The organism is Bradyrhizobium sp. BR13661 (assembly GCF_029892425.1).
In the GTDB taxonomy this organism is placed as follows: Bacteria; Pseudomonadota; Alphaproteobacteria; order Rhizobiales; family Xanthobacteraceae; genus Bradyrhizobium.
The window spans coordinates 1-57,671 of record NZ_JARXWB010000006.1 but is presented as its reverse complement, the minus strand read 5'-3'; the positions used below and the strand labels follow the sequence as shown (position 1 = coordinate 57,671).

43 protein-coding genes are annotated in these 57,671 nt (G+C 62.7%); 20 read left to right on the top strand and 23 right to left on the bottom strand.

Annotated elements, in window-relative coordinates:
* Positions 1-389 precede the first annotated feature (389 nt).
* A complete protein-coding gene (gene dusA, locus M2427_RS11810) occupies positions 390-1,382 on the bottom strand; it encodes a tRNA dihydrouridine(20/20a) synthase DusA (RefSeq protein WP_280706480.1) in 993 nt (330 codons plus the stop codon).
* Positions 1,383-1,985: 603 nt separating this feature from the next.
* On the opposite strand from dusA, the gene M2427_RS11805 reads away from it, so the two are divergent.
* The gene (locus tag M2427_RS11805) at positions 1,986-8,216 is read left to right on the top strand and encodes an AAA family ATPase (RefSeq protein ID WP_280706479.1); all 6,231 of its coding nucleotides are present in this window, start codon (positions 1,986-1,988) and stop codon (positions 8,214-8,216) included.
* 20 nt (positions 8,217-8,236) lie between these two features.
* Here the strand turns inward: M2427_RS11805 and M2427_RS11800 are convergent, their stop codons facing one another.
* The 11 genes from M2427_RS11800 to M2427_RS11750 form a co-directional block, all read right to left on the bottom strand.
* Positions 8,237-9,781, bottom strand: coding sequence for an alpha-N-arabinofuranosidase (locus M2427_RS11800; RefSeq protein WP_280706478.1), 1,545 nt, complete (start codon positions 9,779-9,781; stop codon positions 8,237-8,239).
* Positions 9,768-10,649: an ABC transporter ATP-binding protein gene (locus tag M2427_RS11795; protein ID WP_280706477.1), complete on the bottom strand. Its 882-nt coding sequence runs from the start codon at positions 10,647-10,649 to the stop codon at positions 9,768-9,770. The genes M2427_RS11800 and M2427_RS11795 overlap by 14 nt, the downstream gene beginning before the upstream one ends.
* Positions 10,646-11,677, bottom strand: a complete 1,032-nt coding sequence (locus M2427_RS11790; protein ID WP_280706792.1) for an ABC transporter ATP-binding protein — start codon at positions 11,675-11,677, stop codon at positions 10,646-10,648. The genes M2427_RS11795 and M2427_RS11790 overlap by 4 nt, the downstream gene beginning before the upstream one ends.
* Positions 11,677-12,540: an ABC transporter permease gene (locus tag M2427_RS11785; RefSeq protein WP_280706476.1), complete on the bottom strand. Its 864-nt coding sequence runs from the start codon at positions 12,538-12,540 to the stop codon at positions 11,677-11,679. The genes M2427_RS11790 and M2427_RS11785 overlap by 1 nt, the downstream gene beginning before the upstream one ends.
* Complete coding sequence (locus M2427_RS11780; RefSeq protein ID WP_280706474.1) at positions 12,540-13,544, bottom strand: ABC transporter permease; 1,005 nt, start codon at positions 13,542-13,544, stop codon at positions 12,540-12,542. Before M2427_RS11780 ends, M2427_RS11785 begins: the two co-directional genes overlap by 1 nt.
* 65 nt (positions 13,545-13,609) lie before the next feature.
* Complete coding sequence (locus tag M2427_RS11775; protein ID WP_280706473.1) at positions 13,610-15,511, bottom strand: ABC transporter substrate-binding protein; 1,902 nt, start codon at positions 15,509-15,511, stop codon at positions 13,610-13,612.
* Positions 15,512-16,582: 1,071 nt separating this feature from the next.
* Entirely contained in the window at positions 16,583-17,056 is a 474-nt protein-coding gene (locus tag M2427_RS11770; protein WP_280706472.1) for a hypothetical protein, read from the bottom strand.
* A gap of 59 nt (positions 17,057-17,115) precedes the next feature.
* Positions 17,116-17,355 carry a hypothetical protein gene (locus M2427_RS11765; RefSeq protein ID WP_280706471.1) on the bottom strand — a complete coding sequence of 80 codons (240 nt, stop codon included), beginning with the start codon at positions 17,353-17,355 and terminating at the stop codon, positions 17,116-17,118.
* Positions 17,356-18,180: 825 nt separating this feature from the next.
* Entirely contained in the window at positions 18,181-18,423 is a 243-nt protein-coding gene (locus M2427_RS11760; RefSeq protein WP_280706470.1) for a hypothetical protein, read from the bottom strand.
* Between the two features lie 59 nt (positions 18,424-18,482).
* Entirely contained in the window at positions 18,483-19,040 is a 558-nt protein-coding gene (locus tag M2427_RS11755) for a DUF3455 domain-containing protein (protein ID WP_280706469.1), read from the bottom strand.
* Between the two features lie 551 nt (positions 19,041-19,591).
* Positions 19,592-19,813, bottom strand: coding sequence for a hypothetical protein (locus M2427_RS11750; RefSeq protein ID WP_280706468.1), 222 nt, complete (start codon positions 19,811-19,813; stop codon positions 19,592-19,594).
* Positions 19,814-20,234: 421 nt separating this feature from the next.
* Here M2427_RS11750 and M2427_RS11745 point away from each other — a divergent pair, with 421 nt between their 5' ends.
* Together M2427_RS11745 and M2427_RS11740 are read left to right on the top strand one after the other, a co-directional pair.
* Positions 20,235-21,356 (top strand): LuxR C-terminal-related transcriptional regulator, encoded by a 1,122-nt coding sequence (locus M2427_RS11745; protein ID WP_280706467.1) that lies wholly within the window; start codon positions 20,235-20,237, stop codon positions 21,354-21,356.
* 174 nt (positions 21,357-21,530) lie between these two features.
* Positions 21,531-22,685 (top strand): LuxR C-terminal-related transcriptional regulator, encoded by a 1,155-nt coding sequence (locus tag M2427_RS11740; RefSeq protein WP_280706465.1) that lies wholly within the window; start codon positions 21,531-21,533, stop codon positions 22,683-22,685.
* Between the two features lie 60 nt (positions 22,686-22,745).
* Here the strand turns inward: M2427_RS11740 and M2427_RS11735 are convergent, their stop codons facing one another.
* The 5 genes from M2427_RS11735 to M2427_RS11715 all read right to left on the bottom strand — a co-directional run bounded on the left by M2427_RS11735 (position 22,746) and on the right by M2427_RS11715 (position 29,297).
* Positions 22,746-23,402 carry an invasion associated locus B family protein gene (locus M2427_RS11735; RefSeq protein ID WP_280706463.1) on the bottom strand — a complete coding sequence of 219 codons (657 nt, stop codon included), beginning with the start codon at positions 23,400-23,402 and terminating at the stop codon, positions 22,746-22,748.
* Positions 23,403-23,404: 2 nt separating this feature from the next.
* On the bottom strand, positions 23,405-26,443 hold the full coding sequence (locus M2427_RS11730; RefSeq protein WP_280706462.1) for an autotransporter outer membrane beta-barrel domain-containing protein: 3,039 nt from the start codon (positions 26,441-26,443) through the stop codon (positions 23,405-23,407).
* 276 nt (positions 26,444-26,719) lie between these two features.
* The gene (locus M2427_RS11725) at positions 26,720-27,688 is read right to left on the bottom strand and encodes an AraC family transcriptional regulator (RefSeq protein WP_280706791.1); all 969 of its coding nucleotides are present in this window, start codon (positions 27,686-27,688) and stop codon (positions 26,720-26,722) included.
* Between the two features lie 5 nt (positions 27,689-27,693).
* Entirely contained in the window at positions 27,694-28,749 is a 1,056-nt protein-coding gene (locus M2427_RS11720; RefSeq protein WP_280706461.1) for an AraC family transcriptional regulator, read from the bottom strand.
* A gap of 71 nt (positions 28,750-28,820) precedes the next feature.
* A complete protein-coding gene (locus M2427_RS11715; protein ID WP_280706460.1) occupies positions 28,821-29,297 on the bottom strand; it encodes a GNAT family N-acetyltransferase in 477 nt (158 codons plus the stop codon).
* A 1,626-nt stretch (positions 29,298-30,923) separates the two neighbouring features.
* Between M2427_RS11715 and M2427_RS11710 the strand changes: the two genes are divergently transcribed.
* Together M2427_RS11710 and M2427_RS11705 are read left to right on the top strand one after the other, a co-directional pair.
* Positions 30,924-31,241 (top strand): DUF1476 domain-containing protein, encoded by a 318-nt coding sequence (locus M2427_RS11710; RefSeq protein WP_280706459.1) that lies wholly within the window; start codon positions 30,924-30,926, stop codon positions 31,239-31,241.
* 127 nt (positions 31,242-31,368) lie between these two features.
* Positions 31,369-31,836, top strand: a complete 468-nt coding sequence (locus M2427_RS11705; RefSeq protein ID WP_280706458.1) for a hypothetical protein — start codon at positions 31,369-31,371, stop codon at positions 31,834-31,836.
* A gap of 134 nt (positions 31,837-31,970) precedes the next feature.
* Here M2427_RS11705 and M2427_RS11700 read toward each other — a convergent pair whose 3' ends face one another.
* Positions 31,971-32,633, bottom strand: a complete 663-nt coding sequence (locus tag M2427_RS11700; RefSeq protein WP_280706457.1) for a phosphoribosyltransferase — start codon at positions 32,631-32,633, stop codon at positions 31,971-31,973.
* Positions 32,634-32,734: 101 nt separating this feature from the next.
* On the opposite strand from M2427_RS11700, the gene M2427_RS11695 reads away from it, so the two are divergent.
* Positions 32,735-33,826, top strand: coding sequence for a hypothetical protein (locus M2427_RS11695; RefSeq protein ID WP_280706455.1), 1,092 nt, complete (start codon positions 32,735-32,737; stop codon positions 33,824-33,826).
* Here the strand turns inward: M2427_RS11695 and prs are convergent.
* Together prs and M2427_RS11685 are read right to left on the bottom strand one after the other, a co-directional pair.
* Entirely contained in the window at positions 33,817-34,794 is a 978-nt protein-coding gene (prs, locus tag M2427_RS11690) for a ribose-phosphate diphosphokinase (protein ID WP_280706453.1), read from the bottom strand. The two genes, M2427_RS11695 and prs, sit on opposite strands and share 10 nt — an antisense overlap.
* An 81-nt stretch (positions 34,795-34,875) precedes the next feature.
* A complete protein-coding gene (locus M2427_RS11685) occupies positions 34,876-35,442 on the bottom strand; it encodes an HPF/RaiA family ribosome-associated protein (RefSeq protein ID WP_280706452.1) in 567 nt (188 codons plus the stop codon).
* Between the two features lie 272 nt (positions 35,443-35,714).
* On the opposite strand from M2427_RS11685, the gene M2427_RS11680 reads away from it, so the two are divergent.
* From M2427_RS11680 to M2427_RS11665, 4 genes are all read left to right on the top strand, one after another.
* A complete protein-coding gene (locus M2427_RS11680; RefSeq protein WP_280706451.1) occupies positions 35,715-36,143 on the top strand; it encodes a DUF2267 domain-containing protein in 429 nt (142 codons plus the stop codon).
* Positions 36,144-36,158: 15 nt separating this feature from the next.
* Positions 36,159-36,815: an alpha/beta fold hydrolase gene (locus M2427_RS11675; protein ID WP_280706449.1), complete on the top strand. Its 657-nt coding sequence runs from the start codon at positions 36,159-36,161 to the stop codon at positions 36,813-36,815.
* A gap of 8 nt (positions 36,816-36,823) precedes the next feature.
* Positions 36,824-37,273 (top strand): YbhB/YbcL family Raf kinase inhibitor-like protein, encoded by a 450-nt coding sequence (locus M2427_RS11670; protein WP_280706448.1) that lies wholly within the window; start codon positions 36,824-36,826, stop codon positions 37,271-37,273.
* 81 nt (positions 37,274-37,354) lie between these two features.
* The gene (locus tag M2427_RS11665) at positions 37,355-37,891 is read left to right on the top strand and encodes a flavin reductase family protein (RefSeq protein WP_280706447.1); all 537 of its coding nucleotides are present in this window, start codon (positions 37,355-37,357) and stop codon (positions 37,889-37,891) included.
* A gap of 51 nt (positions 37,892-37,942) precedes the next feature.
* On the opposite strand, the gene M2427_RS11660 is transcribed toward M2427_RS11665, so the two are convergent.
* Positions 37,943-38,134 carry a hypothetical protein gene (locus tag M2427_RS11660; RefSeq protein ID WP_280706446.1) on the bottom strand — a complete coding sequence of 64 codons (192 nt, stop codon included), beginning with the start codon at positions 38,132-38,134 and terminating at the stop codon, positions 37,943-37,945.
* A gap of 215 nt (positions 38,135-38,349) precedes the next feature.
* Here M2427_RS11660 and M2427_RS11655 point away from each other — a divergent pair, with 215 nt between their 5' ends.
* Complete coding sequence (locus M2427_RS11655; RefSeq protein WP_280706445.1) at positions 38,350-38,874, top strand: Hsp20/alpha crystallin family protein; 525 nt, start codon at positions 38,350-38,352, stop codon at positions 38,872-38,874.
* Between the two features lie 56 nt (positions 38,875-38,930).
* Here M2427_RS11655 and M2427_RS11650 read toward each other — a convergent pair whose 3' ends face one another.
* Entirely contained in the window at positions 38,931-39,284 is a 354-nt protein-coding gene (locus M2427_RS11650) for a hypothetical protein (protein WP_280706444.1), read from the bottom strand.
* A gap of 91 nt (positions 39,285-39,375) precedes the next feature.
* Here M2427_RS11650 and acsA point away from each other — a divergent pair, with 91 nt between their 5' ends.
* From acsA to M2427_RS11605, 9 genes are all read left to right on the top strand, one after another.
* Positions 39,376-41,340 carry an acetate--CoA ligase gene (gene acsA, locus M2427_RS11645; RefSeq protein WP_280706443.1) on the top strand — a complete coding sequence of 655 codons (1,965 nt, stop codon included), beginning with the start codon at positions 39,376-39,378 and terminating at the stop codon, positions 41,338-41,340.
* Positions 41,337-42,341, top strand: coding sequence for a pyruvate dehydrogenase (acetyl-transferring) E1 component subunit alpha (gene pdhA, locus M2427_RS11640; RefSeq protein ID WP_280706442.1), 1,005 nt, complete (start codon positions 41,337-41,339; stop codon positions 42,339-42,341). Before acsA ends, pdhA begins: the two co-directional genes overlap by 4 nt.
* Positions 42,342-42,347: 6 nt before the next feature.
* Positions 42,348-43,355 carry an alpha-ketoacid dehydrogenase subunit beta gene (locus tag M2427_RS11635; RefSeq protein ID WP_280706441.1) on the top strand — a complete coding sequence of 336 codons (1,008 nt, stop codon included), beginning with the start codon at positions 42,348-42,350 and terminating at the stop codon, positions 43,353-43,355.
* Positions 43,356-43,364: 9 nt separating this feature from the next.
* The gene (locus M2427_RS11630) at positions 43,365-44,561 is read left to right on the top strand and encodes a dihydrolipoamide acetyltransferase family protein (RefSeq protein ID WP_280706440.1); all 1,197 of its coding nucleotides are present in this window, start codon (positions 43,365-43,367) and stop codon (positions 44,559-44,561) included.
* A complete protein-coding gene (locus M2427_RS11625) occupies positions 44,558-44,815 on the top strand; it encodes an acyl carrier protein (RefSeq protein WP_280706438.1) in 258 nt (85 codons plus the stop codon). The genes M2427_RS11630 and M2427_RS11625 overlap by 4 nt, the downstream gene beginning before the upstream one ends.
* Positions 44,816-44,836: 21 nt before the next feature.
* Positions 44,837-45,055, top strand: coding sequence for a hypothetical protein (locus M2427_RS11620; protein WP_280706437.1), 219 nt, complete (start codon positions 44,837-44,839; stop codon positions 45,053-45,055).
* A gap of 207 nt (positions 45,056-45,262) precedes the next feature.
* Entirely contained in the window at positions 45,263-45,733 is a 471-nt protein-coding gene (locus M2427_RS11615) for a universal stress protein (protein ID WP_280706436.1), read from the top strand.
* A gap of 46 nt (positions 45,734-45,779) precedes the next feature.
* Entirely contained in the window at positions 45,780-48,620 is a 2,841-nt protein-coding gene (locus tag M2427_RS11610) for an AMP-binding protein (protein WP_280706435.1), read from the top strand.
* 74 nt (positions 48,621-48,694) lie between these two features.
* The gene (locus M2427_RS11605; RefSeq protein WP_280706434.1) at positions 48,695-48,973 is read left to right on the top strand and encodes a hypothetical protein; all 279 of its coding nucleotides are present in this window, start codon (positions 48,695-48,697) and stop codon (positions 48,971-48,973) included.
* A gap of 118 nt (positions 48,974-49,091) precedes the next feature.
* Here the strand turns inward: M2427_RS11605 and M2427_RS11600 are convergent, their stop codons facing one another.
* Positions 49,092-57,659, bottom strand: a complete 8,568-nt coding sequence (locus M2427_RS11600; protein ID WP_280706433.1) for a type I polyketide synthase — start codon at positions 57,657-57,659, stop codon at positions 49,092-49,094.
* Between the last annotated feature and the right edge of the window lie 12 nt (positions 57,660-57,671).

The window sequence follows — 57,671 nt, the reverse complement described above, 5'->3', positions numbered from 1 at the left end:
CTTGACCGTAGCGACGACGGCCAGGACCACACGGTTTTGCCGTACGCGCGTTCGCCCGATGCCACAGCGGCTTTCGGCAGTGTGCACACGCGCCGAAAGCATGTTGGCGAGACGAACTTCACAGCGCCGTTCATCCACACGCGGTTTCGGGCTCACAGGGACTACCCGCCCTGCCCGCACCTCTCGTGCCGACGCTGCCGCGTCCACCGCAAGCCCGGCTCGCAATTCGTGACGACGTACGATCGCCCCTCAAGGATGAGCCGGGATGAACGAAACATACGCCATTTCCGAATTTCGGTAAAGTGGAATATTTTCGCCACAAGGCATTGACAGGCGGCGAAACAGGCCGGGCCGCGAGCCGGATTCCGCGATCCGGTCCTTCTTCCAGGCTAAGCAGCCTCTGCCGGCGCGCGCGCACCGACACGCGCGATCGCGTCGCGCAACACATCGACGCCGGCGCCTGGCTTAACGCCCTGCTCGGCAAGATGGCGGCGGAAGGCACGCGCACCCGGCACGGCGTGGAAGGCGCCGACAAAATGCCGCGTGATCGCGTGCAGCCGCGTGCCACGCGCAAGCTGCGCCTCGATATAGGGCATCATCGCCTCGAGCGCGTCCTGCATGGTCGCATGCGGCGCCGCCTCGCCGAAGATCTCGGGATCGACCGAGAGCAACCGCCACGGCTCCTGATAGGCGGCACGGCCGAGCATCACGCCGTCGACATGCGCAAGATGCGCTTTCGCCTGCTCGATCGTCAGGACACCGCCATTGATGATGATGGGCACACCAGGCATCGCGCGTTTGAGCCGATAGACGCGATCGTAGTCCAGCGGCGGGATGTCGCGGTTCTCCTTCGGCGACAGACCATTGAGCCAGGCTTTTCGAGCATGCACGATCAGCACATCACAGCCGGCAGCGACCACGGCACGCGCGAGCATATCGAGCGCGACTTCGGGATCCTGGTCATCGATGCCGATGCGGCATTTCACGGTGACGGGTACGGCGACCGCGCGCTTCATCGCATCAACGCAGCGCGCGACGAGCTCCGGCTCCGCCATCAGGCAGGCACCGAAGCGACCGTCCTTCACGCGATCAGACGGGCAGCCGACATTGAGATTGATCTCGTCATAGCCAAAGCCCTCGCCGATCCGCGCAGCCTCGGCGAGATCGCGCGGATCCGAGCCACCAAGCTGCAGCGCCACCGGATGTTCAACCGCGTCGAAGCCGAGCAACCGCTCCCGATCGCCATGGATGATGGCGCCAGTGGTCAGCATTTCCGTGTAGAGCAGCGCCTGCCTCGTCAGGTGACGATGGAACACCCGGCAATGCCGGTCAGTCCAATCCATCATGGGCGCCGTAGAGAATTTTCGGTCCAAGTCCTTCATTTTACTTAGCTATTTACTTCAAGATCGACCCCATATGTTATTGGACCGACCGAGAAATTTGGTTTGTTCAAGCTTCCACCCTCTGGCGCTTCTAGGACCATATATGCACCAATTGGAAGCGGAAATCGCGCGTTCGGATTCTCAGTGCACGCGAAGGGCACTCGATAGCGGTGAGCACCACGCCGCACGCAGGGCGCCAAAAGATAGTCTCCAACTTATCTCCGTCGTTCTCTCTTAAGTTGCGATATTGCCCAACAGAGACCTATGTTGCATGCGGATCCACGAATGCGCGTCGTCTCGTCGCTCCGTTGACGAGATTTAGGCAAATGATACGATTTCACCTTGTCCGGCTGCGTCGATCGAGCCGGGCGCCGGAATGAAGGCGTGAGGGGCGAGCCCTGTCGTGCCGAGCCCTATCGTGCCAAGCGTCGCACGTGCGTCCTGCCCTTCATGCGTCCCATACGCGGAACCCAAAGAAACGATAACGGCGCGCATTGCCGCATCCGGGCAGCTTGTTGGAGGAAGAGGCAAAGTACCGGGGAGCCCCGCTTCGGCTCGGACCTGAGCTCCCATTTGGGCTCGGCGGCGGCATGGTCTAGCGACATGAACCTTTCATCTTTTATGGGCGCCGGCTGGGCCCACGGTCCGCAAGTTCTCTGCGAAGAAGAAGGGATTTTGCTGTGCCGCACCTCCCGCGAACGCATCGACGGTGAACGGCAGGTTGTGCTCACCGTTGTTCCGGCCGCCGAGCATCCAAGCCCGGAAAGCCTCGATCGGCTGGCACACGAATTTGCGCTGAAGGACGAACTGGACAGTGCCTGGGCGGCAAAGCCACTCGAGCTGCTGCAGGACCACGGCCGCACCATTCTCGTGCTCGGGGATCGCGGCGGCGAGCCGCTGACATGGCTGACCGGCGCGCCCATGGAGATAGGCAGTTTCCTGCGCCTCGCGATCCAGATCACCGCCGCGCTGGGCAAGGTCCATCAACACGGCCTGGTGCACAAGGACATCAAGCCGGCCAATATACTGGTGAGCCGCGACAAGGACAGCGTGCATCTCACCGGCTTCGGCTTCGCAACGCGCCGCCCGCGCGAGCGGCTGTCCGCGGCCGCGCACGAGCAGATCGCCGGTACGTTCGCTTACATGTCCCCCGAGCAGACCGGACGCATGAACCGCTCGATCGACTCCCGCAGCGATCTCTACTCGCTCGGCGTCACGTTGTACCAGATGGTCACCGGCTCGCTGCCATTCGCCGCTGATGATCCGATGGAATGGGTGCATTGTCACGTCGCAAGAGAGCCGGAAGCGCCTGCCAAGCGACTCAGCAACGTTCCAGGCGCCGTTTCCAGGCTGATCATGAAACTGCTCTCGAAGATGGCCGAGGAGCGTTACCAGACCGCAGGCGGCGCCGAGCGGGATCTGCGACGCTGCCTGGAGGAATGGGAGCTTCGGCATCGCATCGACGACTTTCCGCTGGGCCAGCACGACACACCGGACCGGCTTCTCGTGCCCGAGAAGCTTTATGGGAGGACGTCCGAGTGCGAGACGTTGTTTGCCTCGTTCGAACGCATCGCCAGAAGCGGCACGCCCGAGCTTGCGCTGGTCGCCGGATATTCCGGCATCGGCAAGTCCTCCGTCGTCAACGAACTGCACAAGGTGCTGGTACCCTCGCACGGCTTGTTTGCATCGGGCAAATTCGACCAGCACAAACGCGACATCCCCTACGCCACGCTGGCCAAGGCATTCCAGGGCCTCGTCCGCCCCCTTCTCGGCAAACCCGAAGCCGAGCTGAACGAATGGCGCCGAGCCCTGCTCGGCGCGCTTGGTCCAAACGGACAGCTCGTCGTGGACCTGGTCCCGGAGCTGAAGGCCGTCATCGGCGCGCAACCGCCTGTCCCCGACCTGCCGCTCCAGCACGCGCAAAGCCGCTTTCACCGCGTGATCGAGCAGTTCATCGGCGTGTTTGCACGGGCCGAGCATCCGCTGGTGCTGTTCCTCGATGATTTGCAATGGCTCGACATAGCGACGTTCGAGCTGCTCGAGGACATCCTGACCCGGTCGGAGCTGAAGCACCTGATGCTGATCGGCGCTTACCGGGACAACGAGGTGGATTCAGCGCATCCGGTCATGCGCATGCGTGAGACGATCAAAGCGCGCGGGCGACGGGTGGTAGAGATCACGCTCGCACCGCTCGGTCGCAGGCATCTCGGCCAGTTGCTTGCGGACACGCTGCGTTGCGAGCCGAGTCACGCTGCACCGCTGATCCAGCTCGTGCACGAGAAGACCGCAGGCAATCCGTTCTTCGCCATCCAGTTCATGTTCTCGCTAGTCGAGGAAGGCCTGCTTGCATTCAACCATGATGATGTCCGCTGGGCCTGGGACCTCGAGCGCATTCACGCCAAGCGATACACCGACAACGTCATCGACCTGATGCTGGGGAAGCTTACCCGGCTACCCCTGGCCACACGCACGGCTCTGCAGCAGATGGCTTGTCTCGGAAATATCGCCGAAGTGGCAGTTCTTTCAGTCGTGCTCGGCGCCTCCGATGATCAGGTCAACGCCGATCTGTGGCCTGCCGTCCGCCAGGAATTCGTGGAGCCGCAAGCTGGCACCTATCGCTTCGTCCACGACCGGTTTCAGGAGGCGGCTTACGCGCTGATCCCAGAGCAAGATCGCGCTGCGGCTCATCTGCGCATCGGCCGATTGTTCGCGGAGCGCGCGACCTCTGATACTGTCGAAGACAACGTCTTCGAGATCGTCAACCAGCTCAACCGCGGCACCGGTCTGATCAGCAACCCCGACGAGCGCGTCAGGCTGGCGGAGCTCAATCTTTTGGCCGGCCGTCGCGCCAAAGCCGCGACGGCCTTTGCCATGGCCCACGCTCACTTTGCGATCGGCGAGGCCATGCTGCCCCCGAACCACTGGGAGCAGCATTACGCGCTCAGTTTCACCCTGGCGCTGCAGCGGGCCGAATGCGAGTTCCTGGCCGGCGAACGCGCGACCGCCAACGCGCGGCTCGCGGAACTGGCAACGCGTGCCACCAACCTGCCCGACCTCGCAGCAGTGACCCGGCTACGGATGGAGCCCAGCGACCGCGACGTCGAGGTGGCGCTCGACTATCTCAGGCGCGACGGTATCGACTGGTCCGCACATCCGACGCGGGATGAGGTCGAGCGCGAATATCAGCGGATGTGGCAGGCGATCGGCGACCGTCCCATCGAGGCCCTGCTCGATCTGCCGCAGATGGAAGATCCAGTCGCGCGCGGAACGATGGATGTCCTCACGGTGCTGGTCTCGCCAGCCTGGTTCATCGACGAGGGCTTGCGCCGCCTGATCATCGCACGCATGGCCAATCTCAGCCTGCAATACGGCAACTCCGATGCGTCGTGCCTCGCCTACATCGTGCTCGCCACCGTGCTCGGCCCCGACTTCGGCGACTACGCTGCCGGCTATCGTTTTGCCCGGCTCGGTCTCGATCTGGTCGAGACGCGCGGAATGGACCGGTTCAAGGCCCGCGTCTATCTCGGCTTCGGCAGCTGGACGCGAGATGTGAGGACAGGACGCCCGTGGCTGAAGCGCGCCTTCGATGCCGCGCAGCAAGCCGGCGATGTGAACTATGCGAGCTTCACCCGCCATCATTTCCTGACGCATCTTCTCGCCTGCGGCGACCCCCTCGCCGAAGTGCAGCAAGAGGCCGAAGCGGGGCTCGACTTCGCACGCCGGGCGCGCGTCGATCTTGCAGCGGATCGAATTATCGGGCAGTTGCAGCTCGTCCGGTCGCTGCGCGGACTCACCGCGAAATTCGGCTGCTTCGACGACGCCGGCTTCAGCGAGGTGCAGTTCGAACATCGTCTCGAGACGGAGCCGTACCTCGAGCAGGCCGGATTCTGGTACTGGACCCGGAAGCTGCAGGCCCGCGTGCTTGCAAGTGATCCCGCCGCCATTGCCGCCGCAGCAAAGGCCGACAAGTTCTTGTGGACATCGAAAGCCCTGTTCGATCGGATTGACTTTCACTTCTACGCGGCCTTGGCCGAGGCCGCGGCTTGCGAGGTCACCACCCCGGACGAACTCAGCAGGCATCTCGACGCATTGACCCGCCACCATGGCCAGCTTCAGCAAATGGCCGAGATCAGCCCGGAGGACTTCACCGACCGCGCCGCTCTCATCTCGGCTGAAATCGCGCGCATCGAAGGTCGCGAGCTCGATGCCATGCGGTTCTACGACCGGGCCATCACCGCGGCGCATGCCAACGGCTTTCCTCAGAACGAGGCCATCGCAAACGAGCGCGCCGGGCGCTTCTACACGACGCGCGGCTTCAACAAGATCGCCATTGCCTATCTGCGCGATGCCCATTACGGATTTATTCGCTGGGGAGCCGAGCCGAAGGTCAGACAGCTCGAACACCTCTATCCACGGCTTCACGTCGCCGAAGATGCCGGCTCGGCAAGCCGGCTGACCATTCAGCAGATGGACGTCACCACCGTGGTGAAGGCGTCCCAGGCCGTCTCGAGTGAAATCGAGCTGCCGAAGCTGATCGAGACGCTGATGAAAATCGTGCTGCAAAACGCCGGCGCCGATCGCGGCCTGCTGATCCTGTCGCGGAATGACGACTTTGGTATTGAGGCGGAGGGCCAATCCCGAGGCGACGAGTTCACGGTCGCGATACATCAAACCTCGCTTGCGACGCCGGATTGTCCGGAAGCCCTGCTGCGCTACGTCATTCGCGCGCAAAAGCCTGTCATCGTTGACGACGCGACGCAGCCTGACGCGCTTTACGGCGACGACTATGTGCGCCGCCGGCACCCGAGATCCATGCTTTGCCTGCCATTGCTGAAACAGGCCAAGCTGATCGGCTTGCTGTACCTGGAGAACACGCTGACGACGCACGCCTTCACGCCGGATCGCGTGGCAGTGCTCGACCTGCTCGCGGCTCAGGCCGCGATCTCGCTGGAGAACACGCTGCTCTATCGCGATCTTCAGGAGCGCGAGGCTCGCATCCGCCGGCTCGTCGATTCCAACATCATCGGCATCCTGTTCTGGGACGGCAGCGGCGACATCAGCTACGCCAACGACGCCTTCCTGAGCATGACCGGATATTCCAGGCAGGACCTGGCCTCAATCCGCTGGAGCGACATGACCCCTGCGGACTATCGCGACGAAGACACGCAGCGGGTCGCGCAGCTCAGGACATCCGGGCAGATCGCCGCGCGGGAAAAGGAGTTCATCAGGAAGGACGGCAGCCGCGTTCCTGTTCTCATCGGCTCCGCCCTGCTCGCCGGATCGTCCGATCAGTGCGTCTCGTTCGTGCTCGACCTCACCGCGCGAAAGCAGGCCGAGGAAAAATACCGCCTGCTCATGGAGCAGGCGCATGACGCGATCCTGGTTCTTGACCAAAGCGGCCTCGTTATCGAGGCGAACCGAACGGCTGGTGCGATGCTGGGGCGGGCTCGCGAGCAGATCATCGGTCTGCCGTTCCGGTCCATCCTCATTCCTGCCGACGCTACAGAGATCTCCAGATTGCTGGCGCCGGCGTCGACGGGCCTGTTGCAGCTTCGCCTGGATGGACCCGAGGGCAAGGGTCTCGAGGTCGAGATGTCCGCCGCTCACGTCTCGACGGGCGGCCAGGAGCTGATCATCGTGATCGGACGCGACATCAGCCAGCGTCTGCGCCTCGAGCAGCAGCTGCGCCAGGCGCAGAAGATGGACGCGGTCGGCCAGCTCACCGGTGGGGTCGCCCATGACTTCAACAACATCCTGACGGTGATCACAGGCACGATCCAGATCCTGATTGACGATCTTGCGGAGCGGCCTGACCTCCTCGCCATTGCGCATATGATCGACGACGCCGCAACACGCGGCGCCGATCTGACGACGCAGCTGCTTGCATTCGCGCGCCGGCAGCCGCTGCAACCCCGCAACGTCGACGTCAACAATCTCATCGTCGATACCGTAAAGCTGCTGCGGCCAACGCTGGGCGAGCACATCGAGGTCGGCTCCACGTTGCAGGACGATTGCTGGCATGCCCTGATTGATCCGGGCCAGCTCTCGACCGCCTTGATTAACCTCGCCGTCAATGCTCGCGACGCGATGGCAGGCGGAGGTAAGATCTCCTTCGGCACTGCGAGTGTAAGCTTTGGCACGGAAAATCCGGGCCCTGACGACAGCTTCGGCGACTTCGTCCTAGTCACGGTAAGCGATACCGGCTCGGGCATTCCCCAGGGGATCCGCGACAAGATCTTCGAGCCTTTCTTCACCACCAAAGAGCTCGGCAAGGGAACGGGCCTCGGCTTGAGCATGGTGTATGGCTTCATCAAGCAGTCCGGCGGACACATCCGGATCGACAGCGAGGAAGGGCGTGGAACGACCTTCAGCCTGTATTTGCCGCGTTCGACCCAGGCCGCAGCCTCTGCGAGCGTGGCGGCGAAGGGCCAGCTGCAACGCGGCAGTGAAACCATTCTCCTGGTCGAGGACGACGAGCTGGTGCGCAAATATGTCGAGGCGCAGCTCAGGAGCTTCGGCTATCGAACGATCGCGGCCGCCAGCGGTCCAGAGGCTCTCGCTCTCGTCGACCAAGGCACGGCCTTCGATCTGCTCTTCACCGATGTCGTCATGCCCGGCGGAATGAACGGCCGCGAACTTGCCGATGCGGTTCTTCAGCGGCGTCCTGGTGTGCCCGTGCTCTACATGTCGGGCTATCCGGAAGCCGCCATGATGGATGACGGCCGGCTCGACCCTGAAATCACCCTCCTGAGCAAGCCCTACCGGCCAGCAGATCTGGCGCATGCCATTCGCCAGGTCCTCGACACGCGGGGACGGCCCCGCGTCGCGCAATAGGCAGGCTCCGCTCGCCGATCTCAGTTTGCCGACAGATGAATCACGTTCCATGACGCCGGCTTGAGCGTCGCACGCAACTGCGCGCCAGCGAAGCTCACGCCCTGCAACGGCTGAGGCTTCACCCGCCCTGGCGCGTCCCTCGTGTTCGTCGCCTGAAGATCGTCGTGACGCAATTGAAAGGCATCTGCCACGGCGAGCCGGCCGAAATTCCGCGCATCGATGCTAACCTCGATCTCCTGGTTGAGATCGCGATTGAGCATGAACAGCGAAACAGTCCCGGCCTCTCCCGCGACGGCAGCCATCTTGAGGTACGGCACATTGGCGATCGGAAAGGTCAGCTCCAGAGGTCCCCGGGGATCGTAATAGGTGGTGTCGTAGGTGTCCGAATCGACCTGGATGCGCAGCACCTTGCCGCGGCCGAAGCGGCTCATGTGCGCGAACGGGAAAAAGATGGTCTGGCGCCATGCGGCTCCGCCGGTCTCGGTCATGATCGGCGCGATAGCATTGACGAGTTGCGCCAGGCAGGCCGCTCTCACGCGATCGGCATGGTTGAGCAGCGAGATGCAGGCTCCGCCGAAAGCCAGCGCGTCCTCCATCGTGTAGATCTCCTCGAGAATCGGCGGCGCCACGGGCCAGCCTTCCTTGACCCGATCGGCCCGGTTGCGGCGGGTTCGATACCAGACGTTCCATTCGTCGAAATTCAACATCAGGCGCTTGTCGGATCGACGTCGCGCCGCCGCGGCATCCGCCAATGCAACAACCTCGTCGATGAAGCGGTCCATCAGGTCGGGGCTGGCGAGAAAGGCTGCGCTGTCTCGCCGATAATTGTTGAGATACGTATGCAGCGAAACGTAGTCGACATGATCGAAGGTTTGATCGAGCACCGTGTCTTCCCAGGTGCCGAACGTCGGCATGCTCCGCCCGCACGAGCCGCAGACTGCGAGTTCGATCTTCGGGTCCACCCACCGCATCATCTTGGCGGCTTCGAGCGCCACAGGCCCGTAAGTGGCCGCGCTCTTGTGCCCAATCTGCCAAGGGCCATCCATCTCGTTGCCGAGGCACCAGAACCTGACACCGTGCGGCTTCTCCCAGCCGTGGGCGCGGCGCAGATCCGACCAGGCCGATCCGCCCGGGTGATTGCAGTACTCCACAAGGTTGGACGCGGCCTCGCCGCCCCGCGTGCCGAGATTGACTGCCAGCATCGGCTCGACATCGGCAGCCTTGCACCAGTCCATGAATTCATTCGTGCCGAAGCTGTTGGGCTCGGTGCTGAACCATGCGAGGTCGAGCCGCGCTGGCCTTGTCTCCTGCGGGCCGACTCCGTCTTCCCAATTGTAGCCGGAGACGAAATTGCCGCCGGGATATCGGATGATCGTCGGGCCAAGCTCCTTCACCAGCGCCAGCACGTCGCCGCGAAATCCCTTATCGTCTGCTGTCGGATGGCCCGGCTCGTAGATGCCGCCGTAGACGCACCGTCCGAGATGTTCGACGAAGGCCCCAAACAGGCGAGGATCGGTGTCAGCGATAGCAAAATCCCGATCCATCAGAACTCTAGCTTTTCTCATGCCCTTCCTTCGAATGTGCTGGATCAAATGACTTGGTCGTACCGGGCGGGGCATTTGCGCCGCCGCTGGCAATTTGAGGCAAAAGAGCGGCTTCGCGCAACTGGCGTGTGTAGGGATGCCGCGGCGCCTTCAGCACATCTCGCGCATCACCGCTTTCCACGACGCTGCCCTTCTGCATGATCATGATACGATCGCTGACGTAGTAGGCGGTCGCCAGATCGTGCGTGACATAGATGATCGATATCCCGAGATCGTCCCGCAACGTCCTGAACAGATTGACAATGGACATGCGCAAGGACGCATCGATCATGGAGACCGGCTCGTCCGCCACGATCAATTTCGGCTCGGCCAGCAGCGCACGGGCAATCGCGACCCGTTGCAGCTGTCCGCCGGACAATTCGTGCGGGTACCTGCCGCTCACCTCCTTCAGCGACAAGCCTATTTTGTGCAGCGCCGCATCGACGGCCATCGCAATCGTGCTCTCCCCTGCCGCGCCAGAAAATCGACGTCGCGTCATAAGCAGATACCGCTCAACCCGCCTCAGCGGATTGAAGGACTCAAACGGATTCTGAAAGATCGGCTGCACCTTATGCATGAACGCCAGCCGGCCGGCACTGCCGCTGATGGCCGCAAGGTCGTTGCCGTCGAGCAGCAGTCTGCCACTGGTCGGCGTCTCCATGTTCAGGATCATCCGGGCGAGCGTCGTCTTGCCGCTGCCGGATTCGCCGATGATCGCCAGGATCTCCGGTCGCCGGGCGGCAAGCTGCAAGCTCACCTTGTTCACCGCAACGATCTTCTCCCGCGATAGCAGCCTTCCGCGGACGAATATCTTGCTGACCGCCATGACGTCGAGCAGCAGATCGCTCATGCCCTGTCGTCCCCGTTAACGGCGAAGCATGCGACGCGATGCCCGGAGCTCGCTTCGCGCATGACCGGAACCTCACGGCTGCAAATCTCGCGTGCGAGCAGACATCGCGGATGGAAGCGGCAACCCGAGGGCGGATCGGCCAGATTTGGCGGGGCGCCGCCAAGCCCCACGCGCGGCGCGTCCTCGCCGATGCGCGGAAGGCTCGAGATCAGGTTCTTGGTGTAGGGATGCAGGGGATTGCCGAAGATCTCCGCGGTCGCCGCCTCTTCGACGAGGCGCCCGGCATACATGATGGCGAGGCGGTCGGTGATATGCGCATGCACGCCCATGTCATGCGTGACGAACAGGACCGACGAGCCGGTCTCGCGCTGAATGCCACGGAGCATGCCGAGCACCTCCTTCTGCACCACCACGTCGAGCGCGGTGGTCGGCTCGTCGGCAATGATAAATCGGGGACGGCAGATCGTCGCGAGCGCAAGCGTGGCGCGTTGCCGCATCCCGCCCGAGAGCTCATGCGGAAAGGCTGAAAGCACCGAAGTATCGAGTTTGACGCGAGCCAGATGGGCGACCACCTGCTGTTCGAACTGCCTTCGGCTGCCGCCGACATGCGGATAGGCAAAATCGACGAAGGAGGATCTGACACGACGCACCGGATTCAGCACGTTCATCGAGCCCTGCATGATGTAGGACAGTTGCCGCCAGCGAATCCGCTCCACTTCCGCCGGCGGCGCACGGTGCAATCCGCCATAGCCGGGCAGGAACGAAAACTCCATGCTGCCACCGACGATCTCGAGCGGTGGCTTGATCGCGCCTGCAATGCTCTTGATCAGCGTGGTCTTGCCCGAGCTCGATTCCCCGGCGAGGCCATAGATCTCGCCGCGGCGAACCGTGAAGCTGACACCGTCAACCGCCCGGATGCCGCGCCTGACGCCGGCATGGCTGATTTGGTAATAGGCCTGCAGGTCGCGAACGACGAGAAGCGGCTGAGCCTCTTGATTCCCATGCGGCTGCTCGAGGCTCGCCTGCATCACGAAGCCTCTCCCATACTCCAGAGCCGGCTTCTCGGATCGATATGGGCGTTCACCGAGACCGCGAGCAGAAAGAGCCCGATGAACGCCATGATCACGGCGACGGTCGGAAAGGCGATCCACCACCAGATGCCGGCGACCATCGCCGTGTGCTGGTTGGCCCAATAGATCATGCCGCCGATGGTGGGCGTGTTGATATCGGTAAAGCCGAGCACGGCGAGTGTCACTTCGAGCCCGATCGACCACACCATGTTGTTCATGGTCGTGGAGAACAGGATCGGCACGACATAGGGCAGATGTTCTTCCGTCAGGATCTGCCGCGTGCTCATCCCCGAGAACAGGCTGGTCTGGGTGAACTCGCGCTGCCTCAAGCTCATGACCACCGAACGGATCAGCCGCGCATCGTAAGCCCAGCCGAAACAGGCCATGATCAGCGCCAGCATCAACCAGGAGATGCGGTCGCGCATCACGAAATAGAACAGCACCAGGATCGGCAGCAGCGGGATGACGATGAAGGTATCGTTGACGGACATTAGGACGCGGTCGATCCAGCCGCCCTTGTAACCACTGATGAGCCCGACCGTGAGCGCGATCAGGCGACTGACCAGCGCCACAGTGCCCCCGAACAGCAGCGTATTCCGGATGGCGAAGCTCAATTGCCAGAACACGTCCTGGCCGCGCGACGTCGTGCCGAACCAGTAGGTCAGCGACGGCGGCAGATCGGGCGGCACCACATAGACGCTGTCAGGCGGATACGGCGAGAAGCTCGCCAGCACGGACAGCAGCAGGACCAGAGCAACCAGCACGAGCCCGATCCGGAACTCGACCCTGTAGCGGAGGAGGTCGCGGAGAACGACGGCCATCAGCTGACCTTCACCCGGGGATCGAGCAGCGGGTACAGAAGATCGATCGCGAGCACGCCGACCGATACGCCGAGGATCGAGATGGTGGTGACGCCGAGGACCAGGCCGTAATCACCGGCATAGACGGCATCGACCAGCAGCGAGCCGAGCCCGGGATAACCGAACACCTTTTCGGTGATCACGGCGCCGTTGAAGATTCCGCCGAGCGACATCGCAAGGCCCGTCACCTGCGGCACCAGCGCGTTGCGCATCACATAGAATGTCAGGATGCGCCAAGACTTCACGCCGGCGAGCTCGGCGTAGACGACGTAGTCTTCGGCCAGGACATTGGAGACCAGCGAACGCATGCCGAGGAACCAGCTTCCTACCCCGATCAGAATCAGCGACAGCGCCGGCAGGATCGCATGTTGCAGCACGCTCCAGACGAATTCGGGCGTCAGGGATTGCGGCAGATTCATCGTCGCCCCGCCGCTGATCGGAAGCACCGGCCAGATGAAGCCAAACAGGATCAGCAGCAGCATTGCCAGGATGTAGTATGGGATCGGATGAAGGCCCATCGCGATCACCCCCATCAGCTTCAGGCCGCGGCTCTGCCGGTAATAGCCGGCAAGGCCTCCCAACAAATTGCCGAGCACCCAGGCGATGAGGGTCGAAACTGCGAGTAGCCCCGCCGTCCACGGCAGCGCGCGCGCAATCAGGGTGCCGACGGGCGTCGGGAATGCCGACAGCGAGGGGCCGAAATCGGCGCTCAGGATCCGCTTCCAGAACGTCAGATATTGCTGAACGGGCGTACCGCCGAGACCATAGAGCTCGCGCAGGGAGCTGCGCATCTGCTCGATCGCAGCAGGCGCGGTGTTGCCAAACGAAGTCACCACCGAGACCGATTGCTCGACGGGATCGATGGGCGAGGCATGCGTGACGACATAGGCGATGTTGATGCCGATGAAGACAACGAGCAGGAATTGCGCGAGCCGGCGGCCGACATAGCCGGCGTACCCGCTCACGGGAGCACCCGAGTTGGTCGGCAAGGCCGTTGGGGCAGATGCAAGCGCTGCGGGTACATCGCGTCCTAACTCGCCGGCTTCAGCCGGACGAACATGTAGCGCGAATTGCCCCAGTTCGGCACGGGGTTGGTGTAAGGATTTTCCGATGTCGGGAAACCGGTCCAGTAGGTCTGGTCCATCGCGGTGAACACGTTGTAGGCCATCAGCGGAATGATCGGCATCTCCTTCACCGCGAGCTTGACGTAATCCTTGCCGAACTCGATGGACCTGGGATCGTCGAAACCGACGGTGCGAATCTCCTCGATGATCTTGTCGAGCGCTGGACTGGACCAGCGCTGCCAGTTGCGCAGCGGCTGCGGCTTGCCGGGCTCGGCGACGAATTGCGAATGCCAGCTGTCGAGGAAATAAGACAGATCCGGATGGCCACCCAGGGTCTCGACGCTCCAGCCGATGAAGGTGTCGAAATCACCGGCCGCCCGCCGCGTCGGCAGCGTGCCTTGCGCGACGTCGATTTTGGCGTCGATGCCCGCCTGCTTCCAAAGCTGCACGATCATCGTTCCGGCCCGCGTCATCACCGGACGCAGATCGCCCTCGACCATGACGCGGACGGTGAAGGGCTTTCCATCAGGCGTGATCCAGGTGCCGCCGCGCTTGCTGAAGCCGGCTTTCTCCAGAAGCTCCTGCGCCGCTTGCGGATCGGTCTTCCACCAGCCCCGGCCGAACGCCCTGGCGATCTCGGCCGGATCGGTCGGGATCTGCTCGCCCATGGACGGCCGCAGCATGTCGGCGATCTGCTTGCCGACGGTCGGGTCGTACGGCTTGATCTTGCGCTTGCCGGTGTCGATCTCGAAGCTTTCGAGCCAGTCTTCCATCGGCGCGTGATAGGTGGCCGGATGGGTTCCTGTCGGCGGCACGCCGATCGCGGAGATGGTGGCCGCGCCGCGATAGGCCGCCATCGCAACGGCCTTGATGTCGATCAACAACGCCAGCGCCCAGCGCACGTCCGGATTTTTGAAATTCTCATTCTGCGTGTTGAAGATGACAGCGGGAAGCGTCGGATCGGGATGGCCGTAGGGGAATCCCTTGAACCAGGCCCGCGTCGTCTTGCTCTGCTTGGCGAGGGCGAACATGCCCTCCGGCGCGATGTCGTGGATCACGTCGAGCTCGTGGTTGAGCTGCGCGATCACCCGCTTATCGGGCGGCCCGGGATCGACATAAGCGAGATATTTCGGACCCGGCTTGCCGAAGCGCGCCAGCGTGGTGCGTTGCCAGTCGTCGCGAAGCTGCCAGATGTACCATTTGCCGTCGGGATCGTAGCTGTGCAGCACATAGGCGCCGAGCGAGACCGGCTTGTTGAAGTCGAATTTGACGGGATCCTCGACCTTGTCGAAGACATGCTTGGGCAGGATCCACACCGCGCCCCAGCGCACCGTGAAATTGGTGTGGAAGCGAGAATTGGGTTTTTTGAGCTTGAACACGACCGTGTGAGTATCCGGCGCCTCGACGGAAGCGACGTTGCTCGTCAGCACGGCGCTGAAGCGCATGGCCGGATTTTTGATCTGGGTCGTCACGGTTGCGACGACGTCATCAGCGGTGAACTCGACGCCATCGCTCCAGAAGATGCCGCTGCGCAGCTTGACCGTCATTTCGGTGAAGTCGGCGTTGTATTGCGGCTTGTCGGCAGCCAGCGAATTGTCCCAGACACCATCGAGACCGCTCTCGGGATCGATATACCAGAGCGTATCAAGCGCGGCCTGCTGCAGCCCATTGGACTGCGAGCTGGCGTTGATCACCCAGATGTTGAACCAGCCGGCGTTTTTGACGGTGCCTTCCGGGTTCTCGAGGATCAGAAGGTCCTTCCGCGGAATGTTTTGCGGAATTCCCTGCGCAAGACCAGGTTCCACTGATGCGAACAGCAGGGATCCCAGCACACAAGCGGCCAGCAGCAATGCACTGATACTGCGCATGATGTCCTCGCGACACATTTCCGCCCCGACGCCCGTTTTGACGTGATGCTAGAGGCGCCGGAGTCGCGGGACAACAGGAATCTAGGGGGGACGCTTGCCGCCTGGAAGCAGCCGCAACTTTTCAGCTCCGAGCCGCCTTCAAGGCGCAACGCTGCGAACACCATCAGTCGAGCTGAGTTGCAGACCACACCTCGCTCGCATGCGGTGAAACCATCTTCACCCCGCTCGCCCACAAGGTTTCGGAAACCAAAGACAGCATCCAGATGCCCCACAGGCATGCTCACATTGGATGTGATGAGACTTTTCTTGACCTTCCGGTGCACACGTCGTGCACACACCGCCTTCTAAGCAATTGAAAAACTTGAACTCTCGTCCCAATCCAACATGGTGCCACAGAAAATAGATTACCCTTCAATTTCAACCAGCTATCTCTTCTTCTCGAACCCTCGGTGGAACATGAGATGCCATGATCGTGTCCCACCGGCTGAAGCGATCAGCACGTATCTTTCGCAAAATGCGCCTCCGATTCAATCGGATTAAAGATCGTGGCGGACAAGAGAGCAACGCGAGAAGGATCCGGGTCTAGCTGCAGCGCGGACGGTCCAATACCTCAATGGAGTGTGAACATTCGGCCGAGTTGGCTATCGAGCGCGGTTACGCTGTCGAGCCACGATTGCGGCGTCAAGCGCCAACATGACGATATTGGGATTACGCGCGTTCGAGCGTTGTTCGGTTGGACGATGGTTCAGTTACAACAGTTCCATCAGCATTTCCTGAATCATCCTCTGCGGTGCAAACAAGACCAACTCGGGTCGAGCCTGGTGCGTCGCCCTGCGCTTCGATCAGGTGGCGGTATTGCCGGTGTATCCGCCTTGCGTCGATCGATCGCTGCGCTTGTAGCGCCGCTACTACGCGACTAACGATGCCCACGATTTTTGTTGCAAGAGCGCGTGACAATGTTCCCATTAGACTCTCCTCTCATCTGGCGCGAGAGATAGACGACTTCGAACTGATCTTGGTGTGAGTTGCTGCACATAGGCATCGAACGAGTCGAACAAGAACTAGCGTGCGCTAACTCCTGGAGCACTCGCGATAGCCAAAGCGGCGAATGATGTCGCCCCCCGATATGGAGTGAAACTCCAGCGTATCCACGAAGTGGTTTGCGGTAACGTAGGCGCGCAGGCCTGGGTTGTAGGCGCTAAGCAGATGATCCGTCGCCCAGGAGCTCACGTTCCTGCTCCTATCATGGCCGGCATGAAACAGCAGCGTCGCATTTCGATCGACGCACACGTTCCTGATTGCCAGGAACAGCGTGCAAGAAGATTGGCAATGGCCCTCAATGCGAAACTGCTCACCGGACCGGTTGTATTGCTCGACGATTGGATCGAACACCCTGAACGGGCCACCCATTCCGTAGCCGGCGCTGGTGCCCGCAGCGGCAGCCGGCAGCCGAGATAGACATAAAGCAAGCCACCCCATGAGCGCAGCGACGACAAGATCACGAAAACACACGGCTATTCTCCTTGCGCGGTAGGTCTGCTGCATCTCGCCAGAACTCTCCAACGCCGCGGCAACTTGGGAGCCGGCCGAGGCAAATCCTCAGCTCAGTCGAATGGCAATGTCGGCGCACGCGTGTCGATGCGCTCGGAACAGACCAATTCGGCTTCAGACGAGTCGACGAACGACTGCGCCAGCTTCGCATGGGAGCGCTCCAGCAACGAGGCACTCGCGAAGTGCAAGATCATCAGCAGGGCGGCAGCCGCGATCGTGAGCGGATTGAGGCTAGCCTTGCTCAAGCCTCCTGCTGCAGAAGCCGCATCGCTCGGCATCAAATCGATCGGCATCTTCTGGAACATCCTTTGCGTCGTGGATTGAGACAAAGTCGCGCGTCGGTTCGCGACTTTCATTCGTGAGCAGATCGCGATAGCGAAAGACCTGTCGACGCGCCTCGATCGACCTCGAACCGTGCAGCGCATCGACAACACTGGCGATGACGCCCCCCGCATCCGCGAGAAACGACGATCAGGAGTTTCTTCATGACGTCGTCCTGGCGCATCTCTGATCTCGATCCGGCTCGTCGCGAGGTGGCCAACGCTTGGCGGATCGTTGCTATGAAATTATTCACATCAATCTTCGGCAGGAGAGACAAGCTGTTTCGACCACGTCTTTAAGTCGGGCGCACGCGCGCCGCATCATCCGATCGAAGGATGTCCGACCAATAAAGCCCACAAATCTCCGCGCTTGGCGCCCACCAGGCACGTCAACAGCGCTAGCTGGTCGTGCGAAGGATGAAGCATCGACGGCACGATTCGGATCGGCCCCCCAGCGGCCATTGAACGCTCGGTGATTGATGCGGTCTCGGGAGAGCCCGATTGAAGGTGCGCCAGCCGGGCACTTTTCTCCCGGCTGGCGCTGCGTCTCGCTAGAGTTTCCCCCGGGGCTGAACGGGCTCAGAGCGAGGCGCAAGAGGGATGTCGGACACCATCGTGCTTCGACCTCGGCGGGCATCTGACGCGAACTCCGTGCACGCGCCAACCAATGTGACGCCTCGACGCCAGGATAGAGCGTCAAGATCAAGTCCGGCTTGGGCAACAGCGACGGAGATTCGGATCGGAACGAATATGTCCTGTCTTACCTAGACCATAGGCAAGCTTGCGACACGGCTCCAGCTAGTCGCAGCCCTCCCGGTCAGTCGATTCCGACCAAACTGCAGCGCGATAGATCTCCCGTCCGCGACCATCCCTGACGCGAATCCACGCGTCACGATCGCGCAGTTCCGCCCGCCACACGAACAGATGGCGCGCCATCGTGTCGGCAGCTGACATGGTCGCACCGACATGCTCATGAATCATACCGCCTGGATCAAGCATCACGACATTGCCGATCAACAGATCGAAAAAGAAACGATGCATCGCCTACCTCACTCTACAACACGATCCACCCCGGTGATGCCCTCCACGTCCATGCGCCGCTATTCTCCGTACTGGAATACGTAGTCGGCCGAATATGGCACACTGCGAAAAGCTCCCGGCCGATTGCAGGCACCGCCTGCCATCCCGCCGCGCGTATTGATCCGCTGGACGTTGGTTGCACCGTAAAGCACTCCATCCGCCAACTGGGTGACGACCTGGAGCGTGAGCCAGGGCAGATCGTCGGCGGTTTGCCCCGGAGCACTGGCAACTATCTTGGCTTTCACCGAACTACCGTCCTTATGCTCCCAGACAAGTGTGCGGGGATCGACTGACGCCCAGTGTAGCGCCGCGTAGTGCCGCCCGACCGAATTGTCACCGTCCATCAACGTCGCAACGGGTTCGCGGGCTTGCCATTCGAGCTTGCCTGCGGAGCCTGGCTGACATTCATAGATCTGGGCTCCCTCGGCATGGAGTCCCGCACCCGGTATCTCACTGAGTCCGCCGATCGTATCAGCGCGCTCCGCCGCTCCCGCAATTCCGCACAGGATGAATAGAATCAAAGGGACTCGATGGGATACCAGTGCGACAATGGACGTGGTTCGTCGACGCAACGTCATACGACAATTCCTTCCTGTTTTACTGCGAGTCGATCAGCCGTGGTCTGTCGGCATACCGTCAGCCGGCCACTTGCTCGCTCTCGCCAAAGCGGAGCTCGATATACAGGGCCGGACCTATGATCGCCTCATACGTTCGGGGGACAGTCGTCGCGTCCCGTCGCGATGCGTCAAGCCTCCTCATCGGTGTCGTGGGCCGGACGTAAAGCAACCGCGCGGGCGCATCACCCGGATCGCCCTGGTGAACAACTGGCCTCCAAGCCCCACGAACAGCGCAGTGGACTTTTTGCTGTTTGCAAGGGAGCGCACGCAAGAGATGGCGAGTGCCGCTGACCACTCGGCACACGCGGCAGTCGAAGGCCTTGGATTGGCTAGCGGCGCGGCTTGGACCTTTACGCCAAAGACTAAGGGTAAAAGCGAACAACCACTCGGACCTGATCTACCTCGCATCGGTCCGGGTCTGGTCAAGGCTCATTGAAACTCTTTGGCGCCCGCGGCTCGCCAGGCAGGCCAGCGGACGATCAATCCCGCGTCGCGACGGCCGGCAACGTCCGCTACGCCGTTTCTTTCCGTTTCAGCCGCAGAAAACTGCCTTCGATTTCCGCCTTGCCGCGGGCAATCAAATGTTCAACGATCCGGTCGCTGACGACACGCGTCCCAAATCGCCACCCGCGAGCGCGGCGCTCGAAAGGACCAAGCTGCAACAGACGAAGGAAGTATCTCTCGTTTAGCACGCGAACCACGTCTTTGCGTTTCATCTCGCCAAGTTTTGTCATCGGCGCCATCATTCCAGACAAGAGCGCACGAGCCGCTCCAATTTCGGCGGATCTTCTAAGGGCCCGAAATTACACTCGTCAACATCCGGCATGCGCGGCAACACCCTCCCACTATCGAGCCCTCATCGAACACCTCGAGGACGAAGATAACCTCGGCTGCTGCTTGCCCTGTCTTGATCGTGCTCATCGCATACGCGAACTGGTCATCGTGCTCGAAATGGGCTTCTCAACAAAGGGTTAATTACCTGCCTAATATGGTGTCAACCTACCGTGCAGCGCCATTTTTCCATCAGGCGAGGCTTCCAGTTTGAACCTATCGGGGCATCATGAGTCACATCGACTGTGCCCCAACTCACATTGATCCCGCGCCCAATCCGGCAGAATGCAGATGCTTGAAGTCGCACGACCCTGGGGCCAACTGATGGATATGAACGACAAGCTGCTTTCGCTCGTGGCATCCATCTACGATGCGTCGCTGGACGAAAGCCAGTGGAACGAAGTCCTCGATCGCGTCGTCGCGTATGCCGGCGGGCAGGCCGGCGGCTTGGTGTCGTGCCGGCGGACCGGCGAGATCGAGATCGCGCATGCCGTCGGCGTCGAAGCTCCCTTCGTGCAATCCTACATCGAAGGCTACGAGTCGATCGATCCGTCGCGCAACATACGATACTCGGAGATCGGCCGGGTCTACAGCGCCGCGGACTGGACTCCCATCGACGAATTCCGAAGCAGCAGGTTCTATCGTGAATGGGCCCATCCTCAGGGCCTCGAGGACGGCGCCAATGTGCTCCTCACAAAATCCGCCACCATGATCTCCTACGTTTCCGTGATGGCGGCCGGGGGCTTGGTCGACAGCGCTATGCGTGTTGCGTTGTCCCAACTCGCTCCTCACCTGCGGCGAGCGATCGCAATCAATCAAGAATTGCTGCATCAGGGCTCGATCGCCGCGAGTTCGGTCCAGGCGCTCGAGGCGCTGAAAACGGCGCTGCTCTTGCTCGATCCGCAGGGTCATGTCCTGCATGCCAATGCAAGCGGACGAGACTTCCTCGATCAGAACGACGTCCTGCGTTCGGTCCATGGACGGCTCGTTGCCGTCGATCCGCGGGTCAACCGGACGCTCCAACAGACGCTGGCTGCATCGGCCCTCGGCGGCGGAGCGACGGCGGGCGAGAGTTCCGCGATCGTTATTCCAGCAGCCAACGGCACACGCTATGTCGGGCACGCCCTGCCCCTGACCGCGGGCCGACGGAGGCTGATCGGCAACGCGTTCGAGGCATCGGTCGCGCTGTTTGTCAGCCACGCCTCTCTCGACGCGATCCCTGGAACAGAGCTGATCCAACGGATCTTCAAGCTGACGCCGACCGAGCTGCGGGTCCTGCTCGCCGTCGTCGACATCGGCGGCGTGCCCGATGTGGCCAGGAGCCTCGACGTCGCCGAAACGACCGTCAAGACACACCTCAGCAAAATCTTCGCCAAGACCGACACCAAGCGCCAAATCGACCTGGTGCGGCTCGTGGCCGCGTTCTCGCCACCGGTCAAGACGTGACCCGCGTGACTGTCGCCGGCGCTTGCGATCGCGGATCAAGCAAGCCAAAGGGGGTAAGCTCAGTTTTTTTGACCGAGCAGGGCTTTCCGTTTGAACCAATCGGAGCTTGATGAGCCACGCTCGAATGTGCACCAACTCACTTGAATCGCCAACGCCCGGTGCGGCAGGATGCCGATGCGTGAAGTCGCACGGCTTGTGAATGAGCTGATGGATACGGACAACAAGCTGCTCTCGATCGTAACGAGCATCTACGATGCGGCGCTGGACGACAGCCGGTGGAACGAAGTGCTCGATCGGGTTGTGACGTTTACCGGGGGACGGGCCGGTGGCCTGGTGTCGTTCCGGCCGACGGGCGAGATCGAGTTCGCACAAGGGATCGGCTTCGCGGCTCCTTTCGTGCAGTCCTACATCGAGAACTACGGGTCGATCGATCCGGCACGCACCGTGCGATACGCGGAGATTGGCCAGGTCCTCACCGCCGAGGACTGGGCGCCGATCGACCACTTTCGAAGCAGCAGATTTTATCGCGAATGGGCCCGTCCCCAGGGACTGGAGGATGGCGTCAATGTACTCCTCACAAGATCTGCCACATCGATTTCCCATATTTCCGTGTCGAAGGCCGGGAGCCTGGTCGACGGTGCGATGCGCGATGCGATGTCCCGGCTCGTTCCTCACCTGCGGCGAGCTATCGCCATCAACCAGAAACTCCGACATGAGGGTGCGGTCGCCGCGAGTTCGATCCAGGCAATCGAAGCGCTCAGGACGGCGCTGTTCCTGCTCGACCCGAGGGGCCATATCCTGCATGCCAATGCGAGTGGCCGCGACATCCTCGACCAGAACAACGTCCTGCGCTCGATGCAGGGGCGGGTTGTTACCGTCGATCCGAGGGTCAATCGCACGTTTCAACAAGCGCTGGCTGCATCGGCCCCTGGTGGCAGAACGACGCCCGGCGAGAGCACCGCGGTCGTTCTTCGCGCTGCCGACGGCACGCACTATGTCGGGCACTTCCTGCCCCTGACGGCGGGCCTGCGCATGGTGATCGGCAACGCGTTCGAGGCATCGGTCGCGCTGTTTGTCAGCCGCGCCTCTCTCGACCCGATCCCTGGAACAGAGCTGATCCAACGGATCTTCAAGCTGACGCCGACCGAGCTGCGCGTCCTGCTCGCCATCGTCGACATCGGCGGCGTGCCCGATGTGGCCAGAAGCCTCGACGTCGCCGAAACGACCGTCAAGACGCACCTCAGCAAGATCTTCGCCAAGACCGATACCAAGCGCCAACCCGATTTGGTGCGGCTCGTGGCCGCGTTCTCGCCGCCGATCAAGGCCTGAAATCGCGGGGCTACCGCCTGCGGAACACGATCCCAATCGCTGATCAAGGATCACGATGGATTACCGTCCAAGTGCTATTGCGCGATCGATCGCCGGGACGAGCCCTTTGAGTGGAACCTTGAGGTTCAGGCTTTTTCCATCGTCGGCATCCAGCGTCAGAACCAAAGTCTGTCCCTTCCGGAACGCTGCAATCAGCTTTGAGTCCAGGCTCAGGGGCACGAGGCAACCCGCCGGCAGGCAAGTTCGATACCGCGCGGTCACCACCAGCGGCGTCGAATCGATCTGCAATGTCACGCCGCGCTCCAAGGCCAAGCCAAAGGGCAAAACGGCAACACCATCCAGCTTGTCCGGCGTCGGCTGCTGGAATTCAATCGCCAAGACGCGCTGCTTGGAGCTTTCGTCGTATTGCTGCTGCACGACCGAGCACTGCCGTTGGGCGGCCGGTGGCCCTTCCGCGTCCTTCGGCGTCACCTGGCGGCAAACCACCCTCCAGGCATCATAGGTTTCCTCGACGTTCGATGGCACTGCTGGCACCGCCGCTGTCTGCTTCGGCTTGACGGTTTGCGCGCCAGCGATCTCCATCAGGCCGTCATTGCTGACGAGCACGATGATGGCGAGCCCAACCCCCGCCGAAATTGCCCAGGCGATCCTCGCTGCACGATTAGACCTGATCCGGTCCAACCCATCCACCCTGCGGAAGGAGCGATCGTCCGGCATGGTCAGAACCCCACCTTCACGCCGCCTCTGACGGTGAGTGCCTTGGTGTGGTCGTCGGCTGCCGTTCCCGTCACGGTGCCGTAGACGCTTGCCGCGCGCGAGAGCTGTGCCTCCGCACCGAGGCCGATCGATGCGCCCAGCGCCGAGCGCGGCAGGTTCGGATCGATGGTCAGGTCGTTGCCGAGGATGTCGGCGCGGAAGATCCCCTTGCCGAGGGTCTGGGTGTCGAAGACGGCGCCGGTGAGCCAGATCTTGTTGGACAGGCCGTTGGCGTTGACGCTGTGCCTAGTCAGCTTCAGCTCCGCCCTTTCCACGAAGCCATCGGCGGCATGTGCGCCGTACGCCGCGTTCTGGCTCGATCCGCTTTCCGAATAGGCTCCAAAGCCCGCATGCGCGTAATGCACCGACAGCTTCGGGGTCAGCGACCATTCCGGATTGATGACGTAGCGGGTGGAGAGCGCGACCTCGGGCGCGATGAACCAGCCGCGGTCGGTGCCCGAAGCCGTCTCCATGCCGGCAACACCGGTGACGCTGCGATCGGTCTTGGCCGAGAGCCCGCCGACGAGGAGAGCGCTGTCGAATGTCAGCGCGCCGAAGTCATGCCGCGCGTAGACGCCGCCATAGCCGAGATCGGACTGCACCTTGCCCGCATTGCTGCTGAGGGAGGACGACGCCGCGCCGCCGCCGAGGAAGAAGCCGAGCCGCCAGTCGTTGACGATGCGGTCGAGTCCGAGCGTCAGCGTGCCGGCGCGGGTGTTGTCGCCGACGCGGGTCGCGGTGGAGGCGCGATCGGAGACGCCGCCGCCGGCGCGCATCCAGACAAGGTTGCCGAAGGCATCGATGGCGGTGTTCTCGTTGATGAGGATGGCCGCGGGCAGCTTGGCTTTGGCCGCCATGCTGTCGGCATAGGCGAGCGGTCCGTAGGTGCCGGGCTTCGGGAGGCGATGCGCGTCCGGCCGCTCGATGTCCATGTCGAGCACATCGTCGATGACGGCCATGGTGGAGGAGATGACCGCGCCCGGCAGGGCACCGAGCAGGCTGGCGCTTCCGGTGTCGGTGACGACGAGGTTGCCGGTGCCGTTGGCATCCAGCGTGGTCGTCAGGACCTGGAAGGCCTTGTTGATATTGGTGGTGTTCTGACCGAGCTTGTAGTTCTTGACGCCGACGGTGTAGCTGCCGAGACCGAAAGTGGTGGTGTTGCCGGTGTCCTTGCTCCAGTCGATGCCGCCCACGAAGCTTGCGCCGGGATTGATGTTCAGCGTGTGACCGGTGGTGTTGGGATCGTAAGAGATCGCCGATCCGCCCGCCCCGCCGCTGATCACGCCTGCATTGCTGATCGTGCTGCCGTTACCCGTCACCCCGATCCCGAATTGCGCGCCGCTGATCGTCGCCCCGGCGTGGTTGGTGACCCTGTCGCCCACCGCATTCAGCTGGACTCCAAGACCGACGATCGAGGTGGCCTTGATCGTACCGAAATTGTCGATCGTCGAGGGCGCGGCTTGGCCGGAGAAAACGCCCCAGTCTCCACCGGAGATCAGGCCGCCGCTGGAATTGGTCAGGGTGCCGCCGCCCAGAACGAACTGAACGCCCGCAGTGGTGCTCCCTCTGATGGTGCCGGCATTTGCGACGACCGCGCCCGACATGTTGGCCAAGAAGCCGGTATCCCCACCGGAGACCGTCGCACCCGCGTCGTTGACGAGAGACCCGCCGCCGCCAGAAATGCGGACACCGACGCCGGCGCCGCCACCTGCGGATGTGGTAACAGTGCCCTGGTTGTGCACCATTCCGCCACCGCCGATGAGCCAGACGCCGTAGTTGCCGCCGTTGATCTGTCCCGACGCATAGTTGTTTACAACGCTGCCAGTATTGCCAGTGGCCCCGAAGGTGCCGCCGGCGATGGAGCCATAATTATCCAGCTTCAACGCAGCGGAAGCGAGGACGCCGGCGTCGTTGCCGACGATCGTGCCGCTGGCGCGATTGACCACCGTGGCGGTTCCCGTTCCTGCCACGACCGCGTCTGCGCCAGCTCCAGTGCCGCTGATCTGCCCCGCATTGTCGAGCGTGACGTTCGAAAAGGCATGGATCACGCTGGCCGTACTGTTGCTGTTGATGATACCGGTCGCGGTGTTGACGAGGCTGACCGACGTCAGATCGTCGATGGCCGGGCCGGTGCCGCCCCGGATCGTCCCGCTGTTGGTGATCACACCGCCGCTCGTGACGATGGCCCGTGCGCGGCCCGAGATCGTGCCGGTCGCTTCGTTGACGACGGTGGACCCGGCCGCATTGAGCACGATCGCGTCGCCACCATTCACCGTGTAGACTTGCCCGGCATTGTCGATGGCGACCTTTTTCGTTTCGCTGTAGCCATAGATGGCGGTCCCGTTGTCGGCCTGGGTCAGGCTCCCCTGGAAGGTGTTCACCGTCCCGCCGCTAGTAAGGTAGATCGCCTGCCCGCCGGTGGCATTCGTAAAGATGTTGCCGTCATTGTTGATGGTCGAGTTCGTACCGTCGGTCAGAACGCCTTGAGATGCGCCCACGATGGTCGCGCCGACATGGTTGTTGATCGTGCCGTCGCCGGTGTGTATGGCGGTGTCGCCGTGGATCAATCCGTAGTTTTCCAGTCGGAGCGTGCCAACGCCCAGGACCCCGACGTTGAGGCCTACACCGCCCCCGCTAGCTTTGCCCTCGATTATCCCTGTCACGCGGTTGGTCACTGTCGCGCCGCCGCTCGCGGATATGGCGCCGGCATTTGCAGTTGTGTTGTAAATCGAGCCGGCGTTGTCGAGCGTCAGGGTACCGGCGGTAACCACCGTCGACAGCACGACGGTGCTCTTGATCACCCCCGTCGAGGTATTGGTGAGGTTCAGGTTTCCCGAATCGTAGATCGCCCTGTTGGCGCCGCCGTCGAGAGTGGTCGAATTGGTGCACGTCTGGTTGGTGCCGGTCGGATTGCAGGCGGCGAACGCGGAACTGACGGCCCCTGCGGCGACAAGCGCGAGGACGGAGACGCCGAGAAGAGCTCTGGAACGGACAAGAATCATCACGGCACTCCGAATGGGTATTACCGTCAGGAGGTAGCGTGCGAGCAGGAGCCGGTCTTGGCCGTGCGAACACATCGGCTTTGCAATTCGGACACTTGGCGCAGAGATCGCTCGATGGTTGCCGCTTTGCCACAGCGCCGGCGCGAGACTGTCCTTGGGCGCGGAGATCTGCGAGTCGACTAGGGGAACAGCAAGAAGGCGCGCGCACCGCGCGCGACAGAGAGCCATGCCAGCAACCGCGAATGACGGGAAAGAGAAATTACGAATAGGGACGACCTATCGATCGCCATTCTTTCGCAGCCGCATAGCGGCATTCGCTTCATCTTGCATCTCGGACGGCGCCACGTCGAAATGACGTCGAAAGGCGCGATTAAAACTGGAGATATCGCTCCACCCGCAGGAAAGCGCGATATCAATGATCTTCTTCCGGCCCTCCGATGCGGTCAGCAATTTCGCCGCACGATCGAGCCTGCGTTCACGAATGTACCGTGCCGGCGAAGATCCACCCCGCTCGAACAGCTTCTTCACATAGGAAACCGAAATTCCAAGATTGCCCGCGATCTTCTCGAGATCGAGAGCGGGGTCGACGAGATTCCGATCGACGAACCTCTTTGCCGCGATGAGCCGTGCGGCGGGAAGGGTCTCGTCCTCCGCCGCGTCGCGACCGCGACCGTTTCCGTCGATGGCGAGTGCGGCCAATTGAACGAGCTGCTGCGCGACGACGGTCTCCGTGAGACCATCGAGCAGGACGTCGCCATCGAGCAGAGATCGCAGATAATTGCCGAGAAGGCCGAGCTCCGTGCGCCGCTCGTTGAGAGAGCGGCAGACCAGGTCGTCCTCGCTTCTGATGAACTCCCGAATCTCCTGGCGCGGCACGAGGAGACCGAGGCATTTTTCCGCCGGCGTCCGAACCTCGACCTGCGCATTCCCTGCGTGCATTCCGCCGGCCCCTGCGCAGATGATGGCCGTCCGGCCAGCTTGCTCGATGTGCCGGCCGCCCGCCAGTTGACAGTAGATCTGAGCGTAGTCGCCTACTCCCTGGAGCGGCCTCGCCGACATGAAGAGATTGCTGGCGGAGATATGCGCCGCAAGTAGGCCGCCCAGCGCCACGAAATTGGCCTCGTATCCCGCAGGCCCGTCGCGAAGGGATTTGACGTCGACCGAATGCCGGGTGACGCGGCCGAGATCGCCGGCGACATCCCGCAGAGCGGAGTCCTCCGGGAATTTCTTGCTGGTGACCGTCATCCTGATCATGGGAGAACGACCGGCATTGCCCGATCCCCGCGCACTTCGCGCGGGGTCAGGCCGTAGTGACGACGGAAGCACCGATTGAAATGAGAGAGATCCCCAAAGCCGGCCTCATAGGCGATCGAGCTGACCGTCAAGTGTTGCGAGGTGGGCGAGCAGAGCATCCGGTGCGCCTGCGCCAGACGCTGAACGGTCAGGAATGCGGTGAATGTGGTGCCAGCGGCCTCGAACAGACGCTGGATGTAACGTGGCGTCACGTTGAGCGTGGTGGCCACGTTCTCGAGCGAGATGCTCCGGAGACCGCAGTGGCGGGCGATGTGGGACTTTGCAGCCCGCAGACGCGCCGCGCGCACACTGCGGGTGGAGGCCGTTTCGCCGAATTCCCGTGCGGGCGCCAACGCCAGCGCCAAGAGGCTTCGCACGTGCTGCACCGAAAGCCCGGGAAGGCCAGGCTCAAGCAGCTCGTCGCCATGCATCAGCCAGCAGACATAGTGCACCAGAAGCCGTAGCGCGGCGGACTGTGCGGGGATCACTCGCATCAGCGCATCGTCGGCGGCAAAGACCGTCGCTTCGAACAGCGCGCGAGGCATGCGCAGGCTGATCGAATGGCCATGGCTCATCCGATTGAATGCAGCGGACTCGCCTCCGCTGAGAATGATCGCCTCGCCCACGCCCAGGTCCTGCTCCCGACCGTGTGACGTAACCCGCGCGGCGCCGGCGCGATTGATCACGACCACGACGTCGTCATTGCCATCGGCCACGTGGAGGGCACCGCGCAGAATCGTCGCCGGCGATGAGGCCGCATCCATCAGGTGCAGACCGGGCAACGACAGCGAGCGGAATCGGGCCTGGAGGGCAACGTCCCGGACCGGCTCCACGTCGACCTTGAACATCGCGCGGCAAAGGTATTCCCGCCAAGCCGCGATCCGGTCGTGTGCCGGAAGATTGGCCGTGGCCAGCTCGATGATGTGTGGTTGCAGATCTGCCATATCCCAAGTGAAAGTAATTTGCGCGAAACTCCTGGAGACATGCCGATAGCTGCCGGCAGCCGAAGTCACATCCTCCGATCGGAGGAAGGGTGCTTCCCATATCCAAGAGGACCGCGGCCGACTTGCCCGGGCAGACCTTGCTATTTCGGGCCATCTGTCCGAGGCAGCCCCTTCACGAAGCGAACCGACTGCCAGTCGACGAACTCGGCGTCGACATATCCCGCCTTTTTCGCGAGCCCTCCCATCTCGGCGTTGGTCCGCGTCGTTTCGGCCGAGATCAAGGCGTGACCGAGACCGGCTGCGCGGGTCTCGATCGCCACCAGTAACGCGAGGCCTATCCCCCGCCGCTGGAAGCCGTCGGCCACCGAGAGCGCGAATTCGCCGTAGCCGGACGTGCGGTCGAAGACATACCGCGCCTCGCCGATCACGAGGCTGCGCCCATCATGCTTGACCTCGGCCAGCAGCGCGAACCTGTCGGCGTCGCACGGCTGCGACAGGCAGTCGGATGCCGCCCCAATGAAGTCGGTCGTTGCCCCCATGAACCGCTTGTTGCGCGAGGCTGGAGAGAGATTTGCGAAATGGTCCGCGAGCCTCCCGATATCGAACGGAGTCGCCATTCTGATGCAAACCGCGTCGTTCGCGTGGACCGGCACATCGGCACTGGGGTCGCAGACTCGAGATCCTTTCTCGAATGAGAGCAACGCGACGAACGCGGCTGCGCCGTCCAGAGATATCAGTGACATGAGCAACGTCTTCGCCAAGTTGCGCGAGATCGCGGATCTCGCGCTGCTAGCGCGGGCGGCGCGGCGGATTCTTGGCGTAGGCTGCCGATCATGCGGCTGAATACGAACTGGTCGCGGATCGACGTCCGCCGGGGCGAGCAAGCTCAGCAGACGTTGAGGATTGTTGGCTTATCGGCGACGCCATGACGCGCCGATGTGTCAAGTCTGGTCTGCTATCGAATTGCTTGTCGGCAAAGCGTCGCTCGACTTGAAACTGGCCCCACACATCATCGAGGATATCTCCAGACCAACGCCCGCGAAGCTACGCACACTCCTTGCGATCGCGAAATCGGGGAAGTGCAGCAGAAGCCCCCCAAACGAGGCGACATGCCCGAGTCGACCGCGAAGCTCACTTGCCGAGGAGATTCGCCAAGACGGACTCGATGTGCCCTGCCGATGGGTCCCCGATGAATAGTCCGCTCGAAACTTCACGGGATATTCCGGTCACACACATTCCTTGCAGCTAATATCGTCCGATCGGAGGATGCAGCGGAGTCGCCGTACGGCTAATTTGGCGACGCTCTAATTCGATTCCCGTCTATCGACCCGACGTCGCGCCCCGCCTGTTCAGCTTTGGGGAAGCAATTGCAAGCAACGACCATCAACCTGGGAAACAATACCCACGACGTGTTTTCTACTCACGGCACCGACTTCGGCTCAGGGTTTGAGCCCGCATCTCCCGATATTTGTTCTTGTCTCCGCCTTCGCCGCGCTCAATGAGACTGGTCCGCCGATGTCGACCGCAGACGCCACGTTAGCTGTGTTCACGATTTTCAACAGCCTTCGATTTCTCGCTTACGTGCCCCAGATCAGCAAGGCAATCAAAGACCGGAGCGGTGCCGAAGCCATCTCGTTTGGGACGTGGGCGCTGTTTCTCGCTTCGCACGCGTCAGGCATGGCTTATGCAATCGAGAACCAGGGCGATTGGAAAATGGCGTCCCTATTCCTCAGCAATATCATCGGGTGCAGCGTTATCCTTGCAATCGCGGGCTGGAAGCGTTCGCGCCATCGCAGGCTCTGCTCGTTAGCCGGTCGAGAAGCATCCTGGCGACAGCCCCTCTGCGCGCCGCCTCTTGAGCGCCCTTGCAGGCACGTCGACGCCACCTTCAGGCGGATCAAATCGTGCTCAATCGCAGCCTGGCGTAACAAATCGTAGTTTGGAGGCGGGGGACGCGCTACCAACCCACACTGCATGCGTTGTTCGTCCTCAATTGGAAGACCCGTTCAAGTTCCAACAATCGCGATTTTTTTCAGCGCTCAAGCAACGCCCTGCGCTTCGAATTCTTGCCGCGCACATGCGCCAACCCTGCCCCACTTCAGACATGCGACCAAGAGCGGCAATTGATGCGTATTTGGTCGCAAGACAACCTCGGCCGAGCCAAAGGATGAAGCGTGTTGACCTGAATCAACGATCGACCCTGTTTGCCAGCTAGTTTTCCAGTTCTGAGTGGGGAAATGAATATGACGTCGTTCGATAAGCGCGAGAGCGCATTTGAGGCGGAATTCGCGCATCGCGAAGAGCTGAAATTCAGAGCGCGGGAGTACGCGGTAGCTTCCCTTGCGCAATGGGCAGCACAGCGCCTCGGCAAGTCCGGCGAAGCGGCTGAGACATACGCCCGTGAAATAATGGCGGCCGACGTCGCAAATCCAACGGTAGCGCTGACGATCGACCGGATCGCAGCTGATCTCGGGGCCGCCGGGATCTCAGCTCAGGAGGTTCGCCGAGTCATGGACCGATTTTTGGCTGAAGCCGAAGCCGCCGCACGTGTCAATCGTTAGTAGAGACGTATCGAGCATTCAATATGATGCGCCGGAATTTTACTTAGCCCGGGTTGAGCGACTGGGTGAGTTGCAGAATGGCGCGCTTGTTCAATTAGCCGCCGCGAGCGATTGGTCGGATTGAACCATGGTTGAACGTCACCAAAGTTGGAGAATGCGCTCCCTTCTTAGCAGGCTCGCCCATGTCGTGGAGCGAACAGGACTTGCCTTGACCGGTGGCTCGTGCGGGCTGTTCGTCGCGGCCCACATTGCAAGGTCCGATTTCAATTTGATTGGCTCCGGCGCCGCAATCCTCGGCATGATGATTTACGGTGCGATCGGCTTCTATCTCGGCATCGATCTGCCTCCTGCTCCAGAGAAGCTGCGAGCGTGGTCGCTGCGCGGTTTTGGGTCCAGGGCGGACGCCGTCGAGCTGCTCAGTGCGACGGGTACCTTTCTGACCGCAGTTGTGGCGGTGATTGCGGTGAGCAGCATCATCCTCGATGAGATTGCGCGCCCTCGCGATGCGATGGCTGTGTTCTTGGGCTGGGCGCTTGGCGCGTCCATGCAAATCGCTGCGGGCATCATCGCGCGAACCCGCACGCATATTTCCTGACACAAATTTTACGCCGAACCACTCGATCCGTAAGCGTCCGTGAGGGCCGTGGGATAGTCGCGTGGAGCGGTGGCCTGATCCTCACGCCCTCTTTCGGGCCATCGCCTCGTCGCGTGCGCCGACTTCAGCGTGTCTTAGCGCTGTGCCGCCATCTTCTTGGCCGGAAACCGCTTCAAAATTGCGATGACCTCGTTATCGCTGACCTGACGAAAATCGCGGTAATAGTAGCCGATCGCGACAAAGTCCTGCGGCGTATCCAGGCAAACGATTGCATCGACCTCCGCACGCAGCCGCTGCAGCGTATCGAGCGGCGCAACCGGTACAGCAAGGATCAATTCCTTCGGCTCTCGCTTTCGAATCGCCCGGATCGCAGCGAGCGTCGTCGCGCCAGTCGCAATACCATCGTCAACGATAATTGCTACTTGCCCTTTGACATCAGATCGGGCGCGGTCGCCAAGATAGCAGGCGCGCCGCCGCTCGATCTCGTCGAGCTCTTCTTTGCAGACCGCGTCGAATGTCCCCTCGCTTACGCCCCCCAGTTCGATGACGTCCTGATTGCGGACGATGATCGGCTGCTCCCCGTCCACCACCGCGCCCATCGCCAGCTCCGGCTGCATGGGAACGCCGATCTTGCGCACCAGAACCAGGTCGAGAGGCGCGTCCAGCTCTTCGGCCACCTCCGCCGCCACCGGAACGCCGCCGCGGGGCAGTGCCAGGACCACGGGATGGCGACCACTGTATTTCTTCAAGGCTCTGGCCAGCTGACGGCCGGCATCTTCTCTGTCTTGAAAGAGCATAGCGGCGGATCCGTTTGAATTTCATCCAGACTATTGCTCTGCCGCCCCGCATCGTTGATCCGTGTCAAACCGCCTCCCTCTTCGTTTGGCAATAGGTCACCATGCTGGATCGCCAGGACGAACCTTCGACCGGGGATGACGAGAACGTCAGTATCTCTGCCCTTGCTCGCAAGGTCGCCTTCCTGCGTTGCCCCGAGAACTATACTCCCGTTCCCGATCGCCTCCAGGCGCGCGAGACCCATATGTCCTGGGTCTTCATGAACGGCGCGCGGGTCTACAAGCTCAAGAAGCCGGTACGCTTTCCGTACCTCGACTTTTCGACGTCGGCTCGACGCAAGGCGGCGTGCCAGGCTGAAGCCAGCCTCAACCGGCGGCTTGCGCCCGACGTCTATCTGGGTGTCGTGCCGCTGACCGAAAGCTGCCCAGGGTATGCGATCGGCGGCTCCGGGCCGGTCGCTGACTGGCTCGTTGTGATGCGCAGGCTAAATGAGGACGAAACGCTCGAGGCCAAGCTGCGCAAAGGCAGTGCTCGCCCTGCCGACGCCGAGCGGCTCGCAGCGATTTTCGCAGGCTTCTACGCGCATGCCGCGCGCGTCTTGGTCGCGCCACAGACCTATCTGGCTTCGCTGTCCGAAGCTGCCGTCCTCGATTGGCAAATGCTGCTAAATGGTCGTTTCGACCTGCCGCGTGGCAAGATTCTACGTATCGCGTCCGTTCAACGACGGTTTCTCAAACATGGTGCTCGACTGCTGGCTGAGCGGGTTTCCCGAAGGCTCGTCGTCGATGGCCATGGCGACCTGAGGCCTGAGCACATCTGGCTCAGTCCTCCATTCCCAATCATCGATTGTCTTGAGTTCAACTCCCGCTTGCGGGCGAACGACGCCTTGGACGAGGTCGCGTTTCTGCACCTGGAATGCGAGAGGCTCGGCGCTCGCTGGTTCGGCGATGCGGTTCGGCAACGCCTTGCGCGAAAGCTGCACGATGACCCGGCAAGCGGCATCTTTTTGTTTTATCGAATCGGCCGGGCGATGCTGCGCGCCCGCCTTTCGATTGCGCATTTGATCGATCCGCACCCGCGCACACCGGAAAAGTGGCCGCGCCTCGCGCATGCCTACCTCGCCCTTGCCGAAGCCGATGCCAAGCGGCTCGAACAGCTCCTCGCCCGTGAATCAAGCAGGCCTCGTCAGGCCTGATACATCAACAGATCGGCCAGTGACTCGTTGTGATGCAGCCGCCGGACGGCCTCGGCCAGCAGCGGCGCCGCCGAAATCACATCAAGCTTCGCAAGCACCGGCCCCGGAGGCAGCCGGAACGACGGAACAGTGTCCGTGGCGACGATGCGGTCGATCGATGGATCGGCGAGCGCTGTTTCAGCTCCGGGCATGAACAGGCCATGGGCCACGCACGCGATGACATGTCTCGCTCCATGCGCCCGTGCCGCCTTCGCCGCGCGGACGAGGGTTCCGCCGCTGCTGATCAGATCGTCAACAACCACGCAAAACGCTTCAGACACCTCACCGGCAAAAAGGTCGCCAGACACACGGCCAGAGCTGCGATGTTTCTCGACGAATGCCTTTCCTATCGGTCTCTGCAACGCCTTCTCAAGCGCTTCGCGCAACAGATCGGCTCGCTTTCCGCCACCCAGGTCAGGCGAGATAATGCTGATCGGCCTGTCGCCCGCCAACGACTTGATCTTTCCAATCAGCAACGGCGCTGTCGTGAGTGCAATGGACGGACAGCGAAACGCGTTCTCGAAGGCTGCCTCGTTATGCACATCGAGTGTGACGATCCTGCTCGTGCCAACCGCCTCAAATAGAGATGCCAGATACCGTATGGTCACCGGATCGTTCTCTTTCGTTCGACGATCCTTTCTCGCATAGCAGAGATAGGGCGTGACCGCGGTCACGTTGGCTGCACCCGCATCTCTCAACGCACCGATGAAAAAGAGCAGACGGCAAAGCTTGTCATTCGGACTTTCGACGGGTCCCCCAAAAAGACTGTGAACAACGAAGACGTCGTGACCGGCAACCGTATCGAGCGGGCGCACCTTATGTTCGCCGTCTTCGAAGCTGCGCTCCTCATGAGCTGCAAGCTTGCAGCCCAACGAGGTAGCGATTTGCTCGCCCAACTCGGAACTTCCATGCAAAGCGAACAGGCGCATTCGATCGCTCCTCGTCAAAGCGTCTCGAGGCATCCAGCTACTATCCATCGTCACGCACTACCAATTCGCATCTGAAGCCACCTATACGCGCATGCCGTGTCCGCTGAGAACCCTGACCGTGCTCGCCTGCGGTCCCTTCTCGCCCATCTCCTCATGATAGCTGACACGTGCGCCCACGGCGATGTTCGCGCGGTTCTCCAGAACACTGTGGCAATTGAAATAGATCTCATGGCCGTCGGCAGCCGCGAGAAAGCCGAACTCACCGCTTGAATCGATCCGTAGCACGGTGCCAATGGCTTGCTGTTCATGAACCTTGGTTTGGCCGCTCATGAGGCGAACCTGGTCCTGCAATTGCCGTCGCGCGCGCTTGAATGCATCATCCACCGCAAAGGTCAGATCGGCGTACCGTTCGTCTTCCTTCGGCGTCCGTCCGACATCGACCTCGCGCCCTTCGGGAAGGGCGAGCCGGATGCTCACCTGATACTGGCCGCCTGTCTTGTGACGATCACCGGGGCCTCGCACGATGACGCGCCCTGCTGTCGCTCGACCGTAGCGTTTTTCCAGCTGGGACATGTGCTGGTCGATCGCAGCTTGCAGTTCCGAGGTCGGAGTCAGGTTTTCGAATTCGATTCGAGCAGGAGTTCGCATGATCTGTCTCCTCAGATAAGGCGCTTATAAAAGCGATGCTGCTCGATACATTGCAGATCGGACTTGATCTCCATCAACAAGACCCCACGCCGTTCTGTAGTTCGTTTAGCGCGTGGATCCCCCAAACCCGCCACGCAATTTCCGCCGCCGCGACGCCCAGTTCCGGGGACGTTCCTTTTTGCTCTCCTCACGCGAAACCTTGCGGCACGTCAAAGCGGCCTGGCGCAGGGCAGCAACTAATCGCTGATCTTCTATGACCGGGAGCAAACGCCATGAGCACGTCCACAGGTGTGACCGTTTTGGACCACACGGTCCAGGAAACGAATGTTTGGCTCAAGGCAATCGACGAGCAGCTCGCCCTGGAGAACCGTCATCACGCCTACAGTGCATTGCGAGCCGTGCTGCATGCTCTGCGCGATCGGCTGCCGCCGGAGGTCGCCGTCAAGCTCGGTGCTCAGCTACCGACCATGGTGCGCGGCATCTACTATGAGGGCTGGCACATGGCGAGAACTCCGACGAAGGAACGTCACGTCGAGGAGTTCGCCGAACATATCGCCAGGGAGCTTCCCCCGCAGTTCCCGACAAATCCGCTCAGGGCAGCTCGTGGCGTTTACGAGGTCCTCTGGGAAAAGCTGGATCAGGGCGAATTCGAAAAGCTCATGGTCCACCTGCCGCTCTCGTTGCGGAATCTGCAGGGCTGACCGGAGGACCGAGCCATGCAGCCGCATGATGTTTGCATTCCACCGTTTGGCCTGCCAGGAGGCCTGTCTGTTCCGGGCAATGCGCGCGGCCTGATCGCCTTCGCGCATGGCAGCGGCTCGAGCCGCTTCAGCCCGCGGAACACCGCAGTTGCAGAAGCACTGAACGAACGCGGCTTCGCGACGCTGCTGTTCGACCTTCTCACGCCACAGGAGGAGCAGGATCGCGCCAACGTGTTCGATGTCGGGTTGCTGGCTGGGCGGCTGGTGGCGGCGGTCAATTGGCTCGAGGACCAGACACGGGCCATCGCCAGCCTTCCTGTCGGATTGTTCGGGGCCAGCACCGGGGCAGCGGCCGCCCTCGTCGCGGCCGCACGTCTTCCCGATCGCATTGCGGCCGTGGTCTCGCGCGGCGGGCGTCCGGATTTGGCCGGCGAGGCCCTGCTGCTCGTCCGGGCGCCGACCCTGTTGATCGTAGGAGGCGCCGATCTCGGCGTTATCGAACTCAACGAAGAGGCGCTCGACCGTCTTCGCGGTCCCAAGGCGCTCGAAATCGTTCCTGGCGCGACGCACCTGTTTCCCGAACCCGGAGCGATGGAGGCCGTGATCGCTCAGGCTGGTCGATGGTTCGAGCGATATCTGCAGGCGCCCGGGTCAGCACGCGCCGCCAGCTAGGAGGACACATGAAACTGCTCTCGGAGGCCTTCGCGGATGGATCAGCCATTCCGCGACGGTTCACGTGTGACGGCGACAATGTCTCCCCACCGCTTGAATGGTCAGATGCACCCCAGGGAACGCGCAGCTATGTCCTTCTCTGCGATGACCCGGATGCTCCTGGCGGTACCTGGCATCACTGGGCGGTCTACGATATCCCGGCGACCCAAACCGGGTTTTCCGACAGTGCTGCGCAGAAGACCAAGCTGAAGCAGGCGGCCAACGACTTCCGAAAGATGGGCTACGGTGGGCCATGTCCGCCCCCCGGACATGGCATCCATCACTACCATTTTCGGCTCCTTGCTCTGTCGACTGATCGTCTACGGGTGCACGAAAATCCGTCATGCCGTGAGGTCGAACGAGAGGCCCGCAAGTCTAGGCTGGGCGAAGTTGTTCTCGTCGGCTGGTATCAGAGGTAGTCCAGGCGTCCTGATCACGACGGCTCGTCCGGAGAGCGTCGAGCCCCTGAGGCTCTAAGCCTGATCGATAGGATTGCACCGATGGCCTTTCGAGAACGTGCACTTTCAAGAGTCTACCAGCTGATCGAGCCCGGCCCTGTCGTTCTGCTGACAACGGCCAGCCGCGGACATTCAAATGTCATGACCATGTCGTGGCATATGATGGCCGAATTTGAACCGCCGCTCATCGCCTGCGTCGTCAGCGAAGCCAATTTCAGCTTCGCCGCGCTCCACTCAACCAGGGAGGCCGTGATCGCAATCCCGGCAAGCAATCTTGCTGATGCGGTCGTTAAAGTCGGCAATTGCTCCGGCCGCAACAACGACAAGTTCAAGCGCTTCGGACTGACTCCCCTCCCGGCCAGCCAACTCCGTGCACCCTTGATCAAGGAGTGCTTCTGCAACCTCGAATGCCGCGTGGCGGATACCCGCATGGTGCGCCGCTACAATCTGTTCATTCTGCAGGTCATGCGAGCATGGATCGACCCAGCCCAGAAAGATCCCAGGACGCTTCACCACCGTGGGTACGGTTCCTTCGCCGTCGATGGCGCCACAGTGAGAATGAAGTCGAAAATGAGATAGCCGATCCACGAGGACCGTTGCTCGAGACTCTCATGTTTGTCGGAGCACTGCTCAGCGGTACCAGCAATGGCCGCGCCGACAGACGCGCTGGTGAGGATAAATCCAGTACGGGCCCCAGCAGGAACGGTACCAGTGATAGCCGGTCTCGCCCAAACGATAGCAGCCGGCCACTGCGCTCGTGGGCGCACCGGCGCCGATAGCTACGATCGCCGCGACGACGGCGAGCAAGGACAATTTTCGCATCGTGATCTCCTCGAAGCGTCCAAAGGCAACGCATTTTGTGTCCATGAACGATGTCGCGCGCGTTGACGTAAATCAACGCATGGGCACGTCGCATCGGGCCTAGCTTCAGAGCCTCATTTGACCTTCCCTGCGGCCGGCGAATTCAGCGATGAGGAACCATCCGATCATCGCGTTGCGCCACCGGATTGAGGCTCCAACAACAGAGGAGATTGATCATGGCGACTGAAACGAAGCTACCCGTTACGAAGAAGCCCAGCGTGCCGACGCTCGTGGAGGACACGTGGCGCCCGTTCGGAGCGCTGAAGAAGGAGGTTGACCGTCTATTCGAGGACTTTGGCGAGTCCTTCCTGCGGCAGCCATTCCGCTCACTCGCTGGACTCGAGCGCGCCTGGCCGGCCAAGCTCGCCGCCACACCGGCGGTCGACGTCGCCGAAACCGACAAGGGCTACGAGATCACGGCTGAGCTGCCGGGCCTCGATGAGAAGAACATCGAGGTGAACCTCGCCAACGGCGGGCTCACCATCAAAGGTGAGAAGAAGGAAGAAAAGGAAGAAAAGAACAAGGACTACTACGTCTCCGAGCGGCGCTACGGCGCGTTCGAGCGCTATTTCGCGCTGCCCGAAGGCGTCGACTCGAGCAAGATCGAAGCCACGTTCAAGAACGGCATTCTGAAGGTCGCGTTGCCGAAAACCGCGGAAGCGCAGAAGCCCGCGAAGAAGATCGAGGTCAAGGCAGCCTGAGCTCCAGACGGCGGTCGCGGAGTCGCCATCGTAGCTCTGCGACCGGCCGGGGGGACCTACGGCAAGAACCGGCTGGGGTCGGCAAGCTTCTTCGGCAAATATTCACTGACAACGTAGTTCAGGCCCCATTTGGCCAGCGCCTGCTGCTCGGCACGCACGCCCATTTCCAGCATTTGCTTGATGGCAGCCGTCCATTCCGGGTACGCCATGACGAAGGGGTCGTTCTGGAGGGCATCCTGCGCCCGCTTGATATCGATCGCAGACAATGGGTGGGGAGATTTCGCGTCGTCGACGCGCCATCTCGAATGCAGTAGCGGGTCTGGATTGCCTGAGGAATACCATTGAAGGCCAACATGAAAAGAAACACTCAGGCTATGTCGATCCGGTCCGCATCGTTTGACCAGGATCAACAGATCTTTTGCGCTTCGTGCGTGCGTTGGGAAGCTGAGAGAGCTCGGATCGTCGCCGAGAGTCTGTTGTCCGGCGCCCAGGTGTCCGAGGTTGCGCGCAAGCACGGGGCGGCGCGCTGGCAGATTTAAAATTGTTAAGGCTCAGGGGCGGTGCATTTTTGACGCAAATCAACACATTTCCCTTTCGCAAGCCGATCCTTCAACCGAATTGATGTCCGTCCCAACGAGGTGGAGCTCAATGATGGCGGCCACAGACACGACGAGCTCTGCTGCCTCGCGCGAGGCGGGGTCCATACCGCCAAAGTGGGAAAAGATCCGGAAGCGACCTGAAGATTGTTTGGGCGCAAACCTCACAGACTATAATGAATATGCCCGCACATTCTCATGGGCTGACGCCCGAGCCCTTCTGAACGGCCTTCCCGGCGGTGGCCTCAACATTGCCCACGAGGCGATCGACCGTCATGTAACGGCGGGCCGCGGCAATAAGCTTGCACTGCGCTGGATTGCCCGCAACGAGAGCATCCGCGATTTCACCTATGCTGCGCTTGGCGCTCAGGCGAACCGTTTTGCCAACACGTTGGTACGACACGGAATCCGCAAGGGTGATCGCGTATTCTCACTGCTCGGGCGAGTGCCAGAACTTTACATTGCAGCGCTTGGTACGCTCAAGAATGGCAGCGTCTTTTCGCCGTTGTTCTCTGCCTTCGGACCGGAGCCCATCAAAGCGCGTATGACGATTGGTGAGGCCAAGGTGCTCATCACCACGGAAGCCTTCTATCGCCGCAAGATCGAGCCTTGGCGCAAGGAACTTGCAAGCCTTGAGACGGTGTTCCTGACCGAATGCTCGGCCAACCTCCCGCCGGGTACGATCGATCTTGGCGCCGCCCTCGCCCTAGCCTCTGACGCATTAGAGACGGTGTCGACTCTTCCCGAAGACATGGCTCTCCTGCATTTCACCAGCGGCACCACGGGCAAGCCAAAAGGGGCGGTCCACGTGCATGAGGCTGTCGTCGCCCACAATGTGACCGGCAAGCTCGTGCTGGACTTCCATCCCGACGACATATTCTGGTGCACGGCCGATCCCGGTTGGATCACCGGCACGTCCTATGGGATCATCTCGCCGCTGACCAATGGGGTGACCATGGTCGTTGATCAGGCCGAGTTCGACGCCGAGCGGTGGTATCGAATCCTGCAGGACCAGAAGGTAACCATCTGGTACACAGCGCCAACCGCGATCCGGATGCTGATGAAGGCCGGTGTCGACCTCGCCAAGCGCTACGACCTGTCGCGGCTGCGTCTGATGGCGAGCGTCGGCGAGCCGCTCAATCCAGAAGCTGTGGTGTGGGCTATGGAGGCCTTCGGCAAGCCGTTCCACGACAATTGGTGGCAGACCGAGACCGGCGGCATCATGATCACCAATTTCCTGTCGATGGACGTCAAGCCGGGATCGATGGGCCGACCGTTGCCGGGCATCGAGGCCGGCATCGTGGAGCACGTCGAAGGCGGAGGTATACGCGAGATCACCAAACCAATGGCCATGGGCGAGCTTGCTTTGCGTCCGGGCTGGCCATCGATGATGCGCGGCTATCTCAACGAGGAAGCGCGCTACAAGAAGTGTTTCGGCGGCGGCTGGTACCTCACCGGCGATCTCGCGATGCGCGACAGCGACGGGTACTACTGGTTCGTCGGCCGAGCCGACGACGTCATCAAGAGCTCCGGCCATCTGATCGGTCCGTTCGAGGTCGAAAGTGCGCTGATGGAGCATAAGGCCGTGGCCGAGGCAGGCGTCATCGGTATTCCCGAGCCTACCGCCGGCGAAATGGTCAAGGCTTATGTCGCGCTTAACCCGGGCTTTGCGGAAAGCGACGCTCTGCGCAAGGAACTCCTGGGACACGCCCGGCAGCGGCTTGGCCCCGCAGTCGCGCCGAAGGACATCGCGTTTCGCCAGAATCTTCCCAAGACCCGCAGCGGCAAGATCATGCGCCGCCTGCTCAAGGCGCGCGAACTGGGCCTGCCCGAGGGTGACATCTCCACCCTCGAAAGCGAGGAACGATGACGATTGCAGCCGCAAAACCGCATTTGTCGCGCGAGCACATGCTGGGTCTATTGAGGCAGATGATCCGCATCCGCCGCTTCGAGGAAAAATGCGCTGAATTGTACACGCAGGAGAAGATCCGCGGCTTCATGCATCTCTACGACGGCGAGGAGGCGATTGCCGTCGGCGTCATTGCCGCGCTGGAGAAGCGCGATCGAATCGTCGCGACCTATCGCGAGCATGGACAGGCACTTGTGCGCGGCGTGCCTATGACCAGCGTGATGGCCGAGATGTTCGGGAAGCAGGAAGGTTGCAGCCGCGGACGCGGCGGCTCCATGCATCTGTTCAACGCCGCGACAAATTTTTACGGCGGCAACGCCATCGTTGGCGGCGGCCTGCCGCTGGCGATCGGGCTTGCGCTCGCCTCCCATATGCAGGCCGATGATCTCGTGACGGCATGCTTCTTTGGCGACGGCGCCGTGGCCGAAGGCGAATTCCATGAAAGCCTGAACCTGGCGGCGTTGTGGCAGTTGCCTGTGCTGTTCATCTGCGAGAACAATGTCTACGCCATGGGAACCGCATTGGCGCTTTCGGAATCCGAGACAGATATCGGACGCAAGGCTGCATGCTATCGGATCACATCGGAGGCCGTCGACGGAATGGATGTCGTGGCGGTCGAGGCGGCGGCACGCCGGGCGGTGCAGGCGGTACGCGAAACCCGCAACCCTTATTTCCTGGAATGCCGCACCTATCGGCTGCGCCCGCATTCAATGTTCGATCCGCAGCTCTACCGTGACAAGGCCGAGGTCGAATCGTGGCGACCCCGCGAGCCGATCCTGCGTTTCCAGGGATGGCTCGAAGCCAATCATATGGTCCATCCGGACGAAGTAGCGCGCATGACAACGGAGATCGATGTGGAGATCGCCGAAGCCGTCTCCTTCGCCGAGAAAGGGACGTGGGAACCGGTCGAGCAGCTGTGCCGCTTCGTCTATGCGGACAGCGCCGTACCCACCGGGCAGTGAGGTCTCATGCAGCAGGAGACAGCCAGGACCGACGCAGTCGAAATGACGTACCGCGAGGCGGTACGCGCGGCGCTCCGCGACGCGCTTAGCCGTGACAAGCGCATTTTTCTGATGGGTGAGGACGTCGGCCACTATGGCGGCTGCTATGCGGTGAGCCACGGACTGCTCGCCGAATTCGGGCCGGAACGAATTCGCGATACGCCGCTCTCCGAATCAGGATTCACCGGCGCCGGCATCGGCGCAGCGATGGCCGGCATGCGTCCGATCGTCGAACTGATGACGGTGAACTTCAGCCTTCTCGCGCTGGACCAGATCCTCAACAATGCGGCGACCGTGCGCCATATGTCTGGCAATCAGTTCGGCGTGCCGCTCGTGATCCGCATGGCCACCGGCGCCGGCCGTCAGCTCGCAGCCCAGCACTCCCACAGCCTCGAAGGCTGGTACGCGCATATTCCCGGCATCAGGGTGCTTGCACCGGCGACGCTGGAGGACGCGCGCGGCATGCTGTGGACCGCGTTGCAGGAACCCGACCCGGTTCTGATCTTCGAGAACGTCATGCTCTACAACATGTCCGGGCGGCTCGCGTCCGGCGCGGGCGCGGTGAACATCGACAAGGCCGCGGTCCGCCGCGAGGGGCGCGACATCTCCCTCATCACCTATGGCGGCTCGCTCTGGAAGACGCTGGAAGCGGCCACCACGCTCGCCGCCGACGGCATCGAGGCCGAGGTCATCGATTTGCGCAGCTTGCGGCCGCTCGATGACGCCACCATCATGGCTTCGGTGGCCAAGACGCGGCGTGCTGTCATTGTCGACGAAGGCTGGCGTTCGGGAAGCCTGGCGGCGGAAGTCGGCATGCGTATCGTCGAGCAGGCCTTCTGGTCGCTCGATGCGCCGATCAGCCGGGTCTGCAGCGAGGAAGTGCCAATCCCCTACCCTCGCCATCTCGAAACCGCCGCACTCCCGCAAGCACCGAAGATCGTGGCCGCCGCCAAGGCGGCGCTCAGCCGGACATGAGGCTGTGTCGTGGTCGAATTCCGCATGCCCTCGCTCGGTGCCGACATGGAAGCAGGCACGCTGGTGGAATGGCTGGTGAAGCCGGGCGACATGGTCAAGCGCGGCGACATCGTCGCGGTGGTCGAGACCCAGAAGGGCGCGATCGAGATTGAGACCTTTCAGGCCGGCCGGATCGAGAAATTTCTGGTTGAGCTTCATAGCAAGGTCCCGGTCGGAACGCCGCTGGCGCTGATTTGGGCCGAAGGCGAGGCAGCGGCCGTGCCAGCGCCACCGCCAACCGCGGCGCCCATCGTCCCCATGCCATTGCCACAGCCTGCGCCTCCGCCAATGCCGGCCGCCGCGCCAACGCCGCCAGTCGCTCCCTCCGCTAAGGCCCGGGCTCCGGCTTCGCCCGCCGCCCGGAGACTTGCAGAAGAGCACGGCGTCGACCTCTCAGCGATCGCCGGCAGCGGACCAGGCGGTGCGATCACCCTTGCAGACGTCGAACGCCATCTCGGCGCGGTCGCGCCGCCGACCGAAGCGAAACGCGGAGCCTGGCTTGACCTCGCGGCAATGCGCACGGCCATCGCGGCCGCGATGACCCGGTCGAAGCGGGAAATCCCACACTACTATCTCGCACATCAGATCGACGTAACGCGATGCGAACGCTGGCTGGCTGACAAGAACGCCACGCTCCCGCCAGACCGTCGTCTCTTGATCGGCGCCCTTGCCCTCAAGGCGGTCGCATTGGCCATTCGCAGGTTCCCTGCCTTCAACGGCTTCTATCGCGACAGCCGGTTCGAGCCGTCAAAGGCGATCCATCTGGGGGTGGCAATAGCGATCCGCGGCGGCGGACTGGCGGCACCGGCACTGCATGACACAGATCAACTACCGCTTGAAGACTTGATGACCGGCATGCGCGACCTCGTGCAGCGAACGCGGGCCGGACGGATTCGCAGTTCGGAAATCTCCGATCCCACGATCACAGTGTCCAGCCTCGGCGAGCGTGGAGTCGAAGCCCTATACGGCATCATTTATCCGCCTCAAGTCGCCATCGTCGGGTTCGGCAAGGTGGTCATGCGACCCTGGGTCGTCGACGGAGCAATAGGCCCGCGTTCCGTGGTCACCATGACGCTGGCGGGAGACCATCGGGTCACCGATGGGCACGCAGGCGCGTTGTTTCTCGCCGAGATAGGCAAGCTGCTGCAGGAGCCGGAAACACTATGAGCGAGATCGAGATCCGCAAAATCGTGCAAGAGGAGCTCAACAACATCGCCCCGGAAGTCGACCTTTCAACGGTGGACCCGACGGCTGATCTGCGCGAAGCGGCCGATATCGACTCGATGGATTTCCTGAATCTCGTCACCGCTCTGCATCAGCGGACCGGGATCGATGTTCCGGAGATCGACTATCCCAAACTTGTGACGCTCTCGGGAATGGTGGCGTATCTCGAAGCCAAGCTGAAAACACGCAAGGCATAGGCGTTGACCTAGAGGCCTTCGATGAACGACGGCACGCAAGCAAAGCCCGCGCGAATATTTGTCGGATTGAACTGGCTGTTGGAACTTCGGCGCTGGGAGAACGATCTGACGCTCGATGCGATCGCCGAGCGACTGCTTCGCAGGCACGGCCTCGAAGCCGACAAGTCGATGCTGTCGCGCTTCTTTGCCGGTGAGGGCATCAGCTTCAAAAACCGTGGCGCCACATGCGTGGCGAAATAGAGTGCGAACACGAAGGTGGTCACTAGCGTGAAGAACGGTTTGTTGAAGGAACCGCGACAAAAGCGCCGATGGCGTTTGATCCAGATCATTATCGCCGGTGCGCAAGGTGCATAGGTTTTCTCCAGCGGTTCTGCTCTCCGACGCGGCAGGACTACGGTCGAGAACTGCATCAGTCTGGCCACACTGGTTTCATAGTCAGGACATGGCATGCATAAGCATATTCTAGTCCCGACGGACGGATCGCCATTGTCGCAGGCTGCGGTCGAGTATGGCATGGCCCTGGCCAAGTCGGTCGGAGCCAAGGTGACGATATTGACCGTGTCCACCCCCTTTCACACCTTTGCCGTCGAGCCGACCATGGTCACCGACACGCCGGAGCAGTATGCGAAGCAGGTTGAGATTCTCGCCAATCAATATCTCAACGCCGCCAAGGAAGTCGCATTGGCGGCTGGTGTCGGCTGCGAGGCACTGCATGTCGAACACGATCATCCCTATCTGGCGATAATCGATACGGCGACAAAGAGGTCATGCGATCTGATCGTCATGGCATCGCACGGCCGGCACGGGATCGCCGCCGTCGTGCTCGGAAGCGAAGCCAACAAGGTGCTGACACACAGTAACGTGCCGGTGCTTGTCGTTCGCCCGCCGGGCCGGCCGTTCATCTCAGTCGAATCCTGATCTCGACCGCTTCTGCGGCCGAGGTATGACTGCCCAGGTATGTCTCATGGATGCTGCGCCGGGCAATGCCGAGCTTCAACGCCGCGATCTGATGGCGCTGGTGCGCGATCTCGTGCATGAGCTTCATCCGCAACGCAGCAAATTCATGGAAGTCGTTCCCTCAAGCCGCATCGAGCGCGACCTCGGAATTGACAGTCTCGCCCGCACCGAGCTGATCCTCCGCATCGAGCGCACCTTTCATGTGCACCTTCCGGCGCGGACCATCGGGGAAGCTGAGACCGTCGGGGATCTGGTCCGCGCGCTTGAGCAGGCGGCGCCGACACTTCAGCGCACCGCAATGCCCGCGGTCCCGACCTCAGCGCTTCCAACAGTGCCGGCGGCAAGCGAGGCGACAACCCTGACCGGGGTCCTCGATTGGCATGCCGCGCGCCACCCGAACCGCCCGCACCTGACGGTGTTGCAGGACGAAGCGACGCCGCTCGGGACGCTCACCTATGGCGAACTCGCCGAGCGAGCCCGACGGCTGGCATTCGGCCTAATCGAGCGTGACGTCTCGGCGGGCGATCGGGTGGGCTTGATGCTGCCCACAAGCATCGAGTTCTTCGTGGCGTTCTTCGGCATTCTCTATGCCGGCGCGATTCCGGTGCCGATCTACCCGCCGATGCGCCTGTCGCAGCTCGAGGATCATCTGCGACGACAAACGGGAATATTGCGCAATGCCGGCGCCTGCCTGCTGATCGCGATGCCGGAGGCCCGGCGGCTGGCCGGTTTGCTCGGCGCGCTGGTCGACAGCTTGAGTGGCGTCGCAAGCGTGGCCGAGATCGAAGCCGCAGCCAAACCGACTACTCTCCCGCAATTGGAAAATGCCGATGCGGTCGCCTTGATCCAGTACACCTCGGGCAGCACCGGGGATCCCAAGGGCGTCGTGCTCAGCCATGCCAATCTGCTCGCCAACATCCGCGCGATGGGGCGGATCATGGACGCGACCTCAGCCGACGTCTTCGTCAGCTGGCTTCCGCTCTATCATGACATGGGACTGATTGGCGCCTGGTTGGGCTGCCTGCATTATGCGGCGCGGCTCTACGTCATGTCGCCACTCAGCTTTCTGGTCCGGCCGCAAAGCTGGCTGTGGGCGATGCACAGATACCGCGCAACGTTCTCGGCATCACCCAATTTCGGTTTCGAACTCTGTCTCGCCAAGATCCCCGAGGATGAACTGAAAGGGCTGGATCTCGGCTCGCTGCGTATGATCGCGAACGGTGCCGAGCCGGTCAGCGTGCAGAGCCTAAGGACGTTCACCGAACGTTTTGGCCGCTGCGGCTTTCCCACAAGCGCGATGGCGCCCGTCTACGGGCTGGCCGAGTGCTCCGTAGGTCTCGCCTTCCCGCCGCTAGGGCGTCAACCCCTCATCGACCGGATCGATCGTGATCAGCTCAGCCTCCACGGCAGCGCCGAGCCCGCGGGACCGGACGATCCGCGGCCGCTGGAGCTTCCGGCCTGCGGGCAGCCCCTTCCGGGGCACGAGATCCGTGTGGTGGATGAAACCGGCCGCGAGCTCGGCGAGCGCAGGGAAGGACGGATCGAATTTCGCGGTCCATCGGCCACAATCGGCTATTTCCGCAATGAAGCGAAAACCCGCGAACTGCTCCATGGCGATTGGCGGGACACCGGTGATCGCGGCTACATGGCGGGCGGCGATATCTTCATCACCGGCCGCATCAAGGACATCATCATCCGCGCCGGCAGGCACCTCTATCCGCAGGAGATCGAGGAAGCGGTCGCTTCCGTGCCCGGCGTGCACAAGGGTGGCGTGGCCGTTTTCGGCGTCGCCGACCGGGCATCCGGAACCGAGCGGGTTGTTGTGCTTGTGGAAACGCGCGAGATCGATCCGGCCGCCCGTGCGGCATTGCAGACCCGCGCCCATGAGGTCGTAGCCGACACAGCAGGCACGCCGCCGGATGAGATTGTCCTCGCGCCGCCACGCACCGTGCCGAAAACCTCGAGCGGAAAGATCCGCCGGAGTGCGGCCAAAGAGATGTATCAGAGCGGTGATATCGGTCCGGTCCATCGCGTCCTGTGGTGGCAGCTGTTTCGCCTTGCCTTCGCCGGCATTGGTCCCCAACTCCGGCGGTTGGCACGATTGCTCCGCGAAACACTCTACGCGGCGTGGTGGTGGACGGTCCTGGGCAGCGCCTTCGGCGTTGGGTGCCTTGCCGTGCTCGTGCTGCCCTCTCCCAAATCGCGCTGGTCGGCGCTCAGACGGATCGGTCGCAGCGCGCTGTTCGCAATGGGCGTGCCATTCAAGGTTGCCGGCCTTGAGAAGATTCCAGCCACGGGCGCCGTGCTGGCCTTCAACCATTCAAGCTACATGGACGCCTTCGCACTCGCAGCGACCCTGCCCGGTGAACCGGCGATCGTCGCCAAGACGGAACTGCAGCAACAATTCGTTGCCGGGATCATGTTGCGTCGTCTCGCCATCCCGTTCGTCGAGCGCTACGATGTCTCCGCAAGCCTTTCGGACACGGCAACGCTCATCTCGTTGGCTCGAGCGGGACGACTTCTCGTGTTTTTCCCTGAAGGGACCTTTACGCGACGGGCGGGCCTTTCCAGCTTCTATCTCGGCGCGTTCAAGATTGCCGCCGAACTCAATCTCCCGGTGTTGCCAGGCGTTATCAAGGGTACACGGACCATGCTACGCAGCGACCAATGGTTTCCCCGGTACAGCGCCATCAGCATCGAGATGGGCGATCCAATTCCGCCGTCGGGCGCCGATTTTCAGTCAGCTATTCGACTGCGGGACCAGGTGCGTCAGTCAATGCTCACGCGATGCGGCGAGCCGGACATCGAGGAATTGGTCAAGCCTGAGCCGGTCTCTCCTGCCGCGTGACGGATGATCGCAGCAATGGAGTTCCGACAAGGTCAAATGCCTGGCTACAACAACTTCACCCACAGGAGCAGAAGATGGCTCTTTTGAAGCGAGATTTGTATCGTGAGGTAAGGGGTCCTGACATCACGCAGGCGGATCGCTGCACGCTCGTGTTCGATACCGACAGCAAACGCCTGTATATCGAACGTGAGGCAGCGCATTTCGACGCAAGCTGCCCAGGCACTTTCGACTGCCAAACAACGACAATGGATATTGCGGATTATCTCACGCAGGGCGGACAGACGACTGGGCATCGTGAGCTATGGCGGTTACTCAGGACGCTTTTCAAGGACGACAGCGACAACATCCAATAGTGAGCGGGTTGATTCAAATTCATACGGGCAACCGAATCCTGAGTTGATCGGCCCAGGACCTGGCGGGCACCCGAAAACAACCCCATGCACAGTAGGCGCGTGTTGTCGAATCAATGGGTTACTCCGCGGCCTCGCTCTCCCCGCGATCATCATCCTTCTCGAACAGCGCGTCGATGTGGCCGGGCATATCCGGGTGGGCGTACATGGAGCTATGGGTGCCGCCCACCATGATGATGGAGGTCATCTGAAGTCCGAACCGGCTCCAACCCAGATCGGGAACCAAATGGTCTTCGAGGCTCCGCAGTCCGGGATCGTGCTCCCTGGCGTGGAGCATGTAGATGGGCGCGGCCACATCAGGCAAGGCGTAGCCGATCTGACCCTTGACGTTGTCGGAGATCATCTCGCGCAGGGCGTCGGTTGATGGCGCACCGGTGAGTTCGGCGAGCCTTTCGGAATCGTCCTCGTCAAGGCCGTACGTTCGCATCAAGTGCGCCCAGCCGATGCCGTCGACGACCTGCATCATCGATGTCGGCACGGAGGAGAGATCAGGCGGCGCCTGCGTGTCGAGCAAGGCAACACCCGCCACGTGATGACCGCGACGTTCAAGTTCGGACGCCAGTGCGATGGCGACGACGCCGCCGAACGAACCGCCAACGAAGAACACGGATCGACGACCGATCCAGGACTCCACATGTGGCACATAATTCAAGGCGAGGTCCTCGACAGTCCCGTTCAGCAATCCTTGCTCCGCCAGCGGATACGGATTGAGACCCGCGATGGGATAGTCGCCAGCCAAATCCTTGATGACTTGCGGCGTGTTCTCGCGGGTAGAGCCGTGCCCGAGGCCCGGGATATAGATCATCACCTGATCGCCAAATCCTGGCCGGATCGGAACGATGCAGGACGAATTTCCCTTCTCGAGCAGGGCATTCATCTCCATAAGCCCTGACAGCCGCCGCTCCAGGTCGAGTTGGCGCAGGAACTCGGGGTCTGCGCTTTCGAGCAATGCGGCGAGTGACGTCAGCCCTTCGAGTTTCGACAGGCTCTTCACTTTTGCTTTCCCGCCTTGCTTCTGTGAGGCGCGTTCGCCCTGCGAGAATTTCTCCAGCAGCAGCTGCGCGATCGCCCGCGCAGACGGATGATCGAACGCCAGCGTGGTCGGCAGCTTGGCGCCGATCTGGCCCGACAGCCGGTTGCGGAGTGCAACCGCCATCAGCGAGTCCAGGCCGAGATCCTTGAGCGATTCATCCGGAGGGACCGACGACGCCCCGGGCAAGGCCAGCACCACTGCGATCTCTTGCTGTGCCAGCTCCACCAGTGCCTGCAACCGCTCCGCATCGCTGCCAAGTGCGGTCAGCCGCACGCGCAAGGCGTTCGTATCAGCGCTTCCGGCTGCTGATGCGCGTCGCAAGCCCGTGCGCACCAGGCCGCGGTAGAGCGGCGGCACATCCTCACCGAACTGGCGCTGCATCGCGCTGATATCCAGATGGATCGGGATCAGCATCGCCTCGGGCAGCGCTTGCGCCGCGTCGAGAAGCGCGAGCCCGAGTTCCAGCGACAGCGCCTGCACGCCCTGCCGGCGCATCCGCATCAGCTCGGCACGGCCCAGATGCGCCGTCATGCCGACACCGCGCTGCTCCCACAGGCCCCATAGCAGGCTCTGCGCGGCCAGACCACGATGCCGACGCTCTGCTGCCAGTGCATCAAGGAACACGTTCGCCGCCGCGTAGTTCGCCTGGCCCGGACTGCCGAGCCCCCCCGCCGACGAGAACAGCACGAACGCGGCGAGATCCTTGTCCGCGGTCAGCTCGTGCAGGTGCCAGGCACCATCGAGTTTTGGTTGCAGCACCCGCTCCAGCCGCTCCACCGTCAGTGCCGGCACGATGCCGTCGTCCAGCGTCGCGGCAAGATGGAACACGCCTGTCAACGGACGATCCGCAGGGATGCCGTTCAACACAGCGGTAACCGCGTCACGGTCCGAGACATCGCAACACACGACGTCAACCGTCTGCGCACCCAACGCTTGCAGCCCGGTCACCAGCTCGGCCGCGCCAGGCGTCGCCATGCCGCGACGCGACGTCAGCAAGAGATGACGCACGCCGTGCTTGGCAACCAGGTGCCGCGCGACTTCGCTGCCGAGCTCGCCAGCACCGCCCGTGATCAACACCGTTCCGTCCGCATCGAGACGACGCGGTTCGCCTGAACCGGCGCTAGTGCGCATCAGCCGGGGCGCCAGCACCGCACCGTGCCGCAGCGCCAGCTCAGGCTCTGAGGTCGTCGACGTCAGCTTGGACAGCAGCGATGCATCCGTAAGAGCTGCATCCAGATCCACGAGCCGCAGGCTGCGATCGGGATGCTCGGCCCGTGCGCTGCGCACCAGGCCCCACAGCGGGGCCCGCGTCAGTCCATTGGCGCCCTCATACGAGCCCGTCGCGACCGCGCCACGCGTCAGCCACGTCACATCGGTCTCGTTCAGCCGCGCCTCGCCGAGGAGGCCCTGCAACTCGGTAAGGCCACGCGCCGCCGTTACATGCGTCGCCGCAAGAACGCTGCCCTCTATCTCCGACAGGTGGTCGAACACGATTGTAGCGGGGATCGCGCCGCCTGCATCGAGCTGCGACGCGAGAGCCGACACATCAGCAACGTGATCAAGGCCCAGAGCTGCCGCCAGCTTGCCGTCGCCGCCGATGATCAGCGGTGCCGCATCAGAGGCGGCCTCGCTCAACATCACCGCACGCCAATCCAGTCGGTACAGGTGCTGCGCTTCGCTGCGCGCGGCCTCACGGATCTGCGCCTCACTCGCTTCCTTCAGCCTGAGCCCGCCGACATGCGCGACCACACGGCCCTGCCCGTCCGCAAGCTGCAGACGTGCCAGCGGCTCGCCCTCGCCGCTACGCTCCACCGAGGCGCGGACCCGCAGCTCACGCGCGCCGGTGGCTGCCAGCGAGACCTCGGACCATTCGAACGGCAGCAATATCGATCCATCTTCAAGGCCCTTGACTTGCGCAAGGGTCAACACGTGCAGCGCGCTGTCCAGCAACGCCGGATGCAGGCCGTAAGCGTCTGCCGATGGTCCCAATGCTTCCGCAAGTACGGCACGACCAACCACGGCGTCGCCAACGCGCCACGCCTCGACCAGTCCTTGGAACAACGGTCCATAGCCATAGCCGTGCGCCGCGAGCCGCGCGTAGTGACCGCTGAGGTCGATCGCCTCGCCACCGACGGGCGGCCACACTTCTAGTTCGTTGTCTTCTCCTGCTTCTGAGGTCGCTTCCGCCGCCTCGCCCAGCGTACCCTGCGCGTGCAGCGTCCATGATGCACCTTCCGGGGCATCTTCCGCGCGGCTGTAGATGCTCAAGCCACGACCGCCGCCGGCCGCGCCTGCTTCCAGCGCATCCACCTGGACCTGCAGACGCACCCCGCCCTCCGCCGGCAGCACCAGCGGCGATAGCAGCGTCAGCTGCGACACACTCGACAAGCCCACCGCACGTGCCGCCGCAAAGCCGAGCTCCAGCAGTCCCGTTCCCGGCAACAACACCGTGCCGAACACCGCGTGATCGCCAAGCCAGCCCGCCTCCGACAGCGACAGCCGTCCCGTCAGCAGGAACCCGTCGCTCTCCGCCAGCGGCGTCGCCGCGCCCAGCAGCGGATGCGAGGCCTCCGACAGACCCATCGTCGAAGCGTCCGCGCTCGGCTTCTCAGCCTCCAGCCAGTAACGCTGGCGCTGGAATGCGTAGGTCGGCAGCGAGGCAACCGGTGCCTTCGCGCTGCCGCCGAGAGCCTTCGACCAATCGACCGCAACGCCATGAACGTGCAGCACACCAAGATTGCGCAACAGCTCGGACATCCCGCCGCCATCGCGGCGGAGCGATCCGACGACCACACCATGCTCGCCGCTCGCGGCGGACAGCGGCATTGCGAGGACCGGATGCGCGCTCGCTTCGACGAACACGCCGTGGCCGCTGCCGATCAGCTCGGCCAGTGCGAGGTCCAGCCGCACCGTCTGCCGCAGGTTCCGGCACCAATAGGATCCATCCAGCGAGGTGCCGTCACAGCGCGTTCCCGTCACCGTCGAGATCATCGCGACTTGGCCGGCCTGTGGCGCGAGGCCTGACAGCAAGCCTTCCAGCTCGGGCAGGATGGAATCCATCTCCGCGCTATGCGAGGCGTAGTCGACATTGACCTGCCGGCAGAACACGCCTTCCTTGCCGAGGTCGCTGACCCAGCGCTCGATCGCTTCAGTTGGTCCCGAGACCACCGTCGAGCCTGGCGTATTCACAACCGCCACCGACAATCCGGACCACTCTGCTGACTTTAACCGCTGTTCGACGACCGAAGCCGCAAGCTCGGTCACCGCCATGGCGCCGTGCCCGGTCAGGCGGCGCAACAGCTGGCTGCGCAGCGTCACGACGCGCGCGCCGTCTTCGAGCGAGAGGATGCCGGCCACCACGGCGGCTGCGATCTCGCCCTGGCTGTGACCGACCACCGCCGACGGCTCCAGCCCGAGGCTGCGCCATACGGCTGCCAAGCCGACATTCATTGCAAACAGCGCGGGCTGGATCACGTCCACCCGCTCCAGCAGGCCGGCTTCAAGATTTTCATCGCCGCGAAGCACTGAGGTCAGCGGCCAGTCCGTGTACTTCGACAGCTCCGTCTCACAGGCCGCAATCGCTTGCGCGAACACCGGCGATTCCGCCAGCAGGGCCCGACCCATCGATGGCCATTGACTGCCCTGTCCGGGGAATACGAACACAACACGGCCGCGATCGCGCGCCTCGGCAACCGACACTGGTGCATGCGAGCGGCCTTCGGCCAGCGCAGTCAGCGCTTCCACGGCTTCCGAAGCATCGCGCACCGACACTGACGCCCGCGACCCAAACTGCGTTCGATGCAAGGCCGCCGTCGCCAACACGGACCTGAAGTCGGCATCCGGATGCTGCGACAGCCATTCGCTGTAACGGTCCGCCTGCGCACGAAGCGCGGCTTCGTCACGGCCGGACACCAGCAACGGGATCATCGGCGATGACGCATCAGCCGCGGCCGCGCCAACAATCTTCGAACGCGCCGGCGCTTCCTCGATCACGAAATGCGCATTGGTCCCGCTGATGCCGAACGACGACACGCCGGCACGACGAACCCTCGACGCATCACGCGGCCACGCCCGTGCCTGCTGCAGCAGCGACAGCCCGCTGCCTTCCCACTCGATCTGGCTGCTCGGATGCTCCGCATGCAGCGTCTTCGGCAAGACCTCGTGCCGCAGCGCCAGCACCATCTTCATCACACCGAGGACGCCCGCGGCGGCCTGCGTATGGCCAAGGTTCGACTTCGACGAGCCCAGCCACAACGGACGATCTTCGCGACGCGTCGGCCCGAACACGGCAGCAAGCGCACCCGCTTCGATCGGGTCACCAAGGCTGGTGCCGGTGCCGTGTGCCTCCACGACATCGATGTCATCGGGGCTCACGCCGCTGGCGGAGAGAGCCGCGCGGATCACGCGCTGCTGGCTCGGGCCGTTCGGCGCGGTCAGACCCTGGCTACGTCCATCCTGATTCACGGCGGAGCCGCGGATCAGCGCCAGAATCTCGTCGCCATCGCGCTCCGCATCCGACTGGCGCTTCAGCACCAGCACGCCGCAGCCTTCGCTCCAACCCGCGCCATCGGCGCCGTCAGCAAAACTCTTGCTGCGACCGTCGGGTGCGACGGCACCTGCGCCCATGCTGACCAAGGCAATTGGCGTACACATCACGTGCACGCCCCCTGCCAGCGCGAGATCGCACTCGCCCTGACGCAACGACGTGCAGGCCAGATGCAGCGCTGAGAGCGATGACGAGCACGCCGTATCGACCGTCATCGCCGGGCCTTCGAGGCCGAGCACATAGGAGATGCGTCCCGCCAGAACACTCGAAAGCTTGCCTGTCGTCGTCCACATCGTGGTGTCTTCGAGCGAACGGTGCATGCCATAGTCGCTGCCCATCGAGCCCAGATACACGCCGGTTCGGCTTTCCTTAAGCCCTTCCGGTTGCAGGCCTGCGCGCTCCAGCGCCTCCCACACCGCCTCCAGCGCCAAACGCTGCTGCGGATCCATCTCTAAAGCTTCGCGCGGCGAAATGCCGAAGAAGCTCGCGTCAAAATCCTCCACGGCGCTGACAAAGCCGCCTTCCTGCGTCAGCCATCCCGTCACCGCTTCGAGGCGCTTCAGCAGATCGCGGCTCCAGCGGCCAGGCAGCGGACCAATCCCGTCGCCGCCGCTCTCGAGCAGCGACCAATAGCTCTCGGGAGTCGCCGGACCGCCAGGCGTGCGGCAGCTCATCCCGACGATCGCGATCGGCTCCGACATCGATGCGGCGTTGGTCCGCCGCTTCTCCTGCCGAACGGGCGCTTTGCCGAGTTCGAGCTTCTCGAGCAGCAGCCGCGTCATGGCGCGCGCGGACGGATAATCGAAGGCGAGGGTCGTCGGCAGCTTGGTCCCGACCCGCGCCGACAGGCGGTTGCGCAGCTCGGCCGCCATCAGCGAGTCCAGCCCGAGATCCTTGAGAGGCTGGTCCGCAGGCACCGATGCGGGACCGGGCAAGGCCAGCACCGCCGCAATCTCCTCCTGCGCCAACGCCACCAGCGCCTGCTGACGCTCCGTATCGCTCGCAAGCGCCGCCAGACGAACACGCAACGCGTTGGTGTCGGCGCTCGACGTCGAGGCCCGTCGCAATTCACGGCGCACCAGCCCGCGATACAGCGCCGGCACATCGTCTGCGAATTGTCGCCGGACGGTGGCGAGATCGAGATGGATCGGGATCAGCGCCGCTTCGGGCAGCGACTGCGCCGCATCGAGAAGCAAAAGCCCGAGCTCCAGCGACAGCGCCTGCACGCCTTGCCGACGCATGCGCATCAGCTCGGCATGGCCGAGATGCGCCGTCATGCCGACACCGCGCTGCTCCCACAGGCCCCACAGCAGGCTCTGCCCGGCAAGGCCGCGATGGCGACGCTCTGCTGCAAGCGCATCGAGGAATGTATTCGCCGCGGCGTAGTTCGCCTGCCCCGGGCTGCCGAGTCCGGCCACCGACGAGAACAGCACGAACGCGGCGAGATCCGTGTCCGCCGTCAGTTCGTGCAGGTGCCAGGCACCATCGAGCTTTGGTTGCAGGACGCGCTCAAGCCGCTCCGCGGTCAGCGCCGGAACGACGCCGTCGTCCAGCGTAGCGGCGAGATGGAACACACCCGTCAACGGACGTTCAGGCGCGATGCCGTTCAAGACCGCGCGAACCGCGTCACGATTCGAGACATCGCAACTCACGATCTCGACCGTCTGCGCGCCCAGCGCCTCGAGCTCGGTCACCAGTTCGGTTGCCCCAGGCGTCGCCATGCCGCGCCGCGACGTCAGCAGCAGATGACGCACGCCGTGCTTGGCAACCAGGTGCCGCGCGACCTCGCTGCCGAGCTCGCCTGCGCCGCCTGTGATCAACACCGTTCCCTTGGTATCAAGAGGACGCCGCTCGCACGCACCCGCGCCAGCTCGCGCCAGCCGCGGGGCCAGCACCTCACCATGCCGTAGCGCCAGGTCGGGCTCTGAGGTCGTCGACGTCAGCTTCGCGAGCAGCGAAACATCTGAAAGCGGCGCATCGACGTCAACAAGCTGCAGGTGACGATCGGGATGTTCGGCCCGTGCGCTGCGCACCAGACCCCATAGCGGCGCCCGCGTCAGTCCGCTCGCGCCTTCGTCAGGACCTGCCGCGACCGCGCGTCGCGTCAGCCACGTTACATCCGCCTCGTTCAGCCGCGACTCGGCAAGGATCGCTTGCAGCTCGGCAAGACCACGCTCCGCTGTCGCATGCGTTGCCGCAAGAACGCCGCCGGCTGGTTCCGACAGATGATCGAATACGATTGTCGCGGGGAGATCTCCGCCTTCGTCGAGGCGCGCAACAACCGCGGCGATGCTGTCAACATGATCGAGGCCCAGATGCCTCGCCAGCTCTCCGTTACCTCCGACGATCAGTGCCCCAGTTTCGCCTTCACTCAAGGCGACCGGACGCCACTCCAGACGATACAGATGCTGCGTCTCGGAGCGCGAGGCTTCACGGATCTGCGCATCGCTTGCTTCCCTCAAGCGCAGACCGCCAAGGCGCATGACCGCGCGCCCATTGCCATCGGTGAGTTGCAGTGCCGCCAGGGCTTCGCCCTCGCCGCTACGCTCCACCGAAGCCCGGACGCGCAGCTCACGTGCGCCCCGAGCCGCCAGCGACACATCGGACCATTCGAACGGAAGCAGCACTGCGCCGTCGTCGAGCCCCTTTACGTGCGCAAGGGTCAGCACATGCAGTGCGCTGTCCAAGAGCGCCGGATGCAGACCGTAACTATCCGCAGACGCTCCGAGCGCGTCCGCAAGCACGGCGCGGCCGTAAACGGCATTGCCGACACGCCAGGCCTCGACCAGGCCCTGGAATAGCGGACCGTAGCCATAGCCGCGCGCTGCAAGCCGCGCGTAATGACCGCTCAAATCGATCGGCTCGCCACCAACTGGCGGCCAAATTTCGAGTTCGCTGTTGTCTTGCGAAGCTTCGGCCGCCTCGCCTAGCGTACCCTGCGCATGCAGCGTCCACGAGGCGCCCTCGGGGGCATCTTCCGCGCGGCTGTAGATGCTCAAGGCGCGCCCACCGCCGGCCTCGAGCGCATCCACCTGAACCTGCAGCCGCACCCCGCCCTCCGC

Bases quoted from the DNA above. Each gene is read 5' to 3' on its own strand.
- M2427_RS11760 (WP_280706470.1), bottom strand. From the start codon at position 18,423: ATGCATCGTTTCTTTTTCGATCTGTTGATCGGCAATGTCGTGATGCTT.
- M2427_RS11635 (WP_280706441.1), top strand. From the start codon at position 42,348: ATGCAGCAGGAGACAGCCAGGACCGACGCAGTCGAAATGACGTACCGC.
- M2427_RS11800 (WP_280706478.1), bottom strand. From the start codon at position 9,781: ATGAGAAAAGCTAGAGTTCTGATGGATCGGGATTTTGCTATCGCTGAC.
- M2427_RS11660 (WP_280706446.1), bottom strand. From the start codon at position 38,134: ATGCGAAAATTGTCCTTGCTCGCCGTCGTCGCGGCGATCGTAGCTATC.
- M2427_RS11805 (WP_280706479.1), top strand. From the start codon at position 1,986: ATGAACCTTTCATCTTTTATGGGCGCCGGCTGGGCCCACGGTCCGCAA.
- M2427_RS11695 (WP_280706455.1), top strand. From the start codon at position 32,735: ATGCTGGATCGCCAGGACGAACCTTCGACCGGGGATGACGAGAACGTC.
- M2427_RS11680 (WP_280706451.1), top strand. From the start codon at position 35,715: ATGAGCACGTCCACAGGTGTGACCGTTTTGGACCACACGGTCCAGGAA.
- M2427_RS11685 (WP_280706452.1), bottom strand. From the start codon at position 35,442: ATGCGAACTCCTGCTCGAATCGAATTCGAAAACCTGACTCCGACCTCG.
- pdhA (WP_280706442.1), top strand. From the start codon at position 41,337: ATGACGATTGCAGCCGCAAAACCGCATTTGTCGCGCGAGCACATGCTG.
- M2427_RS11625 (WP_280706438.1), top strand. From the start codon at position 44,558: ATGAGCGAGATCGAGATCCGCAAAATCGTGCAAGAGGAGCTCAACAAC.
- M2427_RS11610 (WP_280706435.1), top strand. From the start codon at position 45,780: ATGGATGCTGCGCCGGGCAATGCCGAGCTTCAACGCCGCGATCTGATG.
- M2427_RS11750 (WP_280706468.1), bottom strand. From the start codon at position 19,813: ATGACAAAACTTGGCGAGATGAAACGCAAAGACGTGGTTCGCGTGCTA.
- M2427_RS11710 (WP_280706459.1), top strand. From the start codon at position 30,924: ATGACGTCGTTCGATAAGCGCGAGAGCGCATTTGAGGCGGAATTCGCG.
- M2427_RS11675 (WP_280706449.1), top strand. From the start codon at position 36,159: ATGCAGCCGCATGATGTTTGCATTCCACCGTTTGGCCTGCCAGGAGGC.
- M2427_RS11655 (WP_280706445.1), top strand. From the start codon at position 38,350: ATGGCGACTGAAACGAAGCTACCCGTTACGAAGAAGCCCAGCGTGCCG.
- M2427_RS11795 (WP_280706477.1), bottom strand. From the start codon at position 10,649: ATGAGCGATCTGCTGCTCGACGTCATGGCGGTCAGCAAGATATTCGTC.
- prs (WP_280706453.1), bottom strand. From the start codon at position 34,794: ATGCGCCTGTTCGCTTTGCATGGAAGTTCCGAGTTGGGCGAGCAAATC.
- M2427_RS11765 (WP_280706471.1), bottom strand. From the start codon at position 17,355: ATGCCGATCGATTTGATGCCGAGCGATGCGGCTTCTGCAGCAGGAGGC.
- M2427_RS11775 (WP_280706473.1), bottom strand. From the start codon at position 15,511: ATGCGCAGTATCAGTGCATTGCTGCTGGCCGCTTGTGTGCTGGGATCC.
- M2427_RS11770 (WP_280706472.1), bottom strand. From the start codon at position 17,056: ATGCAGCAGACCTACCGCGCAAGGAGAATAGCCGTGTGTTTTCGTGAT.
- M2427_RS11790 (WP_280706792.1), bottom strand. From the start codon at position 11,677: ATGCAGGCGAGCCTCGAGCAGCCGCATGGGAATCAAGAGGCTCAGCCG.
- M2427_RS11730 (WP_280706462.1), bottom strand. From the start codon at position 26,443: ATGATTCTTGTCCGTTCCAGAGCTCTTCTCGGCGTCTCCGTCCTCGCG.
- M2427_RS11620 (WP_280706437.1), top strand. From the start codon at position 44,837: ATGAACGACGGCACGCAAGCAAAGCCCGCGCGAATATTTGTCGGATTG.
- M2427_RS11665 (WP_280706447.1), top strand. From the start codon at position 37,355: ATGGCCTTTCGAGAACGTGCACTTTCAAGAGTCTACCAGCTGATCGAG.
- M2427_RS11725 (WP_280706791.1), bottom strand. From the start codon at position 27,688: ATGACGGTCACCAGCAAGAAATTCCCGGAGGACTCCGCTCTGCGGGAT.
- M2427_RS11755 (WP_280706469.1), bottom strand. From the start codon at position 19,040: ATGACGTTGCGTCGACGAACCACGTCCATTGTCGCACTGGTATCCCAT.
- M2427_RS11785 (WP_280706476.1), bottom strand. From the start codon at position 12,540: ATGGCCGTCGTTCTCCGCGACCTCCTCCGCTACAGGGTCGAGTTCCGG.
- M2427_RS11715 (WP_280706460.1), bottom strand. From the start codon at position 29,297: ATGGCGACTCCGTTCGATATCGGGAGGCTCGCGGACCATTTCGCAAAT.
- M2427_RS11745 (WP_280706467.1), top strand. From the start codon at position 20,235: ATGGATATGAACGACAAGCTGCTTTCGCTCGTGGCATCCATCTACGAT.
- M2427_RS11615 (WP_280706436.1), top strand. From the start codon at position 45,263: ATGCATAAGCATATTCTAGTCCCGACGGACGGATCGCCATTGTCGCAG.
- M2427_RS11705 (WP_280706458.1), top strand. From the start codon at position 31,369: ATGGTTGAACGTCACCAAAGTTGGAGAATGCGCTCCCTTCTTAGCAGG.
- dusA (WP_280706480.1), bottom strand. From the start codon at position 1,382: ATGAAGGACTTGGACCGAAAATTCTCTACGGCGCCCATGATGGATTGG.
- M2427_RS11735 (WP_280706463.1), bottom strand. From the start codon at position 23,402: ATGCCGGACGATCGCTCCTTCCGCAGGGTGGATGGGTTGGACCGGATC.
- M2427_RS11740 (WP_280706465.1), top strand. From the start codon at position 21,531: ATGCGTGAAGTCGCACGGCTTGTGAATGAGCTGATGGATACGGACAAC.
- M2427_RS11700 (WP_280706457.1), bottom strand. From the start codon at position 32,633: ATGCTCTTTCAAGACAGAGAAGATGCCGGCCGTCAGCTGGCCAGAGCC.
- M2427_RS11670 (WP_280706448.1), top strand. From the start codon at position 36,824: ATGAAACTGCTCTCGGAGGCCTTCGCGGATGGATCAGCCATTCCGCGA.
- M2427_RS11605 (WP_280706434.1), top strand. From the start codon at position 48,695: ATGGCTCTTTTGAAGCGAGATTTGTATCGTGAGGTAAGGGGTCCTGAC.